The sequence below is a fragment of the Verrucomicrobium sp. GAS474 genome, from assembly GCF_900105685.1.
Classification (GTDB): Bacteria; Verrucomicrobiota; Verrucomicrobiia; order Methylacidiphilales; family GAS474; genus GAS474.
The window spans coordinates 1,719,719-1,775,576 of sequence record NZ_LT629781.1 but is presented as its reverse complement, the minus strand read 5'-3'; the positions used below and the strand labels follow the sequence as shown (position 1 = coordinate 1,775,576).

General features: G+C 67.0%; 53 protein-coding genes (2 of these 53 cut by a window edge). 36 read left to right on the top strand and 17 right to left on the bottom strand.

The features are described 5' to 3' along the window. Positions 1-2,593: the 5' portion of a glutamate synthase large subunit gene (gene gltB, locus BLU04_RS07370; RefSeq protein ID WP_197673061.1), read on the bottom strand. Its footprint begins 1,988 nt before the window's first position; only the first 2,593 of its 4,581 coding nucleotides appear in the window; the start codon lies at positions 2,591-2,593; the stop codon falls past the left edge of the window. A 375-nt stretch (positions 2,594-2,968) separates the two neighbouring features. Here gltB and BLU04_RS07365 point away from each other — a divergent pair, with 375 nt between their 5' ends. The 7 genes from BLU04_RS07365 (at position 2,969) to alr (ending at position 8,988) form a co-directional block, all read left to right on the top strand. Then, on the top strand, positions 2,969-3,871 hold the full coding sequence (locus BLU04_RS07365) for a hypothetical protein (protein WP_093284120.1): 903 nt from the start codon (positions 2,969-2,971) through the stop codon (positions 3,869-3,871). Positions 3,872-3,979: 108 nt separating this feature from the next. Beyond that, a complete protein-coding gene (gene sppA / locus BLU04_RS07360; RefSeq protein ID WP_093284118.1) occupies positions 3,980-5,011 on the top strand; it encodes a signal peptide peptidase SppA in 1,032 nt (343 codons plus the stop codon). A 19-nt stretch (positions 5,012-5,030) separates the two neighbouring features. Then, positions 5,031-5,822 (top strand): CPBP family intramembrane glutamic endopeptidase, encoded by a 792-nt coding sequence (locus BLU04_RS07355; protein WP_093284115.1) that lies wholly within the window; start codon positions 5,031-5,033, stop codon positions 5,820-5,822. Between the two features lie 9 nt (positions 5,823-5,831). Then, on the top strand, positions 5,832-6,719 hold the full coding sequence (gene thiL, locus BLU04_RS07350; protein WP_093284113.1) for a thiamine-phosphate kinase: 888 nt from the start codon (positions 5,832-5,834) through the stop codon (positions 6,717-6,719). Position 6,720: 1 nt separating this feature from the next. Continuing rightward, the gene (gene tsaE / locus BLU04_RS07345) at positions 6,721-7,179 is read left to right on the top strand and encodes a tRNA (adenosine(37)-N6)-threonylcarbamoyltransferase complex ATPase subunit type 1 TsaE (RefSeq protein WP_093284110.1); all 459 of its coding nucleotides are present in this window, start codon (positions 6,721-6,723) and stop codon (positions 7,177-7,179) included. Positions 7,180-7,222: 43 nt separating this feature from the next. Then, on the top strand, positions 7,223-7,819 hold the full coding sequence (tsaB, locus tag BLU04_RS07340) for a tRNA (adenosine(37)-N6)-threonylcarbamoyltransferase complex dimerization subunit type 1 TsaB (protein ID WP_093284106.1): 597 nt from the start codon (positions 7,223-7,225) through the stop codon (positions 7,817-7,819). After that, the gene (alr, locus tag BLU04_RS07335) at positions 7,816-8,988 is read left to right on the top strand and encodes an alanine racemase (RefSeq protein ID WP_093284104.1); all 1,173 of its coding nucleotides are present in this window, start codon (positions 7,816-7,818) and stop codon (positions 8,986-8,988) included. The genes tsaB and alr overlap by 4 nt, the downstream gene beginning before the upstream one ends. 420 nt (positions 8,989-9,408) lie before the next feature. Here the strand turns inward: alr and BLU04_RS07330 are convergent, their stop codons facing one another. The 4 genes from BLU04_RS07330 to BLU04_RS07315 all read right to left on the bottom strand — a co-directional run bounded on the left by BLU04_RS07330 (position 9,409) and on the right by BLU04_RS07315 (position 13,573). After that, positions 9,409-10,497 (bottom strand): S1C family serine protease, encoded by a 1,089-nt coding sequence (locus tag BLU04_RS07330; RefSeq protein ID WP_162274655.1) that lies wholly within the window; start codon positions 10,495-10,497, stop codon positions 9,409-9,411. A gap of 1 nt (position 10,498) precedes the next feature. After that, positions 10,499-11,047, bottom strand: coding sequence for a hypothetical protein (locus tag BLU04_RS07325; protein WP_093284099.1), 549 nt, complete (start codon positions 11,045-11,047; stop codon positions 10,499-10,501). A gap of 19 nt (positions 11,048-11,066) precedes the next feature. Further along, positions 11,067-11,738, bottom strand: coding sequence for a sigma-70 family RNA polymerase sigma factor (locus BLU04_RS07320; RefSeq protein ID WP_231964910.1), 672 nt, complete (start codon positions 11,736-11,738; stop codon positions 11,067-11,069). Positions 11,739-12,466: 728 nt separating this feature from the next. After that, positions 12,467-13,573: a polyprenyl synthetase family protein gene (locus BLU04_RS07315; protein WP_093284096.1), complete on the bottom strand. Its 1,107-nt coding sequence runs from the start codon at positions 13,571-13,573 to the stop codon at positions 12,467-12,469. Positions 13,574-13,705: 132 nt separating this feature from the next. Here BLU04_RS07315 and BLU04_RS07310 point away from each other — a divergent pair, with 132 nt between their 5' ends. After that, complete coding sequence (locus tag BLU04_RS07310) at positions 13,706-14,806, top strand: HEAT repeat domain-containing protein (RefSeq protein WP_093284094.1); 1,101 nt, start codon at positions 13,706-13,708, stop codon at positions 14,804-14,806. Positions 14,807-14,978: 172 nt separating this feature from the next. On the opposite strand, the gene BLU04_RS07305 is transcribed toward BLU04_RS07310, so the two are convergent. After that, a complete protein-coding gene (locus BLU04_RS07305) occupies positions 14,979-15,221 on the bottom strand; it encodes a PUR family DNA/RNA-binding protein (RefSeq protein ID WP_093284091.1) in 243 nt (80 codons plus the stop codon). Between the two features lie 228 nt (positions 15,222-15,449). Between BLU04_RS07305 and BLU04_RS07300 the strand changes: the two genes are divergently transcribed. From BLU04_RS07300 to def, 4 genes are all read left to right on the top strand, one after another. Then, positions 15,450-16,664: a hypothetical protein gene (locus BLU04_RS07300; RefSeq protein ID WP_093284089.1), complete on the top strand. Its 1,215-nt coding sequence runs from the start codon at positions 15,450-15,452 to the stop codon at positions 16,662-16,664. Positions 16,665-16,775: 111 nt separating this feature from the next. Further along, on the top strand, positions 16,776-17,438 hold the full coding sequence (locus BLU04_RS07295; protein ID WP_093284086.1) for a MotA/TolQ/ExbB proton channel family protein: 663 nt from the start codon (positions 16,776-16,778) through the stop codon (positions 17,436-17,438). 24 nt (positions 17,439-17,462) lie between these two features. Further along, positions 17,463-17,921: a biopolymer transporter ExbD gene (locus BLU04_RS07290; protein ID WP_093284084.1), complete on the top strand. Its 459-nt coding sequence runs from the start codon at positions 17,463-17,465 to the stop codon at positions 17,919-17,921. Positions 17,922-17,955: 34 nt separating this feature from the next. Continuing rightward, on the top strand, positions 17,956-18,516 hold the full coding sequence (def, locus tag BLU04_RS07285) for a peptide deformylase (RefSeq protein WP_093284081.1): 561 nt from the start codon (positions 17,956-17,958) through the stop codon (positions 18,514-18,516). A 761-nt stretch (positions 18,517-19,277) separates the two neighbouring features. On the opposite strand, the gene BLU04_RS07280 is transcribed toward def, so the two are convergent. After that, positions 19,278-20,234 (bottom strand): ketose-bisphosphate aldolase, encoded by a 957-nt coding sequence (locus BLU04_RS07280; RefSeq protein ID WP_093284079.1) that lies wholly within the window; start codon positions 20,232-20,234, stop codon positions 19,278-19,280. A 195-nt stretch (positions 20,235-20,429) separates the two neighbouring features. On the opposite strand from BLU04_RS07280, the gene BLU04_RS07275 reads away from it, so the two are divergent. From BLU04_RS07275 to BLU04_RS07265, 4 genes are all read left to right on the top strand, one after another. Continuing rightward, entirely contained in the window at positions 20,430-20,915 is a 486-nt protein-coding gene (locus BLU04_RS07275) for a chemotaxis protein CheX (protein ID WP_093284076.1), read from the top strand. Positions 20,916-21,038: 123 nt separating this feature from the next. Next, positions 21,039-21,191: a hypothetical protein gene (locus BLU04_RS16380; protein WP_157895187.1), complete on the top strand. Its 153-nt coding sequence runs from the start codon at positions 21,039-21,041 to the stop codon at positions 21,189-21,191. A gap of 67 nt (positions 21,192-21,258) precedes the next feature. Beyond that, positions 21,259-22,098, top strand: coding sequence for a CbiX/SirB N-terminal domain-containing protein (locus tag BLU04_RS07270; RefSeq protein WP_093284074.1), 840 nt, complete (start codon positions 21,259-21,261; stop codon positions 22,096-22,098). Continuing rightward, a complete protein-coding gene (locus BLU04_RS07265; RefSeq protein ID WP_093284071.1) occupies positions 22,073-22,672 on the top strand; it encodes a DR2241 family protein in 600 nt (199 codons plus the stop codon). The genes BLU04_RS07270 and BLU04_RS07265 overlap by 26 nt, the downstream gene beginning before the upstream one ends. Positions 22,673-22,737: 65 nt before the next feature. Here BLU04_RS07265 and BLU04_RS07260 read toward each other — a convergent pair whose 3' ends face one another. The 4 genes from BLU04_RS07260 to BLU04_RS07245 all read right to left on the bottom strand — a co-directional run bounded on the left by BLU04_RS07260 (position 22,738) and on the right by BLU04_RS07245 (position 26,764). Beyond that, complete coding sequence (locus BLU04_RS07260; RefSeq protein ID WP_093284069.1) at positions 22,738-23,253, bottom strand: chemotaxis protein CheW; 516 nt, start codon at positions 23,251-23,253, stop codon at positions 22,738-22,740. Positions 23,254-23,285: 32 nt separating this feature from the next. After that, complete coding sequence (locus tag BLU04_RS07255) at positions 23,286-24,920, bottom strand: methyl-accepting chemotaxis protein (protein ID WP_231964909.1); 1,635 nt, start codon at positions 24,918-24,920, stop codon at positions 23,286-23,288. A 239-nt stretch (positions 24,921-25,159) separates the two neighbouring features. After that, complete coding sequence (gene efp, locus BLU04_RS07250; RefSeq protein WP_093284064.1) at positions 25,160-25,723, bottom strand: elongation factor P; 564 nt, start codon at positions 25,721-25,723, stop codon at positions 25,160-25,162. Positions 25,724-25,750: 27 nt separating this feature from the next. Beyond that, positions 25,751-26,764: a KpsF/GutQ family sugar-phosphate isomerase gene (locus BLU04_RS07245; RefSeq protein WP_093284061.1), complete on the bottom strand. Its 1,014-nt coding sequence runs from the start codon at positions 26,762-26,764 to the stop codon at positions 25,751-25,753. An 88-nt stretch (positions 26,765-26,852) separates the two neighbouring features. Between BLU04_RS07245 and BLU04_RS16375 the strand changes: the two genes are divergently transcribed. The 7 genes from BLU04_RS16375 (at position 26,853) to BLU04_RS07215 (ending at position 37,831) form a co-directional block, all read left to right on the top strand. After that, a complete protein-coding gene (locus BLU04_RS16375) occupies positions 26,853-29,369 on the top strand; it encodes a hypothetical protein (protein WP_157895186.1) in 2,517 nt (838 codons plus the stop codon). Continuing rightward, entirely contained in the window at positions 29,366-30,484 is a 1,119-nt protein-coding gene (locus BLU04_RS07240) for a glycosyltransferase family 4 protein (RefSeq protein ID WP_157895185.1), read from the top strand. The genes BLU04_RS16375 and BLU04_RS07240 overlap by 4 nt, the downstream gene beginning before the upstream one ends. Positions 30,485-30,858: 374 nt before the next feature. Continuing rightward, on the top strand, positions 30,859-32,034 hold the full coding sequence (gene nifS / locus BLU04_RS07235; protein WP_093284056.1) for a cysteine desulfurase NifS: 1,176 nt from the start codon (positions 30,859-30,861) through the stop codon (positions 32,032-32,034). A 12-nt stretch (positions 32,035-32,046) separates the two neighbouring features. Continuing rightward, positions 32,047-33,237 (top strand): aminotransferase class V-fold PLP-dependent enzyme, encoded by a 1,191-nt coding sequence (locus tag BLU04_RS07230; protein ID WP_093284054.1) that lies wholly within the window; start codon positions 32,047-32,049, stop codon positions 33,235-33,237. A 9-nt stretch (positions 33,238-33,246) separates the two neighbouring features. Next, the gene (locus BLU04_RS07225; protein ID WP_093284051.1) at positions 33,247-34,386 is read left to right on the top strand and encodes a glycosyltransferase family 87 protein; all 1,140 of its coding nucleotides are present in this window, start codon (positions 33,247-33,249) and stop codon (positions 34,384-34,386) included. Between the two features lie 570 nt (positions 34,387-34,956). Continuing rightward, positions 34,957-37,065 carry a squalene--hopene cyclase gene (shc, locus tag BLU04_RS07220; RefSeq protein ID WP_093284049.1) on the top strand — a complete coding sequence of 703 codons (2,109 nt, stop codon included), beginning with the start codon at positions 34,957-34,959 and terminating at the stop codon, positions 37,063-37,065. A 19-nt stretch (positions 37,066-37,084) separates the two neighbouring features. After that, positions 37,085-37,831: a hypothetical protein gene (locus BLU04_RS07215; RefSeq protein WP_093284046.1), complete on the top strand. Its 747-nt coding sequence runs from the start codon at positions 37,085-37,087 to the stop codon at positions 37,829-37,831. Between the two features lie 319 nt (positions 37,832-38,150). Here BLU04_RS07215 and BLU04_RS07210 read toward each other — a convergent pair whose 3' ends face one another. Next, positions 38,151-39,491, bottom strand: coding sequence for a PAS domain-containing methyl-accepting chemotaxis protein (locus tag BLU04_RS07210; RefSeq protein WP_093284044.1), 1,341 nt, complete (start codon positions 39,489-39,491; stop codon positions 38,151-38,153). Between the two features lie 180 nt (positions 39,492-39,671). Between BLU04_RS07210 and BLU04_RS07205 the strand changes: the two genes are divergently transcribed. From BLU04_RS07205 to BLU04_RS07170, 8 genes are all read left to right on the top strand, one after another. Next, complete coding sequence (locus BLU04_RS07205) at positions 39,672-40,022, top strand: iron-sulfur cluster assembly accessory protein (protein WP_093284041.1); 351 nt, start codon at positions 39,672-39,674, stop codon at positions 40,020-40,022. A 4-nt stretch (positions 40,023-40,026) separates the two neighbouring features. Further along, positions 40,027-40,773: a hypothetical protein gene (locus BLU04_RS07200; RefSeq protein WP_093284039.1), complete on the top strand. Its 747-nt coding sequence runs from the start codon at positions 40,027-40,029 to the stop codon at positions 40,771-40,773. Next, a complete protein-coding gene (locus BLU04_RS07195; RefSeq protein WP_093284036.1) occupies positions 40,770-42,017 on the top strand; it encodes a cysteine desulfurase in 1,248 nt (415 codons plus the stop codon). Before BLU04_RS07200 ends, BLU04_RS07195 begins: the two co-directional genes overlap by 4 nt. 361 nt (positions 42,018-42,378) lie before the next feature. Further along, positions 42,379-42,552, top strand: a complete 174-nt coding sequence (gene rpmH / locus BLU04_RS07190; RefSeq protein ID WP_093284034.1) for a 50S ribosomal protein L34 — start codon at positions 42,379-42,381, stop codon at positions 42,550-42,552. A gap of 21 nt (positions 42,553-42,573) precedes the next feature. Then, positions 42,574-42,972, top strand: coding sequence for a ribonuclease P protein component (locus tag BLU04_RS07185; RefSeq protein ID WP_093284031.1), 399 nt, complete (start codon positions 42,574-42,576; stop codon positions 42,970-42,972). Then, positions 42,965-43,279 (top strand): membrane protein insertion efficiency factor YidD, encoded by a 315-nt coding sequence (gene yidD, locus BLU04_RS07180; RefSeq protein ID WP_093284028.1) that lies wholly within the window; start codon positions 42,965-42,967, stop codon positions 43,277-43,279. Before BLU04_RS07185 ends, yidD begins: the two co-directional genes overlap by 8 nt. Positions 43,280-43,318: 39 nt before the next feature. Continuing rightward, positions 43,319-45,145 carry a membrane protein insertase YidC gene (gene yidC / locus BLU04_RS07175; RefSeq protein ID WP_093284026.1) on the top strand — a complete coding sequence of 609 codons (1,827 nt, stop codon included), beginning with the start codon at positions 43,319-43,321 and terminating at the stop codon, positions 45,143-45,145. Positions 45,146-45,189: 44 nt separating this feature from the next. Then, the gene (locus tag BLU04_RS07170) at positions 45,190-45,678 is read left to right on the top strand and encodes a R3H domain-containing nucleic acid-binding protein (protein WP_162274653.1); all 489 of its coding nucleotides are present in this window, start codon (positions 45,190-45,192) and stop codon (positions 45,676-45,678) included. A 322-nt stretch (positions 45,679-46,000) separates the two neighbouring features. Here BLU04_RS07170 and BLU04_RS07165 read toward each other — a convergent pair whose 3' ends face one another. The 3 genes from BLU04_RS07165 to BLU04_RS07155 form a co-directional block, all read right to left on the bottom strand. After that, positions 46,001-48,376, bottom strand: a complete 2,376-nt coding sequence (locus BLU04_RS07165) for a VWA domain-containing protein (protein ID WP_093284020.1) — start codon at positions 48,374-48,376, stop codon at positions 46,001-46,003. Beyond that, positions 48,373-48,897 carry a sigma-70 family RNA polymerase sigma factor gene (locus tag BLU04_RS07160; protein WP_093284018.1) on the bottom strand — a complete coding sequence of 175 codons (525 nt, stop codon included), beginning with the start codon at positions 48,895-48,897 and terminating at the stop codon, positions 48,373-48,375. The genes BLU04_RS07165 and BLU04_RS07160 overlap by 4 nt, the downstream gene beginning before the upstream one ends. 160 nt (positions 48,898-49,057) lie before the next feature. Next, on the bottom strand, positions 49,058-49,606 hold the full coding sequence (locus tag BLU04_RS07155) for a WbuC family cupin fold metalloprotein (protein WP_093284015.1): 549 nt from the start codon (positions 49,604-49,606) through the stop codon (positions 49,058-49,060). A 115-nt stretch (positions 49,607-49,721) separates the two neighbouring features. On the opposite strand from BLU04_RS07155, the gene folP reads away from it, so the two are divergent. Genes folP through glmM form a run of 4 tightly spaced genes read left to right on the top strand, consistent with a single transcriptional unit; the run spans position 49,722 to position 52,933 of the window. Continuing rightward, a complete protein-coding gene (folP, locus tag BLU04_RS07150; protein WP_093284013.1) occupies positions 49,722-50,576 on the top strand; it encodes a dihydropteroate synthase in 855 nt (284 codons plus the stop codon). Positions 50,577-50,615: 39 nt separating this feature from the next. Further along, positions 50,616-51,356 (top strand): diadenylate cyclase CdaA, encoded by a 741-nt coding sequence (gene cdaA, locus BLU04_RS07145; RefSeq protein WP_093284010.1) that lies wholly within the window; start codon positions 50,616-50,618, stop codon positions 51,354-51,356. A gap of 18 nt (positions 51,357-51,374) precedes the next feature. After that, complete coding sequence (locus tag BLU04_RS16770) at positions 51,375-51,539, top strand: hypothetical protein (protein ID WP_173862564.1); 165 nt, start codon at positions 51,375-51,377, stop codon at positions 51,537-51,539. 11 nt (positions 51,540-51,550) lie between these two features. Then, complete coding sequence (gene glmM, locus BLU04_RS07140) at positions 51,551-52,933, top strand: phosphoglucosamine mutase (RefSeq protein WP_093284006.1); 1,383 nt, start codon at positions 51,551-51,553, stop codon at positions 52,931-52,933. Positions 52,934-53,096: 163 nt separating this feature from the next. On the opposite strand, the gene BLU04_RS07135 is transcribed toward glmM, so the two are convergent. Both BLU04_RS07135 and BLU04_RS07130 read right to left on the bottom strand, forming a co-directional pair. Continuing rightward, the gene (locus BLU04_RS07135; RefSeq protein WP_093284003.1) at positions 53,097-53,906 is read right to left on the bottom strand and encodes a flagellin; all 810 of its coding nucleotides are present in this window, start codon (positions 53,904-53,906) and stop codon (positions 53,097-53,099) included. A gap of 637 nt (positions 53,907-54,543) precedes the next feature. Beyond that, a complete protein-coding gene (locus BLU04_RS07130; protein WP_093284001.1) occupies positions 54,544-55,296 on the bottom strand; it encodes a response regulator in 753 nt (250 codons plus the stop codon). A gap of 274 nt (positions 55,297-55,570) precedes the next feature. Between BLU04_RS07130 and BLU04_RS07125 the strand changes: the two genes are divergently transcribed. After that, positions 55,571-55,858, top strand: partial view of a phosphoenolpyruvate carboxylase gene (locus BLU04_RS07125; RefSeq protein WP_197673057.1) — the 5' portion only. It continues 2,553 nt past the right edge of the window; 288 of the gene's 2,841 nt are visible here — the first part of the coding sequence; the start codon lies at positions 55,571-55,573; its stop codon lies beyond the right edge, outside the window.

Genomic DNA, 55,858 nt, shown 5'->3' with positions numbered 1-55,858 from the left:
GGAGGCAATGCCGGAGGTCGACGGGCTGGCCCGCCATGACGGCATCGACGTACTTCTGGTAGTCTTCCTGCTTCCCGGCCTTGTCCATTCCCTTGATGCCGACGTAGGCATGGAGGCTCTGGAGGAGGGCGGGGGTGACGACATGGACTTCGCCGTCCCGCCGGTAGCGGTAGATGCCGGCGTCGACGAGCTTCGCTTCCGCGGAGCCGAAGGCGTGGATGTGGCGGCTGAGGGTCTCCTCGGCGATCTCCTTCAGGCCGAGGCCCGAGACGCGCGAGATGACTCCGGCGAAGTGTTCCTTCGCCACGTCCTCGTGGATGCCGATGGCCTGGAAGACCTGGGCACCGTGGTAGCTCTGGAGGGTCGAGATGCCCATCTTCGACATGATCTTGAGGAGGCCCTTCTCGATTGCGGAACGGTAGTTCTTCCAGACGACTGCGGGGTCGGCGACCTTGAGGGAGCCCTTCTCGATCAGATCGCGGTAGGTGGCGATGGCGAGGTAGGGATTGACCGCCGACGCGCCGAAGCCGATGAGGCAGGCGAACTGGTGGACGTCCCGCACTTCGCCGCCCTCGACGAGGATCGAGGCGAGGCTCCGCTTGCCACGCCGGATCAGCTCATGATGGACGGCAGAGACGGCGAGGAGGAGGGGAAGCCCGGCCATCTCGGCCGAGACGCCCCGGTCGCTGAGGATGACAAGGGTGACGCCCGCGTCGACGGCGTTCTCGACCTCGCGGCGGAGGTCGGTGAGCCGCTTCGCCAGCGCGCCCTCGCCGCCGACGGCGGGGAAGAGGACGGAGAAGGTCTGCGACTTCAGGCTCGCCTCGGGGCGGGACCGGATCTCGTCGAGCTCGGCGTTGGACAGGATGGGGCTCTTCAGCAGGAGGACGTCGGCATGGCTCGGCCCCTCGGCGAGGAGGTTCGATTCCCGTCCGACGGGCATCTCGACCGACATGACGAGCTTCTCCCGGATCGGGTCGATCGGGGGGTTCGTGACCTGGGCGAAGAGCTGCTTGAAGTACTCGTAGAGGAGCTTCGACTTGAGCGAGAGGACGGCCAGGGGCGCGTCGTCTCCCATGGAGCCGATCGCCTCCTCGCCCGTCTCGGCCATCGCCTTGAGGATGACCTCGACCTCTTCCTCGTTGTAGCCGAACGAGAGCTGCTGGGGCAGGAGCGCCCCGTCGGCCGCCGTGCCGGCGGCGAGGGAGGCCGCGGCCTTCAGTTCCTTCAGGTTCTGCGCGAGCCATTCCCCGTAGGGCTGGCGGGCGGCGTAGAAGTCCTTGATCTCGTCGTTCCGCCAGAACTTCTTCCCGACGGTGTCGACGGCGAGGATCTCGCCCGGGGCGAGGCGGCCCTTCTCGACCACGACCTTGTCGTCGATGGTCGCGAGGCCGACCTCGGAGCCGAGGACGACGAGGCCGTCGGAGGTGACGGTGTAGCGCGAGGGCCGGAGGCCGTTCCGGTCGAGGCAGGCGGCGATGGTCCGGCCGTCGCTGACGACGAGGGCGGCGGGGCCGTCCCACGGCTCCATCATGCAGGAGTGGTAGCGGTAGAAGGCCTGCCGCTCCGGGGTGATCTTCGTGTCGGCCTGCCACGCGGCGGGGACGAGCATCATGAGGCTGTGCAGGAGGTCGCGGCCCGACATCGTCAGCAGCTCGAGGACGTTGTCGAGGCTCGTCGAGTCGCTGCCGCCGGGCTGGATCACGGGGCGGAGGAACTCGATCTCGTCGCCCCACACGGAGGCGGCGAGCTGGGCTTCCCGGGACCGCATCCAGACGCGGTTCCCCTGCACCGTGTTGATCTCGCCGTTGTGCGCCATGAGGCGGACGGGCTGGGCGAGGGGCCAGGTGGGGAAGGTGTTCGTGCTGTAGCGCTGGTGGTAGATCGCGAGGGAGGTCTTGTACTTCGGGTTCCGCAGGTCGAGGTAGAACTTGTCGAGCTGGGGGGAGACGAGGAGGCCCTTGTAGATGATCGTCCGGCTGGAGAACGAGGCGACGTAGAAGCTCTCGATCCCGGCGCGGCTGATCCGGTACTCGATCTCGGAGCGGGCGAGGTAGAGGACCTGCTCGTATTCCTCGGCGCCGATGATCTCGTCCTCGGGCTTGCCGATGAGGACCTGTTCCATCTCGGGGCAGGTCTGGAGGGCCTTGTCCCCGAGGATGTCCATCTTCACCGGCACCTTGCGCCAGCCGAAGACGAAGAGCTTCCGCTTGGAAAGGGTCTCCTCGACGACCTTCCGGCAGAAGGCCTGCTCGTAGGCGTTGTCCTTCGGGAGGAAGAGGAAGCCGACGGCCAGATCGCTGTCGGAGAAGAGCTTGTGACCGAGCTTCTCGACCTCGGGCCGGAAGATCTCGTAGGGGATCTGGGTCAGGACGCCCGCGCCGTCGCCGGTCTTCGCGTCGGCGTCCATCGCGCCGCGATGGGAGAGGGCCGAGACGCACCCGATGGCGGTCTTGAGGATCTTTTCCGAGCGTTCCCCACTGATACTCGCGACGAAACCGACGCCGCAGGCGTCGTGTTCAAAAGCCGGATCGTAGAGCCCCTTTCCGTTGAAAGAGCCCATCTGGGTGAGGATCGAGTGATTCAGAGACATGGCGGTGAGAAGATATGAAAGACTTTGTCTTAGGGATCAAGGGTATTTCCAACGAATAGGACCGATTTTTACTTTTTTTGCGTACTTTTTCCGTACTCCTCATAATTTTCGTAAAACCCTCCCCTTGGCTTTCTGGAGAAACATTGAAAAGCGAACCGGAAACGGCTATCAAGCAAGTTGGATGCCGACCCCCGCCCCAGTGCTCGAAATCGGACCCGTTTCGGGCTATCTTACCGGCTATCGTGACACGCCCTCCTCGATCCGCCGCCAGGATTCCTTTCCTCCGGGAACGACTTCTGCTTTCCTATTTCACGGCAGCATGGATGCGCCTCGCCTGACGAGTCCCTAGTCGAACAACCGCCGACCCCCAACGCCATGCCCCACTCCACCCTCTCGCGCTTCGCCATCGTCGTCCTCGCCTCCGGCCTCCTCCTCATGGGCGGCTGCATGGCCGTCGACGAGACCAGCCTCTACGCCGACGAACCCCTCGGCAGTGATTACCTTCCCGTCGTCACCCGTTCCATCCAGCTCTGGCCCGGGAAGATCCTCGTCCTCCCCGTGAGCGGCGCGGTCGAGGACCAGGCCCGCTCCCTCTTCGAGAGCCAGTTCGTCCCCGCGCTGAAGGACAAGATGCGGTGGATCATGATCCCCTATCCCGGCGTCGCCTCGACCCGGGTCGACCTCCCCATCACCGAGGCCCAGGCCCTGGCGAAGGCGAAGGAGACGGGGGCCGACGCCATCCTCTTCGTGAAGCTGAGCCAGGAACAGATCTATCCCCCCCTGCGGATCGTCGTCGACGTCTTCATGCAGGACGTCGAGACCCAAAAAACCGTCCTCACGATGCATGCCGACTATGACGCGAACAACCTCGCCGTCGTCGAGTCGGCCCGCCGCTACGCGAAGAAATACCTGCCGAAGAGCAACTCCCCCGAGCGGAGCAAGGCGATCCTCCACGACCTCCGCAGCTACCTCACCTTCTCCGGCTACTACACCGGAAAGCTGATCTCCGACTCCTTCCTCGTCCCCGCGAAGCAGGCCCAGCGCGCCCAGGCCGCCGACCCCAATTACGGCACCCCCTTCGCCACGCCCCCCGAATCGCTGAGCGGAAGCACGACGAGCGCGACGGTCAGCACCAGCGCGACGACCACCACCACGACCACCGTCGCTCCCGCCCCTCCCGCCCCTCCCGCGCCGAGCCCGGCGCCGAACACCGCCGCGCCCCAGCCCGATTACAGCTCGGCCCCGCAGAACAGCGCGCGGCCCGGGCCGTCGCGGTAGGGAGGAAAAGGAGCGCGGGGAGAGGGAGGCGGCCCTCCCTCCCCGGCACCCCGCCCCCCTTCACCGGGATTGCGGCCCCCCCGGGACTGTGCCAACTTCCAGCACCCCATGGCCTCTCCCTTCAAAACGTTCCTCGGCGGCTGCGCCGGGGTACTGCTCTGCCTTCTCCTCGCCGTCAGCCTCGTCCTGAACCTCGGGCTCATCGCCGCCTTCTCGATGAAGAAGGACGCGAAGACCGGCCTCAGCGAGGAGAGCTACCTCCCGGCGAAGGGGACGACGACGGCGAAGCTCGTCCTGATCGACCTCGTCGGCGAGATCGGCGGGAGCCTCCCCGGGGTCTTCGGCGACTCGATGGTCGACGACATCCGCCTCCAGCTCCGCCAGGCCGCCGAGGACGCCAACGTGAAGGGCGTCATTCTCCGCATCGATTCCCCCGGCGGCGAGGTCACCGCCAGCGACGAGATCTACCACTACGTCGCCGACTTCCGCGCGAAGTCGGGCAAGCCGGTCGTCGTCTACATGGAATCGATGGCCGCCTCGGGCGGGTATTACAGCGCGATGGGCGGCTCGTGGATCATCGCCCATCCCCTCACCGTCACCGGGAGCATCGGCGTCATCCTCGAGACCTACAACGTGAAGGACCTCGCCGGGAAGGTCGGCGTGAAGGCCCTCGTGATCAAGTCGGGGAAGATGAAGGACATGCTCAACCCCTTCCGCGATCCCGCCCCGGAGGAGCTCGCCCTCGTCCAGAGCCTCGTCAACGAGACCTACGACCGCTTCGTCACCGTCGTCGCCACGGAGCGGAAGCTCGACGTCGAGAGCCTGCGCAACGGCATCGCCGACGGCCGCATCTATTCCGGCAAGCAGGCGAAGGCCCTCGGCCTGGTCGACGACCTCGGCTACTTCGAGGACGCCGTGGCGAAGGGCCGCGAGCTCGCGAAGCTGGGCGACGCCGAGGTCGTTCGCTACAGCCCCCCCTTCGACACCGCCCGCTTCCTCCACTCCCTCGGCGTGACGACCCGCATGCCCGCGCTCCGGCTGGAGATCCCCGGCTTCAACGCCTCGGCGGCCGGCTCCCCGGCGTTCCACCTCCAGAGCGGACGCCTCTACTACCTCCCCGCCTCGGTCGCCGGGTTTTAGAGCCAGGCTCTAACTTTCCATGCTCGCCTTCCTGGAGCAGCATCCCCGGTTCATCCCGGGGCTCCTCTTCGCCGCTTCCCTCGCCGCGCAGGCCGCCCTCGTCTTCCTGCTGCAGGGCCGGGGCTTCCGCTTCCCCCTCCTCGGCAAGGCCCCGGCGATCGCCGTCCCGCCGGAGAAAAGCATCGCCCTCGTCGGCGCGATCGTCGTCACCGCCCTCACCCTCGGCGGGTTCTGGTTCGACCTCGTCGCCCTCGTCGGCGTCGTCCTCGTCCTCGCCTCGGAGGGGGTCCCCCCGCCGCGCCACTTCGGCTTCGGGCCGGGCGCGCCGGTCCCGCCCCTCCGTGCCCTCGGCTTCGGCCTCGTCATCGCCCTCGCCGTCTTCCTCCCGCTCCAGGCCTTCGCCACCGGGATCGAGGCGGTCTTCCGCCACTTCGGCCTCCCGACCCCGCCCGAGCCCGCCGTCGCCCTCTTCCTCAAGGCCCGCCACTTCGGAGCCCTCGCCCAGCTTCTCTTCGCCGCCCTCCTCCTCGCCCCCCTCTGCGAGGAGGCCTTCTTCCGCGGCTTCCTCCATCCCGTCCTGAAGGCCGCCTTCCCCGTCCGGCCCGGCATCGCCCTCGCCGCCACCGCCGCCGCCTTCGCCGGGATCCACTGCCATTGGGCCACCCTCCTCCCGCTCTTCGGCTTCGGCCTCGTCCAAGGGATCGTCTACGAGACGTCGGGCTCCCTCCTCCTTTGCCTCTCCGTCCATTTCTGGTTCAATACGATCAGCGCCGCCGCCCTCCTCGCCGAGATCGGCAAGGCGACTCCCTAATCGCCAGCCATGAACGAAGACCGCTTCATCGCCGCCCTGACCCGGAAGTGGAAAGCCTCGGCCTCGATGCCCGTCGGCCCCGGCGACGACTGCGCCGTCGTCGTCCCGCAAAAGGGAGGCCCCGCCCTCTTCTTCAAGACCGACGCCGTCGTCGAGGGGCTCCACTTCACCGCGCGGACGCCCGGCCCCCTCGTCGGGCGGAAGGCGCTGGCCCGGAACCTGAGCGACGCCGCCGCGATGGGGGGAACGCCGACCCACGCCCTCGTCACCCTCGCGTTGCCGCCCGGATTCTCCCCCGCCCGCATCGCCGCGATCTATCGCGGAATCGAGGCCCTGGCGCACCGCCACGGCGTCGCCCTCGCCGGAGGGGAGACGACCCGTTCGCCCAAGCTCCTCCTCTCCGTCACCCTCCTCGGCACCTTTCCCTCCAGGCCGCTCCTCCGTTCCGGCGGCCGGGCCGGGGACGACCTCTGGGTCACCGGCACCCTCGGGGCCTCCCTGCGCGGCGGAAACCGGGCCAAGCACCTCGCCTTCGAGCCCCGCCTCGCCGAGGGCGCGTGGCTCGCGAAGCACGGCCTCGCCACCGCCGCGATGGATCTCAGCGACGGCCTCGCCGCCGACCTCCCCCGGCTGGCCAAGGCGAGCCGCTGCGGCTTCCGCCTCGACCGGACGGCGATCCCGCGCACGCCCCGGGCGACCCTTCGCGCCGCGCTGACCGACGGGGAAGACTACGAACTCCTCTTCGCCGCCCCCGCCGCCTCCCGCGTCCGGCTCGAACGGGCGTGGAAGAAATCCTTCCCCTCCCTCCGCCTCACCCGGATCGGCGCGTTGACGAAACCGGGCGCGGGGGAAAAGCCCGCCTCCCTCGGACGCGGCTACGACCACCTGGAAAAATGAGATGAGCGCGACCGATCTCTTCCCCGCCCTCGTCGAGACCGCCGGGGAGACCCACGCCCTCGCCGCCGCCCTCGCCGCCACCCTCCGGGGCGGCGAGATCATCGCCCTCCACGGCCCCCTCGGCGCGGGGAAGACCGAGTTCACCCGCGGCCTCGCCCGCGCCCTCGGCTACCGGGGCGACGTGACGAGCCCGACCTTCTCCCTCGTCCACGAGTATCCCGGAGCCCGCCTCCCCCTCTGCCACCTCGACCTCTACCGCGTCGAGACCGTCGAGGAGGCCCGCCGCTTCGGCGTCGAGGACTACCTCGACTACGACGAGGGCCGGGGCGTCGCCGTCGTCGAATGGCCGGAGAGGATCGCCCCGCTCCTCCCCGCCTCCACCCTCCACCTCACGATCGAGCCGCTCCCCGACGGCCGCCGCCGCTTCGCCGTCGGAGCCTCCTCGACGAAAGAGTTTTGACCCCCCCGCGCCGAAGCCCCATCCTTCCCTCCCCCTCCGTCGCATGATCCTCGCCATCGACACCTCCTCCTCCCACGGCTCCGCCGCCCTCGGCGACGCCGCCGGGAACGTCCTCCAGGTCGAGACCTTCTCCGGCCAGGGCGGGCGCGAGCGCCACTCGACGACCCTCTTCCCCGCCCTCGCGAAATTCAACCTCCGCGACCGCCCCCTCACGAAGATCATCGTCGGTCTCGGGCCCGGCTCCTTCTCCGGCATCCGCGTCGCCCTCGCCGCCGCGCAGGGACTCGCGCTGCCGCATCGGACGCCGATCGTCGGCGCGCGGAGCAGCGATTCGATCGCCCGCCAGCTCCCCCACGTCACCCGCCTCGGTGTCTTCGCCGACGCCCGCCGGGGGGAATACTATTGCACCCTCTACGCCCTCGGCACGCTGGAGCGGGAATCGTTCCTCCTCCCGCGCGACGGCGTCGAGGAAATGGCCTCGAAGGTCACCCTCGCCGTCAGCGCCGATCCCCTCCCGATGATCCCGGAGGCCCTCCCGCCCCGCGCCGCCGACTTCCTTCACCTGCCCCACTTCGACCTCCTCGTCCCCCCCGCCGGGGAAACGCTGGAGCCGATCTACCTCCGGGAGCCCGTGGCATGAAGACCAAGAGCAGAAAACTGGCTGCCCCCCCGCTCCGCACCTGGCTGGAGATCGACGGGGCCGCCCTCCGACACAACCTCGCCTTCCTCCGCGCGACGGTGAAGCGGCACGCGGGCAAGGCCCCCGCCCCCCGGCTCATCGCGATGGTGAAATCGCACGCCTACGGCCACGGCATGCCGATCGTCCCCGAGATCCTCCGCCGCCTCCCCGACGCCGTCATCGGCCTCGCCGACCTCGACGAGCTCCGTGCCTATCGCGCCTCGGGCAAAGAAAGAGACCCGGCGCCCGTCTTCCTCTCCAGCCCCGTCCTGCCGCAGGAATTGGAGGAAGTCCTCTCGCTCCGGGGCTGGCCCGTCCTCTCGACCCACGCCGAGGCGGCGACCCTCGCCAAGGCCGCGCAAAAACTGGGGCCCGACGCCGTCGCCGAGGCCCACTTCAAGGTCGATACCGGGATGGGCCGCCTCGGCCTCCCGCCCGCCGAGGCGGCGAAGGAACTGAGCCGGATCCTCGCCCACCTCCCCCGCGTCCGCATCGTCGGCATCATGACCCACTTCGCCAGCGCCGACAGCGACAACGCGAAGACGCGCAGGCAGCTCGCCCTCTTCGGAAAATTCCGCGCCCTCTTCCCCCGATTGCCGTGGCATGCGGCGAACAGCGCCGGCCTCCTCCACCATCCCCGCGCCGTCGCCGGGGCCGCGTGGGTCCGCCCGGGCCTCGCCCTCTACGGCCTCCCGCCCCGCCCCGCCGACGCGAAACACCTCCGGCCCATCCTGAGCTGGAAAGCCCGCGTCACCTTCGTCCGCAAGGCGGCGGCGGGGACGACCGTCAGCTACGGCGCGACCTACACGCTGCCGCAGGCCCAGACCCTCGCCACCGTCTCCGTCGGCTACGGCGACACCTACCCCCGCCATCTCTCCAACAACGCCGACGTCCTCATCGGCGGCGTCCGCTGCCCGATCCGGGGCCGGGTGACGATGGACCAGATCGTCGTCGACGCCAGCCGCGTCCCCGCGAGGAAACTCCACGCCGGAGCCGAAGCCGTGCTCTTGGGCAGGCAGGGAAAGCAGGAGATCACCGCCGACGAATTGGCGAAGCGGGCCGATACGATTTCATACGAGATCGTGACGGGAACGTCGTTGAAGTTGCCGCGCGTGTATCGGAATTTCTAAACCGTACAGCCGCTTCGGTTCCCCCACCACTGGGACGCGTGATTCCTCCCAAGCGCACCTCTCCCAATAGGAGTCTAGGCGTATTGGTACCGTCTACCCCTTCAGTACGTACCCTCGAGCGTACCGGAACCATCCGATTTTAATCCAGTGAGGAGACGAGGCGCCGCCAAAGCGCGTCCGCCTAGCTAAGGCCCTCAGAACAGGACTGCCTGCGCGATAGCGCAATACCTCGTAAAGGGGAAACTAACTTGCAGGGTCGGGAGACAAGTTCCAGGAGGGGCGAAGCCCCTCTTGGGCTATAAAGCGGATCGCCTCCAGCTGTACAGGGTCGACCGCGCCAGCCCCGAAGGGCACTCCCCAATCCGCGATCCCTTTCCTAAAACCGAATGCCCACTCACCAGGATCGCCTGCTGCGACAGGTCAGCGGGGAAGGTCGGCACGAACCGGGATCGCCTGCTGCGGCACATCCGCAGGAGAGGTCGGCACGATGGCCGGGATCGGCACCGGCAACCGCGAGGGCCGCTCGCCCACCGTGAACTTGTAGGTCAGGAGCTTCCCTTTCCGGTTCACCACCACGGCGAGGTCGTCGCCGACTTCGGAGTAGAACGAGGCGTCGATGACGTCGGAGGCCTTGGCGATCTCACGCGGCCCGATGCGGACGACGGTGTCGCCGGGCTGGAGGCCGCTGGTCGAGGCCGGGGTCGATTCAAAGAGCTGGGTGATCTTCACGTCGTTCGAGTCCGACCGGGGATCGACGCCGACGCCGATCCAGCCGTACTCGACCCGCCCGTGGACGGCGATGTCGGTGACGATCTTCTGGATCGCCGAGGCGGGGAGCGCGTAGGCGAACTTCCGCTCGTCGGCCGCCATGATCAGCATCCCGACGACCCCGCCGCGCCCGTCGAGGACCGGGCCGCCGATCTGGCCGGGGCTGATCGGGAGGCTGGTGCGGAGGTGGGTGCAGGAGAAGAAGCGGCCGAGGTATTGGGTGTCGAACCCGGTCACCATCCCGAAGCTCGGCGCCGAGGGAAGGTTGAGCGGGAAGCCGATGGCGACGATCGGGGTGGCGGTGTGGACATCCTCTTCCTTGCCGAAGGTGAGGAACGGGGTGATCCCGTCGAAGACCTGGAGGACGGCGACGCCGCTGCGCGGATCGAGGCCGAGGATCTTCGCGGGCAGCCGCAGCCCGCCGACCTCGACGGAGACCGCCGGGCTGAAGCCGATGATCGAGGCGGCGGTGACGAGGGTCCCCTTGTTGTCGATGAAGAAGCCGGAGCCGATGGTTTCGAAGCTGTCGGTCGTCCCCGGCAGGGGGGCCTGGGCGGCGTGAACCCGGACGACCGAGGCCTTGCCGTTTTCAAAGACCTTGTTGACCTGGGTGCCGATGGCGTCGAAGGCGCTCTCCGCGCGGGCGGGGAGGGTGCCGAGGCCGAGGGAGGCCGAGGCCAGTACGAGAAGGGAGAAGGCCGAGCCGAAGCTCAGGCTGAGGAAGCGCGTATCCCGGACCATTCTAGAACGCCACGACCGAATCATAGGTCGAAGGGGCCTTGGGCAGGATATACTGGGCATTCGCCGGGGTCGGATTCAGGTCGCCGCCGACCGTGCTGCGGTCGATCTGCTGGTCGAGGGTGAGCGAGGCGGCGACCATCGAGGGCTGGGCGTCGTTCATCGCGTAGTCGACCCGGCCGCCGGGGGTGGCGAGGGCGAGAGTGGGGGAGACGGCCGAGGCGGCTTCGGACTTCAGCGTCAGCATCGGGGCGCCCGCGTTCTCGCCGAGCGAGGCCTGGTTGAGGCCGACGACGACGGCGGCGGCGAGGAGGGCGGCGGCACCGGCATAACGGAGACCGGACTGGAGGGCGAGGTGCTCCTCGATCCAGTTCGAGACGCGGGCGACGAGGGCCTCCCGGACGGAGACGCGGCGCATGGCCGAGGCCCGGAGGCGGCGGTGGAGATCGGGAAGGACGGAAGGGGTCTCAGAGAACATCGCCTGGCGGGAACGGAGCAGGGCGGCGATCTGGGGATCGAGGGCGGAATCAGCGGTATCTTTGCGGAAAAGCATGGGGAACCTCGAGGGGATGTTACTGTTTATAATCTTTGAGAAACTTTTGCAACTGCTTATGGGCGTAAAACAAGCGGGAGCGGACGGTCCCTTCGGTGCATTTCATGATCGCCGCGATTTCCGCGTGACTCATGCCTTGAACGTCGAAGAGGGATACAACCATTCTGTGTTCTTCTGACAACCGGGAGAGCGATTCGTTCAATTTATTTTGCAGCTCCTGATTCTCGATCTGACGGGTCACATCAGCCGAAATATTATTATCAATGAAATTATTACCCTCGTAAAACTCTTCTTCCTCTTCCTGGGAGGGGGAAAAGAAGGGGCGGCGTTTCCGCTTCCGGATCTGGTTCAGCGCGGTGTTCTTCGCGATCCGGTAGAGCCAAGTGGAGAATTGGGCCTCCTCGCGGAACGAGGCGAGGTTCTGGTAGGCCTTCGTGAAGGTCTCGATCAGCGCATCGTTCGTATCCTCGTGGTGGAGGAGGATATTATAGAGCGTCACCCGGATCGGCTTTTCGTAGCGGAGGACCAGCTCGTCGAAGGCCGCCAAATCGCCCTCCTGCGCCCGACTGACCAAATCACGGTCAGTCGGGCCCGGAGAGGGCGCGGAATCCTGCATCGGCCCGGAGGGTAGTACGCCGGGGTACCGGGACGCAAGCATAGATCCGGTTTCTGTGGGGCGTTCCTCTCCCATACGCTTCTCTCCCAATAGGAGTCGGGGCGTATTGGCCCTGTCTCTCCCTATCGCTCGCACCCTCGGGCGCTCAGGGAAGCAGCGGATTTTTATCCAGTTAAGAGACGAGGCGCCGCCCAAGCGCGTCCGCCTAACCAAAGCCCTCCGAAGGGGAGGTTCGAGGAGGGGCGAAGCCCCTCTTGGGCTATAAAGCGGATCGCCTCCAGCTGGACAGGGTTGACCGCGCAAGTCCCGAAGGGCGGTTCCCGTTCCGCGATCCCTTTCCCCGTGCGCCTTGTCTTCCAAGCGTTCCGTTTGCCAAGCGCATGGGAGAGGGGCGCTTGGGAGATAAGGCGTATGAGACACGGAGCGCATGGGAGAGGAACGCTTGGGAGATAAGGCGTATGGGATACGGAGCGCCTGGGAGAGGAACGCTTGAGAGATAAGGCGTATGGGACACGGAGCGCCTGGGAAGACCCACGCTGGATAACGCCACCGAGCGGGGTAGCCCTTCGGGACCTGCGCGGTCGACCCTGTACAGCTGGATGTAACCCGCTTTAACGCCACAGAGGGGCTCCGCCCCTCCGTGACCTCCTGTTCTGAGGGCCTCAACTAGGCGGACGCGTTTCCCCCTGCGCCTCATCTCCTAACTGTTTTAAAATCCGCTGCTTCCTGGAGCGCCCGAGGATACGAGCGATAGGGAGAGACGGGGCCAATACGCCCTGACTCCCATCGGGAGAATCACGCGCCTAAGCCCGTCCGCCCGTCAATACCGCCACGTGCCCGGCCAGGGCGATCGGGATCGCGGCGAGGCTTTCCTTCGCCTCGGAGGGCGGCAGGACGTTCAGCGCTTCGGCGGCGGCGTCGAGGTGGGAGGCGAGGGTTTCCAGCGTCTGCGCCAGCGCCCCCTGCTCTTTCACCTGCGCCACGAGGGTCTGGCGGTCCTTCGGGCTGCCGTGGAGCAGGACCTCGCACAGCGCCTCGTGGGCGCGGGCGTTGCCCTTCGTCGACTGGAGGAGGTAGAGGAACGGGAGGGTGATCTTCCCCTTTTCGAGGTCGGTGCCGAGGGTCTTCCCGGCCTCCTCCTCGGTCCCGAGGAAGTCGAGGCAGTCGTCGTAGATCTGGTAGGCCACGCCGAGCGATTCCCCGTACTTGCCGAGGGCGGCGACGGTCTCCGGCGAGGCCCCGTTGGCCCAGGCCGCGAGGTGGCACGAGACGCGGAAGAGTTCCCCGGTCTTCATCCGGACGATCTTGATGTAGTCGTCGAAGCTGAGGCTGAGGTCGAAGCGGCGCTGCGTCTGGAGTATCTCCCCGGTGCAGACCTCGCAGACCGCCCCGGAGATGACCTGGCTCACCTCCTGCGGGAACTTCGAGGAACAGACCCGGAGGGCGTGGGAAAAGAGGCAGTCGCCGACGAGGACCGAGATCTCGGCTCCCCAGCGGCTCGACGCGGTCGGCTGGTTCCGGCGCTGCGAGGCGCCGTCCATGATGTCGTCATGGACGAGGGTGGCGAGGTGGATCATCTCGACGATCGTCCCCACGTCGAGGTGGGATTCCTTGATCCCCCCCGTCGCCTCGCCGCAGAGGAGGGCGAGGGTGGGGCGGAGCCGCTTCCCGTGGCAGCGGAGGACGTATTCCAGGTAAGCGACGATATCGGCGTCGAAGAGGGCCGCCTGCGAAAGGATCCGGGCGTCGAGTTCCTTCAGACGGGCGGCGATCGCCTCCGTATTCTGGCCGCCGTTCAGGAGGGGATGGGCCGCCCCGTTGGTCCCGTTCCCCTCCGTCTCTTTGGAGGAAGGAAACGAAGCCGAAGTGACGCGGCCTAGGCTGCTGGCGGAATTGAGGCCGGACTCCATAGGAATGAAAACGAATTTATGACGAATCACCGGGAAGGGCAAGCCCGGTTCGATTTTCCTGACGCGATCTAATGCCGCCGCGCCGCTCGGATTTCCTTGCGGGGCCTCTCCGCATGCTTAGACTCACTGACGATGCGTTCCCCGTCCCTTTTCTCCGCCCGCCTCGGCCTGGGCCTCGTCCTGATCGCCACCCTCGGCCTCGCCGGCTGCGGCCAGGAAGGGAAGACCCGGAAGCGGGTCGAGGCCCTCGTCGCTGCGAATCAGTTCTCCTCCGCCTATGAAGTCCTCCAGGCGGGCCTCGTCCAGAACCCGAAGAGCAAGACCCTCCGCCGCGAGGAAATCCTCCTCCTCCTCAAGGCCGAGCGGGTCGACCTCGCCTACAGCCGCTACCGCGCCTTCACCGCCGAGATCAGCCGCACCGACTCGTTCCTCTTCGACGCGCTGAAGGACAAGGACGCCGCCGTCCGCACCTCCGCCGCCCGCGTCCTCGGCATGGTCGGGGAGCCGGAGGCCGCCGGGCCACTGATGAACCTCCTCGACGATCCGAACGACAACGTCCGCCGCGCCGCCGTCGTCTCCCTCGGCAGCCTGAAGAACGCCAAGGCGATCCCGCCCCTCGTGAAGGCCCTGAAGGACCGATGGTGGTTCGTCCGCTCCGAGGCCGCCACCGCCCTCGGGAACATGGGCGACGTCCGCGCCGTCACCCCCCTCTTCGGCGTCGTCACCGATCCCGACGGCACCGTCCGCCACAACGCCGAGATCGCCCTCACCTCCCTCGTCCGGCAGGTGCAGGACCTCACCCCCTATCAAAAGGAACTCCAGAGCGGCGACCCCTTCCGCATCCGCGCCGCCACCCTCTCCCTCGCCGCCGTCCAGGACAAATCGGTCACCCCCGTCCTCCTCGCCTACCTGACCGCCCCCGATCCCGCCACCCGCCAGCAGGGCCTCCGCGCCTTCCGCTACCAGCTCGACCCCGAGGGCCTTCCGGCGATCCGCAAATGCCTGACCGATCCCGAGCCGCCCGTCCGCTTCGAGGCGATCCTCGCCGTCGTCGACTACCGCGACCGCGAGGCGATCCCCGCCCTCCAGGCGATGGCGAACGAGGCGGGCCTCGACCCCCGCATCAAGCAGGTCGCCGCCGAAGCCGCGAAGCGCCTCGCCGCCCTGCCGACGGCCACGCCCGCACCCGCCGCCGGGGCACCGACCTCCGCTCCCGCTTCATCCGCGCCGTAGGGTGAATTGATCCTGCCGGGTTGTTGAAATCGCACGCGGCGCGAAAGCGCAATTCATCCCCCGCGCCGGTTGAATCGACACGGTTTCCCCGGTCCGCGCTGAAAACGAAAAACCGGATCTGCAACCTGTTAAGCAGGCGCAAATCCGGTTTTTTTGAATCGCGAGAATCCCTTTAAACAGGGAAAGAACTGGCGGGAAGCGGACCGGCCTCGCGGCTGGCCGCGATCACGCTATCAAGGGCACGACGGAATTCTTCGAGGCCCGGGGCCGGGATAATGATCGTATCCCTGCGTCCCCGAACATCTTCCGTAATGCGGAGGAAGCGCCCCCGGTCATTCTCTTTCAGATCGAACATGAAAATCTTGCGTTCAACGTCGATTTTTTCACTTTTGATATTGCGAACAGAGGGATCCATAACTTATTTGCCCGAATTTGAGGTCGTGTTTCACATTCTAAAGTAAAGAGCCCCCCCTGATTGTCAAACCAACCCTCCAGAGCAAAATTACCTACTACATACCCACAAAGTACTCTTGCATCTAACTCCTTTGCATATATTTCCCATCCAAGCGGACCCGGAGCGATAAACGTGAAGGAGGAGTAAGGGAGGTTGCCAACTCGTCCCGCCTCTTCTAACTTTTGCGAAGTGAAATCGCGGGTCGAGTCGCAGTTCTTAGTCCTCATCGCGGTTTCCGTACTGATCCATCTCGGGGTCCTCCTCCTGTTTGTCTCCGGCGCCCTCGACCACCTCATGCCGTTGATCCGGCCCACCGGCACGCCCCCGCCGCCGCCCCCCCGCATCACCGTCCTGAAACTCCAGGACCCGCCGAAACCGCCCGCCCATCCCCGGATGCCCGACTTCATCCCCACCCTCCCCAGCCAGGAGGCTGCCCAGGCCGATCCCAACGCCGTCCTCGAATCGGAACGGAACACCCTCCTAAGAAGCCGTGAGACCGCCCAGAAAGAGTCCTCCCTCCCCTCGATGAGCGGCGATACCAAATCGGGCCTCGTCTGGCAGAACACCCCCTCCAGCCCCGCCGTCAACAGCACCCCCTCCCAATACTCCCCCCAGAAAACCCAGCAGACCCCGCAGAAGAGCAGCCCGACCGACCCCTCGCCCGCGGAGACCAGCGCGACCAATCCGACCAAAGACCCCGCCAAGGACCCGACGAAGACCACCGCCGCCCAGCCCGCCCCCATCGGCGATCCCTCGAAGAAAGATCCCTCCGCCCTGCCGAAGCAGGACTCCCCCGTCCTCGGCGCCAACGGCGTCCCCCTCTTCCCCGCTCCCGCCGACCCCGCCGGGGCCAAGGACGGCAAGAAAGACGCGAAGCCCAACCCGAAGCCCTCCCCCGACAAGCCCGAGGAAAAGACCCAGCAGCCGGCCCCCCAGCAGACCCTGCAACAACCACAGCAGCAGCAAAACCAACAGGCCCAGCAGCAGCAGAATCCCTCCCCCGCCGCGCCGCCCCCCTCCTCCCCCTCCTTCGCCCAGGCCCGCACCCAGATCGCCGGAGGCGCCCCGAAGGAAATCGGCGATCCCTCCCCCGATTCCAAGGAAACCGAGATCGGCCGCTACAAGGCCAAGCTCTACAAGACCATCGGCACCTACTGGTACATCAACGTCGAGAAAAACATGACCATCCTCGGCGTCGGCGAGGTCCGGTTCAAATTCTACGTCCGCGCCAACGGCATGATCGACCAGATCACCGCCATCTCCTCCAGCGGCCAGGCCGACGTCCTGAAGGGCGTCTCCCTCAAGGCGATCCGCGAAGGCCTCCCCTTCGAGCCCTTTTCCGACAGCATGAAACAGCAGCTCGGCGACGGCTACTGGGAGGAGATCACCTTCTCCATCTACTGATCCCCGTAACCTCCCGTCCCCTCCCGCGTCCCTCCAGCCGACTTCCCCGCTTTAATTCTCGTCTTTAACTTCTCGTCTTTGTAACCCCGTTCACCTACATATCTCCCTCGAATGGACCTCTTCCACGACGTTTCCCAGTTCTTCGTTCGCGGCGGCATCTTCATGGTGCCCCTCTGGATCGCCTCCCTCATCTCCCTCACCGTCCTCCTCGAACGGTCCCTCGCGATCCGCCGCAACCGCGTCATCAACCCCCTCCTCACCGACGCCATCGAGCGGCTCCGCTACGGCCAGATCCCGGCCGAGGTCGAGGCCGCCGCCGATGACAAGACGATCCTCGGCCGCCTCGTCCGCACCGCCCTCCGCAACGCCACCTGGACGAAGGCCGAGAACGCCGAGACCCTCCAGACCAAGGCCCGCTCCGAGATCAGCCGCCTCGAGCGCGGCCTCGTCATCCTCGAGATCGCCGTCGGCGTCGGCCCCCTCCTCGGCCTCCTCGGCACCGTCTCCGGCCTCATCAAGATCTTCGGCAACGTCGGCGACCAGCAGATCGCCACCCAGGGCGTCGCCATCGCGCGCGGCATCTCCGAGGCCCTGAACACCACCGTCTTCGGCCTCGTCGTCGCCATCCCCGCCCTCATCGCCTACAGCATCTTCAGCCGCCGCGTGGAGAGCTTCTCCGTCGAGCTCGAAAGCTACTGCAACGAGCTCCTCTCCAAGCTCTACACCATCAGCGAGCAGGAAACGTCCGGGACGACGACGCCCCCCCTGGTCTAGCGCCCTCCCGCGGACCCCCATCCCATGCGCTTCCGCAACAAGCCCCACCGGACGCCGATCATCAACATCGTCTCGTTGATCGACATCCTCTGCATCATCCTCATCTTCTTCGTCGTCACCTCGATCTTCCGGCGCGAGGAGCCGCAGATCAAACTCGACCTCCCCGAGTCGAGCCAGGCCAAGGCCTCCCAGCAGACCACGCCCGAGATCATCACCGTCACCGAGGACGAGAAAGTCTACCTCGGCCCCACCCTCATCACCGTCGCCGAGCTCGGCCCCCTCCTGAAGAGCAAACGCGACGCCGACCCCCGCGCCCGCTTCGCCCTCAAATCGAGCAAGAAGGCCCCCTTCGGCATCGTCATCAAGGTCATGGACGCCGTCAAGATCGCCGGCATCGACGAGCTCCCCACCTTCACCGCCGAGCCGAACGAGGCCAATCCCGACGCCTCCGCCTATCCCGCCGCAGCCGCGGCGACGCCTTAGCTTTCAGCCCATCCCCACGTCTGATTTCCCCCCCATGATCCTTCCGCTGGTCTACTACCCCGACGCCCGCCTCCGCGCCAAAGGAGCCCCGATCAAGGTCATCGACGACACCCTCCGCCAGCTCGCCGACGACATGCTCGACACCATGGAAAAGCACGAGGGCGTCGGCCTCGCCGCCCAGCAGATCGGCCAGGCCCTCCAATTCGCCGTCGTCGACGTCACCGGCATCGACGACCGCCCCAGCACCATGACCATCGCCGGGAAGGCCGTGAATCCCGAGGACTACATGCCCCTCTTCCTCATCAACCCCGTCGTCACCGGGACCAAGGCGAAGGAACCGGGCAGCGAAGGCTGCCTCAGCATCCCCGGCCTCCGCACCGACGTGAACCGGAGCAAGCGCGTCGAAGTGAAGACGATGACCATGGAAGGCAAAGTCCTCGAGTTCGAGGCCACCGGCCTCCTCGCCGTCGCCATCCAGCACGAGACCGACCATCTCCACGGCAAGCTCTTCATCGACCTCCTCAGCCCCGCCGAGCGCGCCGACGTGAAAGACGAGCTCGACGAGATCGTCGAGAAGTACGGGCCGAAGGAATAGGACGCGCCTCGCTCCCAATAGGAGTCTGGGCGTATTGGCCCCGTCTCTCCCTATAGCTCGCACCCTCGGACGCTCCGGGAAGCAGCGGATTTTAAAACAGTTCGGAGACGAGGCACAGGGGGAAACGCGTCCGCCTAGTTCAGGCCCTCAGAGGGGGAGGTCACGGAGGGGCGGAGCCCCTCTGTGGCGTTAAAGCGGGTCGCCTCCAGCTGTACAGGGTTGACCGCGCAGGTCCCGAAGGGCGGTTCCCGTTCCGCGATCCCTTTCCCCGTGCGCGTTGTCTTCCAAACGTTCCGTTTGCCAAGCGCATGGAAAACGAAGCGTATGGGAGAGGAGCGCTTGAAAGATGAGGTGTATGGGACACGGATCGCCTAGGAGACCCACGCTGGGTAACACCACGGAGCGGGGCAGCCCTTCGGGACCTGCGCGGTCAACCCTGTACAGCTGGAGGCGACCCGCTTTATAGCCCAAGAGGGGCTTCGCCCCTCCTCGAACCTCCCCCTCGGAGGGCCTGAACTTGGCGGACGCGCTTCGGCGGCGCCTTGTCTCTTAACTGTTTTAAAATCCGCTGCTTCCCTGAGCGCCCGAGGGTACGAGCGATAGGGAGAGACGGGGCCAATACGCCCTGACTCCTATCGGGAGAGAAACGTATGGAATGAAACACGCGTCCCGATAACAAGCGAAGCCAAAGGGCTTCATCCCCACAAAAAAAGGCGGCATCCCCCACGGGATGCCGCCTTTTTCCAATCGGACGAAAGAACCTACTTCTTCACCACCGCCGCGCGGACGGTCTCGACCTGGCCGGCGGAGCCGAGCTTCTCGTTCTTGTGCGCGATGAACTTCGCGTACTCTTCGATGAAGACCTTGCCGGGGGGGCGGAAGTCGAACTCGCCGGGCTTTTCCTTGAAGAACTCGCGGTGGACGCGGGTCCAGACGAGGCGGCCGTCGGTGTCGATGTTCACCTTCGTCACGCCGAGCTTGGCGGCGGGGAGGTACTCGTTCTCGTCGACGCCGCAGGCGCTCGGGTCGAGGGTGCCGCCGGCGGCGTTGATGCGCTTCACCTCTTCGGCGGGGACGCTGGAGCTGCCGTGCATCACGATCGGGGTGCCGGGGATCTTTTCCTGGATCGACTTGATGACGTTGAAGTGGAGGGACTGGTGGCCCTTGAACTTGTAGGCGCCGTGGCTGGTGCCGATCGCGGCGGCGAGGGAGTCGCAGCCGGTCTGCTTCACGAACTCGATCGCTTCCTCGGGGTTGGTGAGGCAGGCGTGGCCTTCGTCGACCTGGATGTCTTCCTCGACGCCGCCGAGCTTGCCGAGTTCGGCCTCGACGCTGAGGCCCTTGGCGTGGGCGCGCTCGACGACGCGCTTCGTGATGGCGACGTTCTCGGCGAAGTCCTCGTGCGAGGCGTCGATCATGACGGAGCTATAGAAACCGGAGTCGATGCAGTCGTAGCAGGTCTCCTCGTCGCCGTGGTCGAGGTGGACGGCGAAGATCGCGTCGGGATAGATCACTTCCGCGGTGCGGATCAGGGCCTCGAGCATCCGCTTGTCGGCATACTTCCGGGAGCCCTTGGAGAGCTGGATGATGAAGGGAGCCTTGGAATCGACGCACCCCTTGAAGAGGCCGAGGATCTGCTCCATGTTATTGACGTTGTAGGCCCCGACGGCGTATTTGCCGTAGGCCACCTTGAAGAGTTCGGCTGTGGTGACAATCATGGTTAGTGACCGTACTAGGGGGAGGCCGTTCGCTTTGGCAAGCACCACCTCCCCCTCTCCCGCAGATTCTCCTTCCGGTGCGTTTCTCTTTATGGCGACAACGTTAACTGAAATTAAAAATTGAATGGCGAAATGAAATTAGCTTGTGGCAGTGAATCGGTTTAACGATCATCGCCCCGCTTTCCCCAATCTCATATGGACGTCGCCGCCGAAATCATCGCCTCCCTCAATTCCGCCGTGGTCCGCATCTTCTCGACGATGGCCTCCCTCGAGGTCGCCCCGGTCGAGTCGATCGACGTTTCGGGCAATCCCGCCGACGCGCTCCACGAGGTGACGGGGAACGTCAGCTTCGCCGGTCCCGCCATCGCCGGGGTCATCTATCTCTCCCTTCCCGCTGCCCTCTCCCGCCGGGTGGCCGGGATCATCACGGGCGACGAGGCGGGCGTCGACGAGGGGGCGGAGAACGACGTCCTCGGCGAGTTCACCAACATGGTGACGGGGAACATCAAGACCCACATGGCCGACAAGGGATACAACTCGGCCCTCAGCATCCCGAACGTCCTCCGCGGCACCTCGATTTCGGTGAGCTGCAAGGGCTTCACCATTTCCCGCGCCTTCACGTTCAAGGTCGTCGATTCGGGCGCGACGTTCCACGTCCTCGCCCTCGTCAAGGCCGACTAGGTGGCTGAAAAGCGCCCCTCCGACAGGGGTGCGATGGAGGCGATCTCGACCTCCTTTCCGCCTTAAGTCTTAGGTATCTTCACTCCTTGCGTTTTCGCCTCGGTTCCTTATCGTATCGAAATCATGGCCGATGAAGGACGCGAGAGTCTGCTAAAACACGACGAGACCATCGCCATTCCCGAAAAGGAAAAGGGTCTCGCCTTCGACCAGTCGCAGGACGACGACAAGTACAATCAGAATGACATCGACGACATTCTGAAGATGTTCAATCCCTAGGACGGCGTCCGTCCTTCCTCCTCCCGCCTTGCTCCCCGGCCCTCCCGGGCGATAGTGTGGATGCCTCATGTCCGGCTCCCGTGAATCCCAGCCCCGTCGCCGCGCCGCCCTCGTCGTCGCCGGGCACGGCTCGACGCTGAACGCCGATTCCAGCACGCCCACCTACCGCCATGCCGACCGCATCCGGGAGCAGGGCCTCTTCGCCGAAGTCCACGAATGTTTCTGGAAGGAGGAGCCGAACTTCCGCTTCGTCCTCGACCAGGTCGAGGCCGAACGGGTCTACATCGTTCCCGACTTCATCAGCTCCGGCTACTTCACCGAGGAGGTGATCCCCCGCGAGCTCGGCCTCGAGCCCGGCTCCCCGATCACCCGGCGCGACGGCAAGACCCTCTGCTACTGCGAGCCCGTCGGCCTCCACCCCTCGATGACCGACGTCCTGCTGGAGCGCGCCGCCGTCGTCGTCCGCGCCTCGGGGGTCCCGCCGCTCGATCCCGAAACGACCGCCCTCTTCGTCATCGGCCACGGCACCGGCCTGAACGAGAACTCGACGAAGATCGTCTACGAGCAGGCCGCCCGGATCGCCGCCCTCCGGCCCCGTCCCTACGCCGCCTGCCACGCCGCCTTCATGGAGCAGGCCCCGTTCATCAAGGAGTGGCGGACGATCGCCGCCCAGCCGAACGTCGTCGCCGTCCCCTTCTTCATCTCCGACGGCCTCCACTCCTACGAGGACATCCCGGTCCTCCTCGGCATGACCGAAAACGTGCGGGAGCAGGGCGTCCTCAATCCCCACGCGATCGACGGGCGGCGGCTCTGGTACGCCCCCGCCCTCGGCACCGACCCCCGGATCGCCGACGTCATCGTCGCCCAAGTCGACAAATTCGATGCCCTCCATTTCGCAAACGCTTGAGGCCCGGCTGCAGGCCTCGGAGGGGAAGCCGGTCTTCCTCGGGGAACTCGTCCTGCTTCCCTCCCCGGCGGGATGGGAGCTGCGCCATCGCGTCGACGCCGACGCCGCCGGAAAAAGCCTCCGCCGCCTCGCCGACCTTCCCGCCATCCGCGAGATCGGGAAGGCCGACGCCAGCGGGACCTACCGCCCCCTCCGCGTCGCGCGGGGGCTCCGGAACGGCTGGCGCACCCACCCCCTCGTCCTCCCCGCCCTCGTCGAGGCCCTCCACGCCCTCTACCCCTCGGCCCTCCCGTTCTGGGCGCATCCCCGTCCCCCCGTCCCCTTCTCCGAAACCGCGCGGCGGCAAACCGGCATGTACCGCCTCGTCCAGACCTGCGGCGACGAGGGCGAGCCGCTCCGCGCCGCCATCGCCGGGACATGCGAGGCGGTGTGCCTCCGCCGCCGTCAATGGGGCCCGGGAACGCCCGCGCCGGAAACCGCGCCCGACGCGATCCCCCTCCCCTGCCCCGAGGCCTGCAATTATCTCATCGCCAAAGTCCGCGAGGAGATCGTTGCCGCCGGGAAGAAGGCCTAAAAAAACCGCCGCCCCCCTTGCGGGAAGCGGCGGCAGAAAAACGCCCGATTGGAGGGAGATTGGCCCTAGGCAGCCGCTCCCGCGAGGATCTCGGCCGCATCGGCGGCCAGCACCGCGTCGATGTCGAGGAGGGTCTTCACCTTCCCCTTGATCTTCACCATGCCGAGGATGTACCTCGCGCTGAGTTCCCCGCCGAAACGGGGCGTCGGCTCGATCTCTTCCTCACGGATCAGGATGACCTCCTCCACCGCGTCGACGATCAGCCCCATCAGGCACGTCTCGCCGTTTTCCCGCTCCACGTGGACCACCACCGTGCAGTTCCGTTCCGTCGATTCGCCCTCGGCCCGGGAAATGCCGAAACGGCACCGCAGGTCGATCACCGGGATGATCTTCCCCCGGAGATTGATGACGCCGCGGATGTGCTTCGGCAATTCCGGCACCGGCGTGATCTCGAACATCCGGATGATTTCCCGGATCTTCAGCACGCCGATCCCGTAGGATTCCCGGCCCAGGCCGAAGGTCAGATACTTCCCCGCCAGGCTTGGGGCCGCCGCTTCATCCTGTTTCAAAGTCGTTTGCATCAAGGGTTGTTCGATTGAGGTTTCCCGCCCGATTACATGTTCCGAAAGGCGTTGTCGCGGGAAGACCCCTGGAGGGCGGTCCGGCTGGCCGTGACCCGGGCGCGCGGGGCAGACGGGGCGATTCGCGCCGACGCCGGCGAAGGAGCCTGCCCGCCGCTCCCGTTGACCAACCGGGCGAGGATATCGACGGCGGCGCTCAACTCCTGGGACTGGGTGTCGAGCTGCTGGGCCGCGCTCGCCGTCTCCTCGGCCCCGGCGGCGTTGCTCTGGGTCACCTTGTCCATGGCCGAAACCGCCTTGGTCACCTGGCCGATCCCTTCCGTCTGCTCCTTCGAGGCCGAGGCGATCGAGCTCACCAGCGCGTCGACCTCGCGGACCTTCGTCACGATCTCGTCGAGGCTGACGCGGACGCCCGCCGATTTCTCCGCGATGCTGGCGACGCGGACCGCGACCCGCTGGTTCACCTCGACGCCCCGGGCGCTCTGGGCCACCGAGGCCTCGATCATCTGGGCTGTCTCCTTGGCCGCGTCGGCGCTCCGCTGGGCGAGGGAACGGACCTCCTCGGCCACCACGGCGAATCCGGCCCCGGCTTCCCCGGCGCGGGCCGCCTCGACGGCGGCGTTCAGCGCCAGGATGTTCGTCTGGAACGCGATCTCGTCGATCGTCTTGATGATCTTCGAGACGTTGTTGCCGGAGGCGCGGATGTCGGCGATGGCCGCGCCCATCTCGTCGCTGGCCTGCCGGATCGCGGCCATCTCCTGCTGCATCTCCCCGGTGCGGAGGGCGCCGGTCTCCGCCGCCGCGCGGGCCTGGCCGGAAAGGGCCTGGGCGCTCTGGGCGCTCTCGGCGTTGCGCTGCGTCATGCTGCTGATCTCCTCCAGGGAAGCGCTCGTCTCCTCCAGGGAGGCGGCCTGCTCGCTCGCCCCGTCGGCCAGGGACTGGCTGTTGGAGGAAACCTGGCCCGCCGCCGAGGCGACCTGGGCCGAACCGTCGTTGATCGAGCTGGAAACGGCGTTCAGGGCCGTCGTGATGCTCCGGATATTGAGGAAGGCGGTCAGCAGCCCGACGACGAAGGCGATCACCACGCTGGAGGCGACGGCGGCAAAGGCAAACTTCGCCAGCGAGGTGGTCTCGGCCCCCTCGACGTCGGCGCCCTTCTGATTGTATTTGTTCTCGGCGACGACGGCATCGCGGGCGGCGGCGTAGAGCGGCACGATCTGCTGGTCGAAGGTCTCGTGCGCCTCCTTGGCCTGCCCCGCCGCGCTCAGGCCCTCGACGACCTTCGCCTGGGCGATATAGGCGGCGACCGTGCGCGTCATCGCGGCATAGAGTTCCCTTTCCTCGGGATCGATCGACTGGCCGTAATCCTTCACCAGCTTGTCGACCAGTTCCAGCTGGGTCTTGAAGGTCGTCTCGACCTTCGCCTTGGCTTCGGGGGTATCGGCCAAAATATGCTGAAGGATCAACCGATTCAGCGTCCGGATTTCGGCGTTGATCGCTCCCGCGTCGTTGATGCCCGGGATCCAGTTCGTCACGATGCTTTCCGTATGGCTCTTCAACTTTGAAATACTGATGCAGCTGAAGATGCCGACCACGGTATTAATCAGAATCAAGAGTGCGCAGCCGACGAGAATCCGCTTACCAATCGTCCAATCCGAGTTTTTCATTAAACCGATACTCGCATCGTGCATGCCGCATGACGACTTCATCCCCACAACCCCATAATATTACTGGAATTCGGCGCTTTCCCGTGAGTATTCCCCCTCAGTTTTCATCCTTTTCCGACTCCTCCCCCTTTGGACGCAGGTCAATGTCCGACCACCCTTGTGGTTCATGATTGACCGGACCGGCACAAAAAAAACCGCCGCCCCCTTGCGGGAAGCGGCGGTTTTGGGGGTCTGAAGACCTAGGCGCGGCTCAGATACTTGCCGTCTTCGGTGCTGATCTTGACGAGCTCGCCTTCCTTGATGAAGAGCGGGACCTGGACCTGGAGGCCGGTCTCGAGGATCGCGATCTTCATGACGTTGTTCGCGGAGTCGCCGCGGACGCCGTCGGCCGACTCGGCGATCTTCAGGGTGACGGTCGAGGGGAGCTCGACTTCGGCGACGACCTCGTCGGTGAAGAGAACTTCGACGGCCTGGTTCTCGGTGAGGTAGTCCTTGATCTTGGCGACCTTGTCGGGGCTCAGCGTGAGGTTGTCGAAGGTGTTCGGCTCGATGAAGACGTAGTCCTCGCCGTCCTTGTAGCTGAACTCGTACTTCGTCCGGGTGATCGGGACGATCTCGAGCTTGTCGCTCGAGCCGAAGCGCTCGACCGACGACTTGCCGGTCTTGAGGTTGCGGATGGTGAGCTGGACGAAGGCGCGGAGGTTGCCGGGCGTGCGGTGCTGCGTCTCGAGGATCACGCAGACGGCGCCGTTAAACTTGATGGCCTGTCCTTTATGGACGTCGTTGGCATTGGCGTTGGACATACTGAAAAATCTCTCTGTAACTCGTTATTAAACGATGCGGTGTTTGGTCACGTCCTGGGCATCCACGAGCCCGACGGGGCGGTTAGTATCGTCCACAACCACAAGATCATCAATACGATTCTTCTGGAAGACATTGAGCACCTCGGCGGCCAGTTTCCCGACGTGGACGGTGATCGGATTGGCCGTCATGACGTCGGCCAGGCGGGCATTGCCGATGTTGGGGTCGGTCTCGTAGCGGCGGATGAAGTCGCCGTGGGTGAAGATGCCGACGACCTGCCGCTTCTTCCCGACGATGACGGCGGCCCCCGTCCGCTTCACGTTCCACTGCCGGAGGGCGTCCCGGACCAGGGCGGTGCCGGGGAGGATGGCGAGGCTCTCCGCCGGGCGCATGACCTCGGAGACCTTCAGGAGAAGGTTCTTCCCCAGGCTGCCGCCGGGATGGTAGCGGGCGAACTCCTCCTTCTTGAACCCCCGCTTCTCCAGCAGAACCATCGCCAGCGCGTCGCCGAGGACGAGCTGGGCGGTCGAGCTGGTGGTGGGGGCGAGCTTCAGCGGGCAGGCCTCCTTCGGGACCCCGACGTCGAGGACGACGTCGGCGTTGCGTGCGAGGGTCGACTTCGGCCTGCCGGTGATGGCGATGATGTGGACCTCCATCCGGGCGAAGATCGGGAGGACGCGGACGAGCTCCTCGGTCTCGCCGCTGTAGCTGAGGACGATCATGACGTCGCCCTCGGAGACGACGCCGAGGTCGCCGTGGATCGCGTTGAGGAGGTCGAGCATGACCGCCGGGCAGCCGGTGCTGCTGAGGGTGGCGGTGATCTTCTGCCCGATGTTGCCCGACTTCCCGACGCCGCAGACGACGATCTTCCGCCCGTTCTCGACGGCCGAGGCGAGGAGGGCGACGGCGGCGGGGAAGGAGCGGCCGATCTTCTTCTGGACGCGGCGGAGGCCGTCGATCTCGATGTCGAAGACGCGGCGGGCCTGGCTGATCTCTTTCGGGGCGGAGGCGGCTTTGGCGGGGCGGGCGCGGACGGAATCCATCCTTTCCATTAGCCGATTGAATCGGCGATGACAACATCGCATAGACTTGTCCCGGGGCGGGGGATTGGTAGGGTGGCGGTCCCCTTCGATGCGCTTTCCCCGCCCTCCCTTCCTCTTCCTCCTCGCCTTCGCCCTGGCCTTCCTCGGCTTCGTCGGCCACGGCTGGCTGGGGCAGGCGGCGGGGGCGCGGGAACTCCTCCTGCCGCTGGCGAAGCTCCACGATTGGGAAAGCGCCTGCCGGGCCTCGGGCGGGATCGCCTGGTGGACGCCCAGCTACATGCACGGCGTCAGCCTCGCCCCGATGTGGCAGACCGCGATGCAGGTCCTTTACTTCGAGGGAGGCCGCTTCCTCCTCGCCCCCCTCGGCATCGGGCCGACGGAGGCCTACAAGCTCCTCTCCCTCGGCCTCGCCCTCCTCGCCGCGCTGATGCTCTACGGCTTCGCCGCCGAGCTGACGGGGTGCGCGACGACGGCGGCCCTCGCCGGGGCCTTCTACCTCCTCTGCCCGGAGATGGCGATCCGGCTGGCGGAGGCGGAGCACCTCGGCACCGTCGCCTGCTTCCCCTTCGCCCCCCTCCTCCTGTGGCTCGTTCTGCGGGTGGCCAAGAGTCCCGGAAAGGATGGGGGCTGGCCCGCCGTCCTCGCCCTCGCGCTGGGGACCTCGGCGATGCTGCTGACCTCGACGAAGGTCGCCCTCCTCTTCATGCCGATCGTCGCCCTCTTCGCCGCGTGGGCCGCCTTCGCGTTCCCGGCGACGCGGGAAGAGCGCCTCGCCTTCGCCCTGCGGCTGGGCCGGGCCGCCCTCGTCGCCCTGCCCCTCGCCCTCCTCCCCCTCCTGCCGCTGCTGCGGGAACAGCGGTGGATGACCTTCTTCTCCCACGATCCCTTCACCGTCTGGCAGGACGGCTTCACGCTGAAGAGCGTCCTCTCCCTCTGGGACCGGGGCGGCCTCCTCCTCGCCGATGCACCGGAGGGGCTCCACACCTCGGCCGACGCCTTCTACTCCGGCATCCTGTGGGTTTCCGGCATCGCGGCGATGCTGGCGGCGAAGCGCGACTGGCTGCGGACGCGGGAGGGCGGCCTCTTCCGCCTCTTCGTCGGCGGGGCGCTCCTCCTCGGCACCCTCTCCTACGGCGTCCGCTCCCCCCTCGGGGCCCATCGCCAATTGCTCTCCCACTCCGCCGAGATGGCGAACTGGTCGATCCCCCTCCTCTGGCTCGTCCTCCTCGCCCAGGCCGCCCTCGTCATTCTGCTGGCTTCCTTTGCCTTCACCTCCCTGACTTCTTCGCAACGTGAACGGCTAACAACATCTTCCTTCATCTGGCTTCTTCTTTTCCCGATCCTTTTGATCTTTTCGTTATTTCGCAGCGCAGATCAGGAACGAGATCCAGACTGGCTTTGGAAACGTCGCCTCATTCTCGTCGGCCTCGCCTTCTTCTGGCTCGTCGTCCCCCTCTTCCCGCTCGTCGAACATCTCCCCGGCTTCGGCCAGATCCGCGCCCCGGCCTCGTTTTGGAACATGGGGGGAAGCTTCTGCATCGCCCTCGCCGGGGCGCTGGCGTGGCGGCAGGGCTTCACCGGGCTCCGCCCCGGCACGCGGCTCGCCCTCCTCGCGCCCTTCCTCCTCGTCGCCACCACCCTCACCGATTTCTCGACCTACCACGCCGCCTTCTTCCGGGACGGCTTCCCGGCCGGCGAGGGGAAGCCGAAGGCCGAGGCCGTCCTCGCCGATTACGGGAAGGCCGCCGCCTTCCTCCGCGACCACGCGGAGACCGAGCCCGGCACCGCCCTCGTCTTCTCGGGCCGCTACTTCTACCTCGAGCTCCCCGCCCAGACGGGCCGCCCCCTCCACACCGAGGCGGCGATGAGCTACCTCCAGCCGGAATGGAGCCGCGCCCTCGCCGACGCCGGGCGGGAGACCCCGGAGGCCTACGCCGCCGCCCTCGCCGCCGCGGGCGTCTCCCACGTCGTCCTCGACAAGACCGATCCCGATCTCCCCGCCCCCTTCGCCGACCAGCTCCGCAAGCTCTTCCCCGCCGTCCTGGAGAACCCGAACTTCGCCGTCCTCGCCGTCCCCGGGGCCGGAGCGCCCGCCCTCGCCCTCCCCGTCCGCCGCACCCGCCTCGTCGCCCCCGGGACGGCCTCCCCCGCCCAATCCCTCGCCCTCTACGGCAAGGGCCGCTGGACGATCGAGCCCGCCCTCGACTCCAACGAGGACATCGCCCTCCCGCAGCAGAACGACAACGACCAGGACCATTCCCCGCTTCCCTCCTCCCAGCGGCTTCCCCTCCTCGCCCCCCACCGGGCCAACCTCAACCCCGAAACGATCCGCCTCGCCCCGGCCCCCTATGACGCCGCCTGGGTCGTCGTCCCCGAGAACTGGCATCCCGATTGGAAGGCCTTCGACGAGGCCGGCCATCCCCTTCCCGTCTGCAAGGCCCTCGGCGCCTACCTCGCCGCCCCCGTCCCCCATCCCGGGGCCGCCGTCACCTTCCGCTTCGAGGCCCCGTTCTGGTACGGGCTCTGCCTCGGCCTCTCCCTCCTCGCGTGGCTCGCCACGGCGGGGCTCCTCGGCTTCCTCCTCTTTTTCTCCCGCAAGGCGTGAAACTCCTCCTCGTCGAATACCGGGATTGGAAGAACCCCCGCGCGGGCGGGGCCGAGCGGGCGCTGCGCGAGATCTTCAGCCGCCTCGCCGATCCCGCCGGGCCGTGGAAATGGGAGGTCGATTACCTCTGCACCGCCTTCCCGGGGGCGCCCGCCGAGGAGCGGAGCGACCACCTCGGCCTGATCCGGCGGGGCTCCGAGGCGCTCTTCACCCTCAACGTCGCCCGCCACGTCAATCGCCACGGCCGGGACTACGACCTCGTCGTCGAGGGGATCGACAAGCTGCCGTTCTTCCTCCCGTGGTTTTTCCCGAAGCTCCCCGTCGCCGCCATCGTCCCCCACCTTCTCGGGGAGACGGCGTTCTCCGCCGCCGGGCTCCTCGGAGGGACGCTCATCCGCATCGGGGAGGCCCTGCTCCCCTTCGCCTACCGCAAGACGCCGCTCCTCCCGATCAGCGCCAGCACGCGGGACGAGCTCGTCGAGCGGGGGCTGCCGAGGCAGAACCTCCGCGTCGTCCTCTACGGCCACGCCACCGAGGCGCAGACGCCCGGCGATGCCCGGCCCTGCGATCCCGCCACGTTCCTCTACGTCGGGCGGCTGCGCCGGTACAAGTCGCTCGACGTCGTCCTCCGCGCCTTCGCCCAGGTCGTCGAGCGGCGGCCCGAGGCGCGCCTCGTCCTCGCCGGAGCGGGGGACGACCGCGCCCGGCTCGAGGCCCTCGTCCTGAAGCTCGGCCTCGGCACCCTCGTCCGCTTCCCCGGCGCGGTCTCGGAGAAGGAGAAGAGCGCCCTCATGCGGCGGGCCACCGCCCTCGTCTATCCCTCGCGCAAGGAGGGCTGGGGCCTCTCGGTGATCGAGGCCGGGGCCTGCGGGACCCCGACCCTGGCCGCCGACGTGCCGGGCCTCCGCGACGCTGTCGATGACGGGAAGAGCGGGCTTCTCCTTCCTTGGGGGGATGTGCCTGCCTGGGCCGCCGCGATGGAGCGGCTGATCGCCGATCCGGCGGGGCGGGAACGCCTCGCCCAGGGGGCGGCGGCCCGCGCGGGGGCGCTGAGCTGGGAAGATTCGGCACGGACGATGGCGGGGGAGTTGGAAGGAGTTGTGAAGGGGGGGTGAGGGGGTTCTTTTCTTGGGCGCGTTGGGAGCGGGGCGGCCCTTCGGGGCTGGCGCGGTCGATCCTGTACAGCTGGAGGCGACCCGCTTTATAGCCCAAGAGGGGCTTTGCCCCTCCTGGAACCTCCCCTTCTGAGGGCCTTAGCTAGGCGGACGCGTTTCCCCCTGCGCCTCGTCTCCTCACTGGATTAAAATCGGATGGTTCCAGTACGCCCGAGGGTACGTACTGAAGGGGAAGCAGTACCCATACGCCCAGACTCCTATCGGGAGAGGAACGCTTGGGGGAAATCATCAGTCCCAGTGCTGGCGGAACTGGCGTCGCGGTGTAAATTCTTGAAAACTCGGTCCTTTTCTCCCATTCTCGTCCCTCCCCCCCTATGAACACTCAGGCTGCCATCTATCTCGATAACAATGCGACCACGCCCGTGGCTCCCGAGGTCTTCGAGGCGATGGTTCCCTATCTCACCGAGTTCTACGGCAATCCCTCCGGCCTCTACCGCGTGGCGAAGGAAGCGGGCGCGGCGGTGACGAAGGCCCGCGAGTCGGTCGCGAAGCTCATCGGGGCCGAGGCCCGCGAGATCGTCTTCACCAGCTGCGGCACCGAGTCGGACAACGCCGCCATCTGGTCGGCCCTCCGCACGACGGGGAAGAAGCACATCGTCACCACGCAGGTGGAGCACGCCGCCGTCCACAGCTTCTGCGAGCACCTGGAGACCCTCGGCTATACCGTGACCTGGCTCCCCGTCCGCGAGGACGGTACCCTCGATCCCGCCGAGGTCGATGCCGCGATCCACGACGGCACCGCCATCGTCTCGACGATGTGGGCGAACAACGAGACGGGTGTCCTCTTCCCCGTCGAGGAAATCGGCAAGATCTGCAAGGCGCGCGGCGTCCTCTACCACATCGACGCGATCCAGGTCCCCGGCAAGGTCCCGATCGACGTGAAGCAGGTGCAGTGCGACTTCCTCGCCCTCTCCGGCCACAAGCTCCATGCCCCGAAGGGGGTCGGCGTCCTCTACATCCGCAGCGGCACCCGCTTCTCCCCCCTCCTCATCGGCGGGTCGCAGGAAAAGGGACGCCGTTCCGGGACCGAGAACGTTCCCCACATCGTCGCCCTCGGCCGCGCCGCCGAACTCGCCCTGGAAAACCTCATCGACGAGCAGACGCAGACCCGCGCCCTCCGCGACAAGCTGGAAAACGGCATCCTCTCCCGCATCCCGAATTCCCACCGGAACGGGCACGCCACCGAGCGGCTCCCGAACACCGCCAGCGTCCGCTTCGACGGCCTCGAGGCCGAGGGCCTGCTGCTGAAGCTGAACGAGCACCAGATCTGCGCCTCGGCCGGGTCGGCCTGCTCGACCGGCTCCCTCGAGCCGTCGCACGTCCTCTCCGCGATGGGCCTCACCCCGTCGCAGGCCCGCTCGACGATCCGCCTCTCCCTCTCCCACCTCACGACCGAGGCCGAGATCGAGACCGTCCTCGACCTCCTCCCCCGCTTCGTCGCCGAGCTCCGCGAACCCCGGCCCGCCGCCTCCCCGGCCGCCAAGGCCTAACCCCTCCTTCCCATGCCTGTCGTCGAACGCCTCACCTTCCCCGACGAGGCCGCGCGGCACGCGGCCTTCCCCGTCACCCGCCACGGCATCTTCATGGGCCACGCCGGGGTCTGCCCCCTGCCGAAGGTCGCCGAGGAGGCCGTCCAGCTCGGCGCGCACAAGGGGGCCATCGCCTCGCAGGAATACGAAGGCTTCCCGCAGGAACTCGACCAGGCCCGCGCCGTCGCCGCGAAGCTCCTCGTCTCGGCGCAGCCCGAGGAGATCTCCCTCCTCGGCCCGACCGCCCTCGGCCTGAACCTCGTCGCCTCCGGGCTGACGTGGAACGCGGGCGACGAGGTCGTCTACTACCCGGGCGACTACCCCTCCAACGTCTACCCGTGGACCGACCTCGCCCGCCAGGGGGTGAAGCCGGTCCCCGTCGCCCCCGCCCGCACCGGCCACCTGACGCCCGAACTCGTCTTCGCCTCCCTCACGCCGCGGACCCGCCTCGTCGCCCTCGCCTCGTGCCACTTCCTCACCGGCTACCGGCTCGACTACAAGACGATCGGGACCGAGCTGAAGAAGCGCGGCATCCTCTTCTGCCTCGACGCGATCCAGTCCCTCGGCGCGACCGAGGTCGACGCCGCCTACGTCGACTTCCTCAGCGCCGACTCGCACAAGTGGCTCCTCGGCCCGCTCGGCGCGGGGATCTTCTACGTGAAGAAGGAACACTTCGCCAAGCTCCGCCCCGCCCTCCTCGGTTCGTGGAACGTCACCTCCCCCCGCTTCATCGCGCAGGAGGAGATCGCCTTCCCCGACCACGGCCGCCGCTACGAGTGCGGCGCGCTCTTCGGCCTCGGCATCCTCGGGATGAAGGCCTCGATGGAGATGCTCCTCCAACTCGGGATCGACCGGATCGAGGATCGCCTCCTCGGCCTCCACGACTACGGGGCCGCCCTCTTCCGCAAGGCCGGATACGAGGTCCTCTCCGACGCCTTCCCCGCCTCGTCGGGCCGGTTCGAGGCGAAGACCGGCATCCTCACCGTCCGCAAGCCGGGGGCCTCCGAGGCCGACTACGTCGCCCTCTTCAACAAACTGAAGGCGAAGAAAATCACCGCCTCCCACCGCTGGGACCTCGACGGCAACCCCCACCTCCGCTTCTCCCCCCACTTCTACAACACCGAGACCGATTTCGATCTCGTACTCGAGGCGCTCTCCTCCTAGCGTCTCCCGATGCGCCTCCTCCGCACCGGCTGGACGATCTGGGGTCTCTACGCCGCGATCCTCGCCGTCGTCGTCTTCCGCACCGCCGGAGCCCACACCGTCACCGTCTACCGGGACGCCGCCGCGCTGTGGCTCGCCCACGCGCCCCTCTACGACCTCGGCTCGATCCATGGTTTCCTCTACTTCCCGCAGGCGGCGCTCATCTTCGTTCCCTTCGCCCAGCTCCCCCTCGCCCTCGGCGAGGTGCTCTGGCGCGTCCTTTCCCTCGCCTTCCTCGCCTACGCCGTCTGGCGGCTGGCGGGCCACCTGCGGCAGGAACGGGCGGGGCTCCCCAACGCGGGCTGGTTCGCCCTCCTCAGCTTCCTCCTCCTCCCCTCGACCTTCGCCAGCGCGCGCAACGGCCAGACGAACATCGCCCTCGCCGCCGCCCTCCTCCTCGCCGCGCTGGAGCTGATCGCCCGCCGCTGGACGATGGCCACCCTCCTCCTCCTCCTGATGCTGGCGCTGAAGCCGATCGCCGCCGCCCCCCTCCTCCTCGCCGCCGCCGTCTATCCGGCGATGCGGCTCCGGCTCCTCGCCGGGCTCCTCGTCTTCACCCTCGTCCCCTTCCTCTTCGCCCCGACCGCCCCCGGCTACGTCGTCGACCAATACCGGCTGATGGCCGAAAAGCTGAAGATCGCCGGATCGCCCGACGAGCACGGCTTCTGCGACCTCGGCGGCCTCCTGTGGACCTTCCTCGGCCATCCCGTCCCGCAGCAGACCCTCCACCTCGTCTCCGTCGGGGCGGCGCTCGGCGTCCTCCTCCTCTCCCTCGCCGCGCCGCGGAACGACCCGCGCAACGCCCCCCTCTGGATCGCCGCCCTCGCCGGGGCCTACCTCATGCTCTTCAACCCCCGGACCGAGGAAAACTCCTACGTCATCCTCGCCGCCGTCGTCCTCCCCTTCCTCGCCCACGCGATGGCGATGGGGCGAAAGGGAGAAGCCGGATGCCTCGTCCTGCTGGTCCTCCTCCTAGGGTGCGACAGTTACGGCGATTGGATTCGTCCGTGGAGCCATCTTTGGCTCAAGGCCCTCCTTGCTCTCGCCTTCCTGGGCTATCTCATGGGGCGGATGAGTCGGAAGAGGGTTTTGTTTGAGCGGGGGAGGTAGGGGGGTCGCGAAGAGGGCAGCCCTTCGGGACCGGGTACATTTCCCTGTGCAGCTGGAGGCCGGACGCGCGTTTAGAGATGCAAGAGAGGCTGCGCCGCCCCTCTGATAGGCCGTGGTGTGGATGAGGCGCAATCCAAGAGGCTAATCTCATACGCGCACTCTACTCCGCTGGATCTAACCTCCTTAAGGGCCGAGCCATGGGAAGGAGCATCCAAGGATGCAGTCCTATCTCCTCGCTGCTGAACCCCTGAAGACCTCTCTCCCATACGCTTCTCTCCCGATAGGAGTCAGGGCGTATGGGTACCGCTCCCCCTTCAGTACGTACCCTCGGACGCTCGGGAAGCAGCGGATTTTAATCCAGTGAGGAGACGAGGCGCCGCCAAAGCGCGTCCGCCTAGCTAAGGCCCTCCGAAGGGGAGGTTCCAGGAGGGGCAAAGCCCCTCTTGGGCTATAAAGCGGATCGCCTCCAGCTGTACAGGGTTGACCGCGCAAGCCCCAACGGGCACCCCCGCTCCACAGCTCCCCCCGCCCCCCTCTTGACACCAAAAACAGCCTCTCTACCCTAATCCGATGGCTCAGTCTCCGGTCCCGTCCCAACCCTCCCCCTCGCCTTCCCTGAAGGAGCGGGAGCGGACTTTCACCGTGTTCAACCTCGAGGCCGAGGCGGCGATCGACCAGCGCGCCCAGGCGGCCACCCAGAAATCGCGCGACTTCCTCCTTTCGATCCAGAACGGGGACGGCCATTGGGTCGGCGAGCTCGACGTCGACTCGACGCTCACCGCCGATTACATCCTCTACATGCACTGGCTCCGCCAGATCGACTACGACAAGCAGTCGAAATGCGTGAAGCACATCCTGAAGGAGCAGCTCCCCGACGGCGGCTGGAACATCTATCCGACCGGCCCGAGCGAGGTGAACGCGACCGTCCAGTGCTACCTCGCGCTGAAGCTCGCCGGGTTCACCCCGGACGAGCCCGAGATGCGGAAGGCCCACGCCGCGATCCTCCGCCTCGGCGGGATCCCGAAGTGCAACACGTACTGCAAGCTGAACCTCGCCATCCTCGGCCTCTTCCCGTGGGAGCACCTCCCGATCATCCCGGTGGAGCTGATCCTGCTGCCGAACTGGTTCCCCTTCAACATCTACGAGATGTCGGCCTGGAGCCGGACGATGGTGATCCCCCTGGCGATCATCAACCACTTCAAGCCGACCCGCCGCCTCCCCGAGCACCAGCAGATCCACGAGCTCTACCCCTACGGGACCGAGTACGCCGACGTCGCCCTGCCGTGGAGCAAGAAGGCGGTCTCCTTCCGCAATTTCTTCCTCACGATCAACCTCGGGTTGAAGTGGCTGGAGCGCCTCCCCTGGCGTCCCTCGCGCGGCATCGCGCTGAAGAAGGCCGAGGAATGGCTCGTCGCCCGCGTCGGCGAGGGTTCCGACGGTCTCGGCGCGATCTATCCCGCGATGATGTACGCCGTGATCGCCCTGAAGGCCCTCGGCTACACCGACGAGCATCCGCTCCTGAAGAAGGCGAAGAAGGAATTCGACGACCTCCACGTCGACGCCACGGCGACGGAGAACGACTACCGCATCCAGCCCTGCTTCTCCCCCGTCTGGGACACGGCGATCACCGCCGGAGCCGTCGTGAAATCGGGCCTCCCCGCGAACGATCCCCGGCTCCAGAAGGCGGCCGACTTCCTCATCTCGAAGGAAGTCCGCCATCGCGGCGACTGGGCGGTGAAGAATCCCCACCCGGAGAACAGCGGCTGGGCCTTCGAGTACAATAACATCTACTACCCCGACGTCGACGACACCCTCGAGGTGATGATGGCCCTCCACCTCATCGAGGCGCGGGACCCCGAGCAGAAGCGCGAGGTCATGGAGCGGGCGAAGAAGTGGATCATCAGCTTCCAGTGCAAGGGCGGCGGCTGGGCGGCCTTCGACAAGGACGTCACGAAGGGCTGGCTGGAGCATGTCCCCTTCGCCGACCACAACGCGATCCTCGACCCCCCGTGCAGCGACCTCACGGGCCGGGCCCTCGAGCTCTTCGGCATGATGGGGGTGAAGCGGAGCGAGCGATTCATCCAGCGCGCGATCAAGTTCATCAAGGACACGCAGGAGGAGGACGGCTCCTGGTACGGCCGCTGGGGCGTGAATTACATCTACGGCACGTGGCAGATCCTCCGCGGCCTCGAGTCGATCGACGAGGACATGAACCAGGACTGGATCATCCGCGGCCGGGACTGGCTCGAATCGTGCCAGAACGAGGACGGCGGGTGGGGCGAGACCGTCGCCTCCTACGACGATCCCCACCTGAAGGGCCAGGGGACGAGCACCGCCTCGCAGACCGCGTGGGCCGTCATGGGCATCCTCGCCTGCGGCGACGCCAGCCGTCCCAGCGTGCTGCGCGGCATCGACTACCTCGCCCGGACGCAGAACGCCGACGGGTCGTGGAGCGAGAGCCTCATCACCGGCACCGGCTTCCCGAAGGTCTTCTACCTCCGCTACGACATGTACCGGAACAACTGGCCCCTCCTGACCCTCGCCACGTTCAACAGCCTCCGCGCCGACCAGGCGAAGAAGGCCGAGGCGTGGGCCGCCTCGACGCTGAAGATGGCCGAGTACCGCCGCCAGCGCGATTCCGCCGCGCCCGAAGCCGAGACCCCCACCGCCTCGGCCTGACCCGGAAGAGTTCGAGTCCATGATCGCCTTCGCCTTCGCCCTCGACAACGAGGCGGCTCCCCTCCTCCATCGCCTCTACCGGCGGAAGACGATCCTCCTCGGCGAGGAGGTGCCGTGCCACGTCGGGATCCTCGACGGGAAGGAAGGGGCCGTCGTCTTCGTCCTGATCGTCGGCATGGGGGCCGAGACCGCGCGGCGGCGGACCGCCCTCGCCCTGGCCGAACTGCCCCGGGAGCTGGAGCGCCGCAAGCTGACGCCGCTCCGCCTCCTCGTCCTCGCCGGCTACGCCGGGGCGCTGCGGGCCGGGCCGGCCTTCCGCCGGAACACCCTCTTCGTCGCCTCGAACTACCTCACCCCCTCGGCCGCGCCGTGGCTCGACAAGGCGCTCCCCGACACCCGCCGCGCCCTCCTCCACAGCGCCGCCGCCGTCGCCGCCACGCCCGCCAGCCGCCGCGCCCTGGCCGACCAGGGCTTCGACCTCGTCGACATGGAGACCGCCGCCGTCGCCGACGAGGCCGAGCGTTTCGGCGTCCCCTTCCTCCCCCTCCGCGTCGTCTCCGACGGCCTCGACGACGTCCTCCCGCAGGAGATCCTCGACGCCTCGTTCGACCTGGTGCGGCAGCAGCCCACCCCGCTCCGGCTCCTGGCGGCGCTCTTCGCGCGGCCCTGGGACATCGTCCCCTTCGTCCGCTTCGTCTCGCACCTGAACCCGGCCCGGAAGGCTTTGTCGCATGGGGTGGAGCAGATTGCGGAGATGGCGCGGTAGGGGACTTCCGTAAGCGCTCCCTCTCCCATACGCTTCTCTTCCGATAGGAGTCTAGGCGTATTGGTACCGCCACCCCTTCAGTTCGTACCCTCGGGCGTTCCAGGAAGCAGCCGATTTTAATCCAGTTCGGAGACGAGGCGCCGCCAAAGCGCGTCCGCCTAGTTCAGGCCCTCCGAAGGGGAGGTCACGGAGGGGCGAAGCCCCTCTGTGGCTATAAAGCGGGTCGCCTCCAGCTGTACAGGGTTGACCGCGCCAGCCCCGAAGGGCTGCCCCGCTCCCGCGGCATCCAGGGAAGCGATACGCTTGGAACGCCCCCCGCCTACTTCAAGATCGTCGTGTGGCTCAGCTGTGCGATCGCGCGGTTCAGCTTCTCCATCCCTGCCGCCTGGTTCTCCGACGCGCCCAGAATCTCCGACATCGTTCCGCCGACCTGCTTGATGGAGGAGGAGATGTTTTCCATCGTCGTCCCCATCGATTCGACGCGGATGCGGCCGCTCTCGATCCGCTTCAGGGCGTCGCCGATCAGCTCGCCGATGTCGCTTGCCGAGACTGCGCTCCGTTGCGCGAGGGAGCGGACTTCCTCGGCGACGACGGCGAAGCCCGCGCCGGAGTCCCCGGCCCGGGCGGCCTCGACGGCGGCGTTCAGGGCGAGGATGTTCGTCTGGAAGGCGATCTCGTTGATCATCCCGACGATCTTGCCGATCTTCTTCGAGCTGTCGGCGATGGCGGTCATGTTCGCCACGGCGTCGGAGACGACGACCTGGCCCTTCACGGTGATGGCCGAGGCCGTCGCGGCGGCCTGATCGGCGTCCTTCGCGTTCGAGGCGTTCTGCTGGATCACGGCGGAGAGCTGGGAGAGGGCGTCCTGGAGGGTCTGCGTCGCCTCGATCTGGGCGGTGACGTCGGTGGCGTACTTGACGACCTTGAAGGGCCGCCCGTCGGCGTCGAAGATCGGGTTGTAGGAGGCCTGGAGCCAGATGCCCTGGCCGTGCTTGCCGACGCGGCGGTATTGCCCGGCGTCGAACTGGCCGGAGCCGAGGCGCTGCCAGAACTCGCGGTAGCCCTGGCTGTTCGCCTCGGCGGGATTCACGAACATCCGGTGATGCTGGCCCTGGACCTCGCGGAGGGTGTAGCCGGTGGTCGCGAGGAAGTTCTCGTTCGCCGTCAGGATCGTCCCGTCGAGGTCGAACTCGATCACGGCCTGGACGCGGCTGATGGCGTCGAGCTGGCCCGCGACGTCGGCGTTGCGGAGGACTTCGGCGGTGATGTCGGTCGCGTACTTGATCACTTTCACCGGCCGCCCGAAGCGGTCGAAGATCGGGTTGTAGGAGGCCTGGATCCAGACTTCGCGGCCGTCCCGGGCGATCCGCTTGTACTTGCCCGAATCGTACTCGCCCCGGCCCAGCTTCTGCCAGAAGAGGCGGTAGGCCTCCTGGTCGGTCGACTCGTCGACGAAGATCCGGTGGTGCTGGCCCCGGATCTCCTCCAGCTCGTAGCCCATCGCGGAGAGGAAGTGGTCGTTGGCCCAGAGGATCGTCCCGTCGAGGTTAAACTCGATCACAGCCTGGGAGCGACGGATCGCCTCGACCTGGCCTTGAAGGTCCTGAGTGGAGGAAGGATGATCACCCAGTCTCGATTGCTTCTTTAAAAAGTTTAACATATAAGTAATTTTACCTGAATTTTAAGCAACCTGTATACCAAGTGAACAAGGAGAGCAAGGGTACACCACGAAATGCATGACTTACCCGAGGGGCTTCATCCTGATCCTAAAGGACCCCGTTTTTGCCCTTCTCCCGCCTCCGATTGACGCCGTGTCCTCTGAGAGTTACCCTTATTTCCTATGTCCGATGCCCCCGCCGCCACGTCCGCCCCCTCCGTCCAATTGACCGAAAAGGCCGCGGCGGCGATCCGCGCCCGCGTGGGCGGCGAGGTGGCGACGAAGGGGCTCCGCCTCTTCGTCTCGGCGGGGGGCTGCTCCGGCTTCCAGTACGAGATGAAGCTGGCGGGGGGGGAACCCGGCGACGTCGCCTACGACCAGTTCGGGGTGAAACTCTTCGTCGACGAGAAGAGCCTCCTCTTCCTCGGCGGATCGACCATCGACTTCGAGGACGGCCTCACCGCCGCCGGATTCCGCATCCGCAATCCCAACGCGAAGGCCACCTGCGGCTGCGGGACTTCGTTCGAGGCCTAGACCGATGACCGCCTCCCTGCGCGCCCTCTTCGGGCGCGGGATCTCCGTCGGCCTCCGGGCCGGCCGGGAAAACCTCGTCCCCGGCCTCGTCATCCAGGCGATCACGCTCCTGATCGTCGTCGGCTATTACCGGGGCTGGCCGACGACGGCGCTCCTCACGACCCTCGCCGACCTCAAGGTCCGTTACGGCCATCTCTTCAGCTTCGTCGCCACGGGGCTCTTCGCCGGGGTCCTGGGCGAGGCGTGCCGCGTCCTCTTCCTCCAGCGGGGGCGCTTCGCCAAGGCCAACCTGGAGGAGATGGTCTTCCGCTTCTTCCTCCTCGGCTTCTGCGGGATCGGCTCCGATTTCCTCTACCTCGGCCTCGGCGCCCTCCTCGGCAATGCGCCGAGCCCGCTGATCGTCGCGGAGAAAGTCGCCATCGACCAATTCGTCTACTCGGCCTTCCTGGCCTGCCCCTTCCTGACGCTCGGCTACCACTGGAAGCACTCCGGCTACCGCCTCGCCGCCCTCGGCGACCTCTTCCGTCCCGCCTTCATCGGGGAACAGGTGGTCCCCCTCACCCTCTCCAACTTCTGCTTCTGGATCCCCACGACGGTCCTGATCTATTCCCTCCCCGTCCTCCTCCAGCTTCCCCTCTTCCTCCTCGCCGTCACGATCTGGGGCCTCCTCCTCGTCTCGATCTCGACGCGGCGGGGCAACGATGGCAAACTGCCCGTCCTCCCCGCCGAGGAAACCGTCCTCCCCATATGAGCCCGAGCCCCTTTCCCGACAGCCCCCGGTGGCGCAGCGCCTTCCCCTACCTCGCCAACAAGGGCAAGGACGACCGTCCCCTCGCCTTCCTCGACAGCGCCGCCAGCGCGCAGAAGCCGCGCGCCGTCTATGACCGGATGCACGCCTTCGCCCTCCACGAGTACGCGAACGTCCATCGCGGCGTCTACGATCTGAGCGAGGCGGCCACCGTCGCCTACGAGGGGGCGCGGGAACGGGCCGCCGCCTTCCTCCGCGCCGGGGGCGGCCGCGTCGCCATCTTCACCCGGGGGACGACCGAGGCCGTCAACCTCGTCGCCTGGTCGTGGGGCGAGGTCCATCTCGCGGCGGGGGACACGATCCTCCTCACCGAGATGGAACACCACAGCAACATGCTGCCATGGCGCGCCCTCGCCGAGCGCAAGGGGGCCAAGGTCGAATACGTCCCCGTCACCGACAACGGCGCCGCCCTCGACCTCGCCGCCGCGCAGGCGCTGCTGGCGAAGAAGCCGAAGCTCTTCGCCTTCGCCCACGCCTCGAACGTCCTCGGCTTCCTCACCCCCGCCGCCGAGCTCTGCGCCCTCGCCCGGAGCCACGGCGTCACCACCTTCGTCGACGGCGCGCAGAGCTTCGGCCACCTCCCCGTCGACATCGAGGCCCTCGGCTGCGACTTCTTCGCCTGCTCCGCCCACAAGGCCTGCGGCCCCACCGGCGTCGGCCTCCTCGTCGGCACCCTCGCCCTCATGGAGAACCTCCCCCCGTGGCAGCACGGCGGCAGCATGGTCGAGAAGGTCCGCTTCGACGCGATCACCTACCGTCCCCCGCCCGCCCGCTTCGAGGCCGGGACCCCTCCCATCGTCGAGGCCGTCGGCCTCGGCGCCGCGCTCGACTTCCTCGACGGCGTCGGCCTGAAGGCGATCGAGGACCACTCCGTCCACCTCGCCGAACTCGCCGCCGCCGGGCTGCGGAAGATCCCCGGCATCCGCGTCATCGGGCCGGAGGCCGGGGGGCGGCAGACCGGCATCGTCTCCTTCGTCTCCGAGACCGTCCACGCGCACGACATGGCCTACTACACCAACGGAAAAGGCGTCGCCCTCCGCGCCGGCCACCACTGCGCCCAGCCCCTGATGCACCGCCTCGGCGTCCCCGCGACGACCCGGGCGAGCTTCTACCTTTATAACACCGAGGAAGAGGTCGAGCGGCTAGTCCAAGCCGTCGCCGGAGCCGTCACATTCTTCCAGGCATAGGCCCGGACGCATCCTTCTCCCAATACGAGTCTGGGCGTATTGGCCCCGTCTCTCCCTATCACTCGTACCCTCGGACGCTCAGGGAAGCAGCGGATTTTAATCCAGTTAGGAGACGAGGCGCCGCCCAAGCGCGTCCGGCTAGCTAAGGCCTTCAGAACAGGAGGTTCCAGGAGGGGCAAAGCCCCTCTTGGGCTATAAAGCGGATCGCCTCCAGCTGTACCGGGTTGACCGCGCAGGTCCCGAAGGGCCGCCCCGCCCCCCCTCCTAGACTATGTACACAAAAGAGGGTAAAAAACCGCTTGCATTGCCAAAACGGTACGTTCAGTCTAACCGGCCCTAGCAATTTTAGAGAACCATCGTTATGAAACGGACTTACCAGCCCTCCAAGAAGCGCCGCGTGCGCCAGCACGGCTTCCTCGCCCGCACCCGCACCAAGTCGGGCCGCGCCATCCTCAGCCGCCGCCGCCGCAAGGGCCGGGTCCGGCTCGTTCCCGTCGGCGCGGACGTCAAGTTCGCCCGCCACACCCAGGCCTAGTCCCGGGGTTCGTTCCTCCCCATGCGCGAGCGTTTGCCACGGCGACGCATCGTGCGTCGGCGGCATCACTTCGATGCCGCCTTCTCCGGGGAGGGTGCCAGCGGCGCCCTACGTTTCCACGGACGCGCCCTCACCCTCCTCGCCCTTCCCCGTAAGCCGGGCGACACCTCGCCCGACGAAGTCGCCTTCCTCACCCCGAAGCGCCTCGGCGACGCCAACGTCCGCAACCGCCTTCGCCGCCGCCTCCGCGAAGTCCACCGGCGGCATATCGCGCCGCAATTCGCCGCCTCCCCGCCTTCCTTCCGCCTCCTCTGGATGGCGAAGTCGTCGAGCGGCGCCCTCCCCTTTCCCGAACTCGTCTCCCAGATGGAGGCCCTCTACGCCACGGCCCTGGCCAAGGTGAAGCCGCCCGATGCGTGATTTCACGACCGCCCTCCTCTGTCGCCTCATCGCCCTCTACCGGCTCCTCTTCGGCCCGGTCAAAATCTTCTTCGGTCTCCAAGGCTGGTGCCGCTACACCCCCACCTGCTCCCGCTACGCCGAGGAAGCCCTCCGCGAATGGGGTCCCGCCCGGGGCTCCCTTCTCGCCGCGCGGCGGATCTGCCGCTGCCATCCCTGGGGCGGCCACGGCCCCGATCCCGTTCCCCTGAATACGAAAAAAGGTTTCCCCACCGCTCCGAAATCGGGTGACTCCGGCCCCTACTGCGTTAAACTCCCTCCCTCTTAAAGCCCCCTCCACCTCCCTTTCCCCAACCCCCTTCATCCCATGAACGAACCCTCCCCCCGCCTCGGCAAATCGGATTGGCTCGCCGTCGGCCTCTGCGTCGCCGCCCTCGTCGGCTGGACCTTCTACTCCACCGCCCGCTGGCCCTCGCCGAAGACCCCCCCGCGCCCGAATCCCGCCGACGTCGCGAAGATCGCCACCCCCGCGACCGCGGCCGAACCGGCCTCCACGCCGACCCTCAGCGCCCTCCCCGGCGAGAAGGAAAAGGCGAAGGCCAAGCCCGCCCCGGCTCCCGCCGTCTCCTTCCCCGAAGCGCGTCCCGTCCTGGAAAACAGCGCCATCCGCGTCACCTTCACCAGCCACGGCGGCGGCCCCGCCACGATCGTCCTGAAGCAGCACGCCGAGATCAAGGGCGGCGACCCCGTCCTCCTGAACGGCCCCGGCCTCGCCGCCGTCGACCACGTCGCCCTCCCCATCTTCAACCTCACCGGCTGGAACACCGCCGAGACCGAGTCGGCCATCGACTACCAGCTGGAGCCCGGCGCCGACGAGACCCACGTCGCCTTCGCCCGCACCCTCCCGAACGGCCTCCGCATCGAGCGCCTCTACACCCTCGACGGCTCCTACGGCGTGAAGCTCGAGGAACGGCTCACGAACACCACCGGCCAGGCCCTCTCCCTCCCCGAGCGTCAGGCCCAGATCGGCCTCGTCGGCCCCCTCTACCACAATGACGGCCCCCCCACGATCGGCGCCACCTGGTCCCAGGCCGGCAGCAACAAGGCGACCGGCCACATCACCGCGCCCGAGTTCGAGGCGAGCGGCAGCTTCAACTTCATCAGCCCCCATCCCGCCCGCGACGGCATCGCCGGACCCGAGGAGAAGATCGGCTGGGCCGCCGTGCGGAACCGCTTCTTCACCGTCGTCCTGACCGCGCCGGAGGGCGACCCCATCCGCCGCGTCACCTCCCTCATCTACCGCCCCGGCCATCCCCAGGCCCCCAGCCCCGCCGGGACAATCCTCCCCGCCGTCTCCGCCTCGGCCACCTTCGCCCCCTTCACCCTGAACCCGAACGAGACCCGCACCGAGGACTACTCCCTCTACGCCGGTCCGAAGGAATACGACGAGCTCGCCACCCTCGGCCAGGGCCAGAAGGCCCTCATGGACTTCGGCTTCTTCGCCTGGGCGGCCCTCCCCCTCCTCAAGGCGATGAAGTGGATCCACACCGTCATCCCCAGCTACGGCTGGTCGATCATCCTCCTCACCGCCTGCCTCAAGGGGATCTTCTGGCCCCTTCAGTCGAAGGCCAACCACAGCATGAAGCTCATGCAGGCCGTCGCCCCGAAGCAGAAGGAGATCTCGGCGAAGTACAAGGACGATCCCGCGAAGATGCAGCAGGAAGTCATGAAGCTCTACCGCGAGTACGGCGTGAACCCCCTCGGCGGCTGCCTCCCGATGCTCATCCAGATCCCGATCTTCATCGGCTTCTACACCATGCTCCAGAGCGCCGTCGAATTCCGGCACGAGACCTGGTTCTGGATCAAGGACCTCGTCCAGCCCGACACCATCGCCGTCCTCCCCGGCGTGAACCTTCCGATCAACCCGCTCCCGATCATCATGACCCTCTCCCAGTGGGCCCTCATGCGGATCACCCCGCAGACCGGGGACGCCGCGCAGATGAAGATCCTCCAGTTCATGCCCTTCATCATGCTGATCTTCTTCTACAACTTCGCCTCGGCCCTCGCCCTCTACTGGACGGTGAACAACTTCATCTCGATGTTCCAGACCTACCGGAACCTCAAGAAGCCCCTTCCGGTCCTTCAGCGGGTGAAGAAAGCCGCGCCGGGGAACGGCATCAGCTTCAAGCGATAGATTCGGCCTAGCCAAAAAAATCGGCATGCGGCATGATACGGGCCATGTCGTCGCACGAAGGACAAAGCCCTAAGGAGTTGCTCGAGCTGCTCCTCGGCCACCTTGGCTTCGTCTTTGAAGTCGAGGAAAGCCACGAGCCCGCCGACCGGGGCGAGCGGCTCCGGCTCAACATCCGCACCCGCGATCCCGGCCGCCTCATCGGCCGCGACGGGCGGACCCTCGACGAGGTCGAGTACCTCCTGAACCGCCTCATCGACCGCGACGAGGAAGGCGACGTCCACCAGACCCCGCGCATCATCGTCGACGTCGAGGGCTACCGCCGCAAGGAACAGGACGACTTCCTCGCCACCATCCGCCAGAAGGCCGACCGCGTCCGCGAGACCGGCAAGCCCGAGACCCTCCCGCCGATGAACGCCTACGAGCGGTGGATGATCCACCAGGCCTTCCAGGAGGACCCCGAGGTCACGACGAAGAGCGTCGCGGTCGAGGGGGGGAATGGGAAGTTGAAGACGGTGGTGTTGCAGGTGAGGTAGGGGGCGAGTGCGTCTTCCTTGGACGCCATGGGAGCGGGGCAGCCCTTCGGGGCTTGCGCGGTCGACCCGGTACAGCTGGATGTAACCCGCTTTATAGCCCAAGAGGGGCTTTGCCCCTCCTGGAACCTCCTGTTCGGAGGGCCTTAGCTAGGCGGACGCGCTTGGGCGGCGCCTTGTCTCCGAACTGGATTAAAATCGGCTGCTTCCGGAGCGTCCGAGGGTACGGACTGAAGGGGTAGCGGGGCCAATACGCCTAGACTCCTATCGGGAGAGAAGCGGATGGGGGAATCATGCGTCCGCAGGCTGGCGGAACCGAAGCGGCTTAATTTTTCTTTCCGGCGTCGAGCCACTCTTCGGTGTTTTGCCGGAAGTTCTTGTACGCTTCGGCGCTGTCGCTGCCTGCGCTCGGGACGCTGTTGGGGACGGTCTCGGCGCTCGGACTCTTCACCCCTCCCGCCCGGGTGTCGGGGGAGAGGGCGGCGAGGCGGTCCCGGACTTCGGCGGCGGAGCGGTCGAACTCGCGGAGCAACTGGGGGGAGACTTCCTGCGAGGCAGTGGCGGGAGCGAGGCCCGCGAGGTGGAGGATTTCCTTTCCACCCCCTTCGCTCCCGTCGCGGCGGAAGCGGGCGGTGAGGTCGACCGGGGCCGCCGCCACGGGGCGCTGCAATTCATAGAACGCGAGCAGCCCGTCCCCCTCCTTCGGCGCGATCCCGTTTCCCGTCACGGGGAGCCGGTTCTCGTAGCCGATCAACCGCCACGCGCCGACCGACTCCGGGGCGAGGGCGAGTTGGAGCCGCACATCCTTCACCGAGGCCGGGCGGGGCGAGGCGACTTCCCGTTCGAGGACCGTCTCGACCCCGCCCGCCGTCCGCAGGACCGATCCGCGCCCGCGCCCGGCGGCGACGACCTTCCGCAGCATCGGCCCGTCGGCCGCCTCCTTGCCGAGGAACATCACGCTCAGCGTCACCCCCTCCCGCGCCTGCCGGGTGATCTCGCCCGTCATCCCGCCCTCCCCCTTCTGCCCGTAGGCGAGGGAATCGAGGTCGTTGTCGGTGACGACGATCACGCGATTGAATCCGTCGGGGACGAACCCCTTCTTCGCCATGTCGAAGGCGGCGCGGAGACTCGCCCCCGGACGGTCGGCCGTGGCGACGGCGAGGCGGCTGAAGGCGGAGCGGATCGTCGCCCGCGCCTCGTCCTCGGAGGCCGAGGCGGCGGCGTCGGCACCGGGGGCCGAGACCAGCGAGGCCGCCGCCGCGCCGGTCTTGGCCTCGTCCCTCTTCTTCGGAATCTCGGTCAGCGGAAGCGGGATCGCCGAGCTTCCCGCATAGGTCACGATCCCGACGCGGTCCCCGGGATGGAGCCGTTCCAGGAACGGCAGGACGGCCTTCTTGAAGGCGCCGAGGCGGTCGGGCGCGCCCATCGAGAGGGAGTTGTCGACGAGGAAGACGAGATTCGCGGGAGGCCGCGCCACCTGGGCCGGGGTCGTCGCCCGGAGCCCGACGACGAGGAGCTGCCGCCCCTCCGCCCACGGCGACGGGAAGAGCCGCGCCATCATCACGAAAGGAAGCTGCGCGGGAACCGTCTGGGCGTCGTTGTCGGCACCGTAATCGACGAGGCGGATGCCGTTTCCCTCCTCCAGGTAGGAACCGTCGGCGGCCCGCTCCCGGGGCAGCAGCGCCACCGGGAGGACGGGGACGATCTCGGCGAGGGCGAAGCCGGTCTGGATCGGCTGCCGCACCACCCGGAGCGGCCCGGGGACGAAGGCGATCCCGCCCGGCTGGGTCGAGGCGAGGGGGATCTCGGTCTCGGTCTGGATCGGGACCGAGGAGATCGTGTCGGGAAAGGCCGAGGGGGCCGAGGAGGAGGGCGCCGCCGGAGTCGCCGGGGGAGCCTCGGCGGCGAGCTGGTCCCGGAGCCGGTCGATCCGTTCCTTCCGCGCCGCGCGGGCCGCATCGGCCTCGGCGGCAGCCGCAGCCGCAGCCGAACTTGCCGCGACCGAGGCCGCGGCGGGAGCGGCCGCCGGCGGGGGCGAGGCGGGAGTCAGGGCCGGAGCGGCGGGAGCGGGAGTCGGGGCGGTCTGCTGCGCCGTCGCCGGGGCGGGCGCAGGAGCCGGGGCCGGAGCCGACGCCGCATCGGGCTGGCGGACGTCGAAGGCGTTGTCGCCGAGCGCGGGAGGCGGCGTGACGGGCGTGGGCGGCACCGCCTCCATCGTCGTCGTGACCTCGCCGGGCGGCTGGACCGGGGTGAGGGCCTCCGTCTCGGGCTGGCTTCCCAGCGCGGGGATCCATCGGAGCATCGCGGGCCGGGGCTGCTGTTCCATCTCCCACGTCAGCCCGCCCCCCGCCGCCGCGACGATCACGGCGAAGCCGAGGACGACGTACTTCGGCGAGACGGGCAGGGAGAGGGAACCGATGCGGAAGAGCGCCGGGTTCGCCCCCCCGGCCCCTCCGATCCCGGCCTCCCCCATCACGCCGTCGACGAAGGCCGCGGGCTCCAGCGGGATGACCTCGACCTTCTCCGCCACCCACGCCTCGCGGAGGTTTTGCGCGGCGAGGCGGACCTGCTCGACCTCGGCCCCAGCGTCGCTCGAAAAGCGGAGCGCCGCATCCATCCCCTCCTTTTCCTTGGGCGAGACCTCGCCCAGGGCATAGGCCGTCCAGGCGGGATCGTTCGGGGCAAAGGCACCGGGGCTCACGCGGCTCCTTCCTTCCCCCTCACCTGCGCGAGGGCCGCATGGACGAGGCGGGCGACGTGGGCGGGCGCGACGTCGAGGACCGCCCCGATCGCGGGATACCCGAGGCCGCACTCGAACTTCAGCCGGAGCATCTCCTCCTGCACCTGATTCAGCCCGAGGCGGACCGGATCGACGGGGGAGGCGGTAGCCGTCCGGGGACGCCGCGCCTCGCCCTTGAGCTGGGCGAGGGCCGCCTCGCGGGCGGCGCGGTAGAGCTTCTCCACCTGCTTCTCGGCGGCCAGGGAAGGGAAATCGGGGAGCCCCGCGAGGAGGACGAAGGCCCGCTTCACCGCCTCGCCGCCCCGCTTCGGATCGCCCGCCAGGCGGGTCGCGTAGCGGAGGACGATCGCGCCGTGCTTTTCGGTGAGGGCCAGGAGGGCGGCGCGGACGAGGGCCGCCTCCTTGGGCGAAGGGGACTGCGACGGGGTTCCGGCCCCGCCGGAGGCGGGGGAGGAGGCTTTGAAGGAATCCCTGGATTTCATCGCATTCGCAGCAGACTTTCCCGACGTTCCCGACAGCGCCGGAGACGGGGCCGAGATCGGAGCGATCTTGGGAAGCGGCGGAAGCAGCAACGCCGCCCCGCCCGCCTTCCCCCCGCCCAGCGCACCCTGTGAACCTTCTGACATGGTATCCCCTTTTCCCTTAAACGCCAACAGAGGACTCCCGCACCGGCGGCGTCCGCAGCAGGTCGGCCATCCACGCCCCGGCCTCCGGCGCCCCCTCCAGGGGAGCCCAGGGGGCGAAAACCTTGTCGAGATCGGCGCGGTACGGCCCCCGCTTCACCTCGAGGATCACCGTGTCGGGAACGACCGCCGTGAAGGTGTGCCAGACGCCCGGCTCCATATCGATCATCCCCGCGCCCCCTTCCTTCAGCGGAATCCGGTCGAGGACCTTCCCGCCCGCGTCGAAGCGGAAGAAATCGATCGCGCCCCGGAGGACGATGACGTTCTCGACCGCCCCGGGCTGGGGATGCATGTGGGGGGCAGCGTAGGTCCCCGGCTGGAGGAAATTGAGCATCCGCTGGACGGCGGCGTCCTGGGTCCGGTGCAGGGGAAGAATGATCCGCTTCCGGGGGGAGTGGCGGGACCCCTCGATGCCCCGGAGCAACGTCGCCTCGTCGAGCGCGAAGAGCGCTCCCTCCACGGGAGGAAAGGCGAGCGGAAATGGAGTGGGCTGGGCGGACGGCGGCATCGGATTCCTCGGTTATTCCGTATTCGGCATAAAAACCGAAAACGTGAGGCCGAATCCGTCCGGCGGAAAAACTTTCCTCCCTTGCTCCACGGAGTGAAGCAAGGCATAGAGAAGGATGCCTTTCTCCTGGCAAACGGCAACTCTTTCCCTCCCCCTCCCGGCCCGCCCGCTGGTGATGGGGATCGTGAACCTCACCCCCGATTCGTTCTCCGACGGGGGGCGCTACTCCTCCCTCCCCTTCGCCGTCACCCGCGCCCTCGAGATGGAGGCCGCCGGGGCTGATCTCCTCGATTTCGGCGCCGAATCGACCCGCCCCGGGGCCGCTCCCGTCCCGGCGGAGGAGGAGGGCCGCCGCCTTTTCCCCGTCCTCGAGGCGCTCCGGGGGAAACTGAAGATCCCCCTCTCCGTCGACACCACGAAGGCCGCCATCGCCGAGGGCGCGTGGGAGCGGGGGGCCGCGATCGTGAACGACATCTCCGGGGGCCGCTTCGATCCCGAGCTCCAGCCCGTCGTCGCCCGGCGCGGCCTCGGCTACGTCCTCACCCACTCCCGGGGGACCCCGGAGACGATGCAGACCCTGACCGGGTACGCGGGTGGCGACGTCGCCGGGGAGGTCGCGCGGGACCTCGCCGCCGCCGCCGCCGCCGCCGAGGGCCTCGGCATCGCGCGGGAGCGGATCGTCCTCGATCCCGGCTTCGGCTTCGCGAAGACGACCGAGGAGAACCTCGCCCTCCTCGCCCGCCTCCGCACCGTCGCCGCCCTCCCCTATCCCCTCCTCATCGGCCTCTCGCGGAAATCGTTTTTGAAAAGGGTTGCCGGGGAAGCCGCCTTGGAGGTAAGCACAAGGGTGGCCGAAACCTTCGCCGCCACACAGGGAGCCCGGATCTGGCGCACGCACGACGTCGCCTCCGCCCGGGCTGCCAGCCAGCTTCTGGAAGGCCTGGGCGTCCCCCCGGATTCCCGATCCTAGAACCCCGTCAGAACTCCTTTCCCAACTTCTTTTCCCATCATGGATTTGTCCCGCATTCCCTGGCCCTGGGCGATCGAGATCCTCCTCATCGCCGTCGGCCTCTACTCGATCTGGAAGCTCTTCCACGGCACCCGCGGCGCGCGCGTGCTCACGGGGCTGGTGATCGTCCTCGTCACCCTCTCCATCATCTCCCATTTCCTGAACCTCTCCGTCGTCAGCGCCATCGTGGAGCAGTTCTACCCCTCCCTCCTCATCGGCGTCGTCATCCTCTTCCAGCCCGAGCTCCGGCAGATGCTCTCCGAGCTCGGCAGCAAGCCGATCCTCCGCAGCAGCCACCAGCAGAGCGAGGTGATCGAGCACATCGTCAACGCCGTCGAGATCCTCCAGCGGGAACGCTACGGCGCGCTCATCGCCGTCGAGCAGGAAGACATCTTCAACCCGGGCCGCGACACCGGCACCCAGCTCAACGCCGAAGTCAGCGCCGACCTCCTCGCCACCATCTTCTACCCGAAGACCCCCCTCCACGACGGCGGGGCCATCATCCGCGGGAACAAGATCGCCGCCGCCGCCGCCATCTTCCCCCTCACCCACCGGGAGCAGCTCGACCGCGCCCTCGGCCTCCGCCACCGCGCCTCCCTCGGCCTCTCCGAGGAGACCGACGCCGTCATCGTCGTCCTCTCCGAGGAGACCGGCACCATCGCCGTCGCCTACCAAGGCGAGCTCATCCGCCCCCTCGATCCCGACGGCCTCCGCACCCGCCTGAGCGAAATCCTTCTCTAATCCCGCTCCCCCAATCCCATGAGAAACTTTTTCTTCGTGAACTGGCGTCAAAAGGGAGTCTGCCTCCTCCTCGCCGTCGCCATCTGGATCATCCTCAAGGAGCAGATCGAGCCCGGGGCCATCCACCGCGCCTGGCTCGACGCCACCGGCCTCCCCGCCGTCCCCCCGCTTCCCCTTCCCTGATTCCTGATTCCATGACCCAGCAGAAACTCTTCGGCACCGACGGCATCCGCGGCGTCGCCAACGTCGATCCCATCACCCCCGAAGTCGCCTTCCGCCTCGGCGGCCTCATGGCCACGGTCTTCGGGCGGAACCTCGCGCCCGGAGCCCGCCCCCGCGTCCTCATCGGGCGGGACACCCGCCTCTCCGGCCCGATGCTCGAGGCCGCCCTCCTCTCCGGCCTCCTCTCCCACGGGGCCGACGCCACCCTCCTCGGCGTCCTCCCCACCCCCGGCGTCGCCCTCCTCGTCCGGCAATTCGGCGCCGCCGCCGCCGTCGTCATCAGCGCCTCCCACAATCCCTTCGCCGACAACGGCCTCAAAATCTTCCAGGGCACCGGCTACAAGTGCGATGACGCCCTCGAAGCCGAGATCGAGGCGGGCCTCCTCGACGGCCGTCCCCTCCCCCGTCCCGAAGGCAACGGCCTCGGCCGCCTCCTTCCCCTCCGCGCCGGGGAAACGGCGACGTCCCTCTACGAACGGGCGATCGTCGCCTCCTGGCCCCACGATCCCGCCGCCCTCCCGCTGAAGGGCCTGAAGATCGCCCTCGACGCGGCGAACGGGGCCTCCTACCAGACCTCCCCCGCCGTCCTCCGCGCCCTCGGCGCCGAGGTGATCGTCGCGCACGACGCGCCCGACGGCGTCAACATCAACGAAGGGTGCGGCAGCACCCATCCCGAGGTCGTCGAGGCCCTCGTGAAACAGAGCCGCGCCCGCGTCGGCATCTCCCACGACGGCGACGCCGACCGCGTCATCTGCTGCGACGAGACCGGGAGCGCCCTCGACGGCGACGAGCTCCTCGCCATCGTCGGCCTCGACCTCCTCCGCTCCGGGAGGCTCCCCGGCAAGGCGATGGTCGCCACCGTCATGAGCAACCTCGCCCTCGACGAGCTCTTCGCCTCCGAGGGAGGCCGCATCGCCCGGTGCGCCGTCGGCGACCGCGCCGTGCTGGAAACGATGCTCGCCGAGGGCCTCGCCTTCGGCGGCGAGCAATCGGGCCACGTCATCCTGAAGGAACACGCGACGACCGGAGACGGCCTCCTGAGCGCCCTCGCCCTCCTCCGCGTCGTCGTCGAAAGCCGAAAGCCGTTGAGCGAGCTGCGGCGGGTGCTGAAGAAATACCCGCAGACTCTTGTGAATTTGAAAGTGCGCGTCCGGACGCCCTTCGCCGAGATCCCCGGCCTGGAAAGCGCCATCGCCGAAGCGGAGAAAACCCTCGGCACCGCCGGACGGCTGCTGCTGCGCTACTCCGGCACCGAGCCGAAGATCCGACTGCTGATCGAGGCGAAAGACGAGGCGCTGCTCGCACCGTTGGCGGAGAAGATCCTCGCGCCGGTGAAAGCCGCCATCGGGGTTTAGCCGCGTTGGCGTTGCCCTCGAGGGGGCGCGTGATTCTGCCAAGCGTCCCAGTGCCAGAAAAATAAAAAGGCGGCACCGCGTCCCGTCATGGGAGCGATGCCGCCTCTCGGCTTTGAGACCTAAAGAAACGATCGAAACGACCGGCAATAAGACTCTTAAGAGCTTACTGCAGGAGCTTCAGCACGGACTGCTGGCTCGTGTTCGCCTGGGCGAGCATCGAGGTGCTGGCCTGGACCAGGATGTTCTGCTTGGCCAGGTTCGCGCTTTCGTCGGCCACGTCGAGGTCGGCGATACGGCTGTTGGCCGAGGTCACGTTCGTCCGCTCCGTGTTGATGTTGGCGATGTAGAAGTTGAATTTCGAGATGTCGGCGTTGACGGTCGCACGGCGATTGGTGACGCAGGAGATCGCCGCGTTGAGCAGCGTGAGCGCGCTGAGCGCCGCCGTCGTCGTGTTGATCGAGGTCGTGTCGATGCCGAGGCTGGTCGCGTTGGCGATCGTCGTCAGCTGCATGCTGTCGGTGTTACCGTCGGCATTGATCGCGATGACGATCGAGCTGGTGACGAAGAGCGGGCTTCCGTTGAACGACGCGTTGCTCGCGATGTTGTTCATCGTGGCGACGAGGTTCGCGAACTCGGTCTGGTAGTTCGCGCGATCCGACGAGCCGAAGGCGCCGTTGGTCGCCTCCTGGGCCAGTTCGCTCATGCGGGTCAGCATGTTCTGGATCGTCGAGAGGAAGCCGTCGGTCGTCTGGGCGAAGGAAACGATGTCTCCCGCGCCGTTCGCGGCGGCCTGCAAGCGACGAACCCGGGCGGACAAATCGCCGGAAACGGCGACGCCGGCGGCGTCATCCGAGGGATCGGCGAGACGAGAGCCCGAGGAAAGGCGCTGAATCGATTTGGTTAACGCCGCTTGGTTCGACGTAAGATAGTTCGACGCCGAGAGGGCGGCGATGTTTGTTCCAATAACTGCCATAACTACTCCTTGTTGGTTGGTGTTCCGATGTTTCTTTTTCCGTCTCCGTTACCCAGCCTTGGGAACTTCGACAGCGATACCCATTCAGCACCGGCCATGCCAAAGTTTTAAAATATTTTGTAAGTATATTACAATAAACGAGTTATAAATTTATTTTTCCGACCGAAGCATCGGCAAAAAGTTCCGGGAGGCAAAAAAGGAGAAAGGTACGGCATCTTTCTGAGGAAAATTTTTCCTGTACAAGACCGGTATTTTGTGCCGAAAAGCCGATTTCAGACGATTCCGCTATAGAGAACCGAAAAACGGTCGAAGAGTACAGGGATTGCCGGAGAGAGAGGCCATGCGCTTCCCCTGCGCCAGCACAAGAACAGACAATTTCTCCCAAGCGCCCCTCTCCCAATAGGAGTCAGGGCGCATGAGTACTGCTCCCCCTTCAGTACGTACCCTCGGGCGTACCGAAACCATCCGATTTTAATCCAGTGAGGAGATAAGGCGCAGGGGGAAACGCGTCCGCCTAGTTAAGGCCCTCAGAACAGGAGGTTCCAGGAGGGGCAAAGCCCCTCTTGGGCTATAAAGCGGGTCGCCTCCAGCTGTACAGGGTTGACCCCGCCAGCCCCGAAGGGCGCTCCGCACCCCCCTACAAATTCCGCTTCAACACCTTCCCCAACTCCGCCGCACGAAACGGCTTCGGGAGAATATCGTGGAAGCCTTCGGCGAGCAGCTTCGCGTTGAAATCGTCATCGGAATAGCCGCTGCAGGCGATGGCACGGAGATTGGGAGCGATCTGGCGGATCGCCTTCATCGCGTCCTGGCCGCCCATGCCGCCCTGGATCGTCAAGTCGAAGAGGCCGGCCGAAAAAGGCTTCTGCTCGCCGAGGGCCTTCTTGCACATCTCGATGGCTTCCTCGCCGGTCTTCGCCCACTCGGTGTTGTAGCCGAGGGACTTGAGCATACGGCCCTGGATGTCGCCGATCGAAAGGTCGTCTTCCAGGACGAGGATCCGCTCGCCGTTGCCCTGGCCGCCCGCCGAAGGGCGGGGAGCCGCCTGCGGGGCGGGAGCCGGGGCCGGAGCGGGCACGGGAGGGGCGGGCTGCGCGTAGGGGGTCAGCGCCAGCTGGGTCACCGGCGTCCCGTCCCATGAGACGAGCTCGGCATCGACGCGGACTTTCAGGGCGACGCCACCCGCGCCGAGGATATCGAGCTCGCTCGGCACGCCGACGGCGAAGGGAATGTTCAACGCCTGCCCGGTGAGCGCGGCGGCGTCGAAGCCGAGGAGCGCCCCGGCGGCGGGATTGGCGAAGAGGATCGCCATGTCGTGGTTCAACACGAAATAGGGAGTCGCGCTTCCCGAGAGGGATTGCACCAAGGCTGCCGATGAATCGGAGGACATGACGTTTCTAATATCTTTCCAGTATGCGACAGAAAAAAATCGACCCCGGGGAACCCATAACCGTCCCGCCTCACAGTGACGTAGCGGAAAGCCATCGGGATGACAAGGCCCCAATCCACCCCGCGATAAAATAGCGACTAGAGGAATGTCTATAGACCGGCCGACCGACGCGCGGGGACGAATCTCTCCGAATGTGGCCTCGCCGACCCATTTTGGCACAAAGATGGCTTTTGTCTTTCCAACCCTGATGAAGAAGATAACAAACAAACCCGGCGTGAATAAAAATCCTGTCCTCTCTGCCGGTCTCTCCAAGATTGACCGCGACCTCTACTTCCTCATCGACCACCTGGCCGTCGTCCTCCGGCGCCTCGGCCATGGCGAGATCGCCGACAACCTTCCCTGGCAGGGGAAGAAGCTCCCCATCGGGAAATTCTCCGACAGCATCGGCCAGGCCTACTCGATCAGCTTCCAGCTCCTGAACATCGTCGAGGAAAACGCCTCGGCCCAGGCCCGCCGCGCGCGGGAGACGAAGTACGGCTTCGTCGCCGAATCGGGCCTGTGG

Bases quoted from the DNA above. Each gene is read 5' to 3' on its own strand.
- BLU04_RS07365 (WP_093284120.1), top strand. From the start codon at position 2,969: ATGCCCCACTCCACCCTCTCGCGCTTCGCCATCGTCGTCCTCGCCTCC.
- sppA (WP_093284118.1), top strand. From the start codon at position 3,980: ATGGCCTCTCCCTTCAAAACGTTCCTCGGCGGCTGCGCCGGGGTACTG.
- BLU04_RS07355 (WP_093284115.1), top strand. From the start codon at position 5,031: ATGCTCGCCTTCCTGGAGCAGCATCCCCGGTTCATCCCGGGGCTCCTC.
- thiL (WP_093284113.1), top strand. From the start codon at position 5,832: ATGAACGAAGACCGCTTCATCGCCGCCCTGACCCGGAAGTGGAAAGCC.
- tsaE (WP_093284110.1), top strand. From the start codon at position 6,721: ATGAGCGCGACCGATCTCTTCCCCGCCCTCGTCGAGACCGCCGGGGAG.
- tsaB (WP_093284106.1), top strand. From the start codon at position 7,223: ATGATCCTCGCCATCGACACCTCCTCCTCCCACGGCTCCGCCGCCCTC.
- alr (WP_093284104.1), top strand. From the start codon at position 7,816: ATGAAGACCAAGAGCAGAAAACTGGCTGCCCCCCCGCTCCGCACCTGG.
- BLU04_RS07330 (WP_162274655.1), bottom strand. From the start codon at position 10,497: ATGGTCCGGGATACGCGCTTCCTCAGCCTGAGCTTCGGCTCGGCCTTC.
- BLU04_RS07325 (WP_093284099.1), bottom strand. From the start codon at position 11,047: ATGCTTTTCCGCAAAGATACCGCTGATTCCGCCCTCGATCCCCAGATC.
- BLU04_RS07320 (WP_231964910.1), bottom strand. From the start codon at position 11,738: ATGGGAGAGGAACGCCCCACAGAAACCGGATCTATGCTTGCGTCCCGG.
- BLU04_RS07315 (WP_093284096.1), bottom strand. From the start codon at position 13,573: ATGGAGTCCGGCCTCAATTCCGCCAGCAGCCTAGGCCGCGTCACTTCG.
- BLU04_RS07310 (WP_093284094.1), top strand. From the start codon at position 13,706: ATGCGTTCCCCGTCCCTTTTCTCCGCCCGCCTCGGCCTGGGCCTCGTC.
- BLU04_RS07305 (WP_093284091.1), bottom strand. From the start codon at position 15,221: ATGGATCCCTCTGTTCGCAATATCAAAAGTGAAAAAATCGACGTTGAA.
- BLU04_RS07295 (WP_093284086.1), top strand. From the start codon at position 16,776: ATGGACCTCTTCCACGACGTTTCCCAGTTCTTCGTTCGCGGCGGCATC.
- BLU04_RS07290 (WP_093284084.1), top strand. From the start codon at position 17,463: ATGCGCTTCCGCAACAAGCCCCACCGGACGCCGATCATCAACATCGTC.
- def (WP_093284081.1), top strand. From the start codon at position 17,956: ATGATCCTTCCGCTGGTCTACTACCCCGACGCCCGCCTCCGCGCCAAA.
- BLU04_RS07280 (WP_093284079.1), bottom strand. From the start codon at position 20,234: ATGATTGTCACCACAGCCGAACTCTTCAAGGTGGCCTACGGCAAATAC.
- BLU04_RS07275 (WP_093284076.1), top strand. From the start codon at position 20,430: ATGGACGTCGCCGCCGAAATCATCGCCTCCCTCAATTCCGCCGTGGTC.
- BLU04_RS16380 (WP_157895187.1), top strand. From the start codon at position 21,039: ATGGCCGATGAAGGACGCGAGAGTCTGCTAAAACACGACGAGACCATC.
- BLU04_RS07270 (WP_093284074.1), top strand. From the start codon at position 21,259: ATGTCCGGCTCCCGTGAATCCCAGCCCCGTCGCCGCGCCGCCCTCGTC.
- BLU04_RS07265 (WP_093284071.1), top strand. From the start codon at position 22,073: ATGCCCTCCATTTCGCAAACGCTTGAGGCCCGGCTGCAGGCCTCGGAG.
- BLU04_RS07260 (WP_093284069.1), bottom strand. From the start codon at position 23,253: ATGCAAACGACTTTGAAACAGGATGAAGCGGCGGCCCCAAGCCTGGCG.
- BLU04_RS07255 (WP_231964909.1), bottom strand. From the start codon at position 24,920: ATGAAAAACTCGGATTGGACGATTGGTAAGCGGATTCTCGTCGGCTGC.
- efp (WP_093284064.1), bottom strand. From the start codon at position 25,723: ATGTCCAACGCCAATGCCAACGACGTCCATAAAGGACAGGCCATCAAG.
- BLU04_RS07245 (WP_093284061.1), bottom strand. From the start codon at position 26,764: ATGGATTCCGTCCGCGCCCGCCCCGCCAAAGCCGCCTCCGCCCCGAAA.
- BLU04_RS16375 (WP_157895186.1), top strand. From the start codon at position 26,853: ATGCGCTTTCCCCGCCCTCCCTTCCTCTTCCTCCTCGCCTTCGCCCTG.
- nifS (WP_093284056.1), top strand. From the start codon at position 30,859: ATGAACACTCAGGCTGCCATCTATCTCGATAACAATGCGACCACGCCC.
- BLU04_RS07230 (WP_093284054.1), top strand. From the start codon at position 32,047: ATGCCTGTCGTCGAACGCCTCACCTTCCCCGACGAGGCCGCGCGGCAC.
- BLU04_RS07225 (WP_093284051.1), top strand. From the start codon at position 33,247: ATGCGCCTCCTCCGCACCGGCTGGACGATCTGGGGTCTCTACGCCGCG.
- shc (WP_093284049.1), top strand. From the start codon at position 34,957: ATGGCTCAGTCTCCGGTCCCGTCCCAACCCTCCCCCTCGCCTTCCCTG.
- BLU04_RS07215 (WP_093284046.1), top strand. From the start codon at position 37,085: ATGATCGCCTTCGCCTTCGCCCTCGACAACGAGGCGGCTCCCCTCCTC.
- BLU04_RS07210 (WP_093284044.1), bottom strand. From the start codon at position 39,491: ATGTTAAACTTTTTAAAGAAGCAATCGAGACTGGGTGATCATCCTTCC.
- BLU04_RS07205 (WP_093284041.1), top strand. From the start codon at position 39,672: ATGTCCGATGCCCCCGCCGCCACGTCCGCCCCCTCCGTCCAATTGACC.
- BLU04_RS07200 (WP_093284039.1), top strand. From the start codon at position 40,027: ATGACCGCCTCCCTGCGCGCCCTCTTCGGGCGCGGGATCTCCGTCGGC.
- BLU04_RS07195 (WP_093284036.1), top strand. From the start codon at position 40,770: ATGAGCCCGAGCCCCTTTCCCGACAGCCCCCGGTGGCGCAGCGCCTTC.
- rpmH (WP_093284034.1), top strand. From the start codon at position 42,379: ATGAAACGGACTTACCAGCCCTCCAAGAAGCGCCGCGTGCGCCAGCAC.
- BLU04_RS07185 (WP_093284031.1), top strand. From the start codon at position 42,574: ATGCGCGAGCGTTTGCCACGGCGACGCATCGTGCGTCGGCGGCATCAC.
- yidD (WP_093284028.1), top strand. From the start codon at position 42,965: ATGCGTGATTTCACGACCGCCCTCCTCTGTCGCCTCATCGCCCTCTAC.
- yidC (WP_093284026.1), top strand. From the start codon at position 43,319: ATGAACGAACCCTCCCCCCGCCTCGGCAAATCGGATTGGCTCGCCGTC.
- BLU04_RS07170 (WP_162274653.1), top strand. From the start codon at position 45,190: ATGTCGTCGCACGAAGGACAAAGCCCTAAGGAGTTGCTCGAGCTGCTC.
- BLU04_RS07160 (WP_093284018.1), bottom strand. From the start codon at position 48,897: ATGAAATCCAGGGATTCCTTCAAAGCCTCCTCCCCCGCCTCCGGCGGG.
- BLU04_RS07155 (WP_093284015.1), bottom strand. From the start codon at position 49,606: ATGCCGCCGTCCGCCCAGCCCACTCCATTTCCGCTCGCCTTTCCTCCC.
- folP (WP_093284013.1), top strand. From the start codon at position 49,722: ATGCCTTTCTCCTGGCAAACGGCAACTCTTTCCCTCCCCCTCCCGGCC.
- cdaA (WP_093284010.1), top strand. From the start codon at position 50,616: ATGGATTTGTCCCGCATTCCCTGGCCCTGGGCGATCGAGATCCTCCTC.
- BLU04_RS16770 (WP_173862564.1), top strand. From the start codon at position 51,375: ATGAGAAACTTTTTCTTCGTGAACTGGCGTCAAAAGGGAGTCTGCCTC.
- glmM (WP_093284006.1), top strand. From the start codon at position 51,551: ATGACCCAGCAGAAACTCTTCGGCACCGACGGCATCCGCGGCGTCGCC.
- BLU04_RS07135 (WP_093284003.1), bottom strand. From the start codon at position 53,906: ATGGCAGTTATTGGAACAAACATCGCCGCCCTCTCGGCGTCGAACTAT.
- BLU04_RS07130 (WP_093284001.1), bottom strand. From the start codon at position 55,296: ATGTCCTCCGATTCATCGGCAGCCTTGGTGCAATCCCTCTCGGGAAGC.